Here is a 56,413-nt window from a genome sequence, read left to right on the forward strand (position 1 = left end):
GCGCCGATGGTAGTGTGGCTCAAGCCATGCGAGAGTAGGTCATCGCCAGGGTTTACACCCAAAACCCCGCTGCTGACGCAGCGGGGTTTTTCTTATTAAGTGAAGGCATTGCTTTTCTGGATACCTTCCGCCCAAGGGCAAGATCGCGAAGCTGGCGCTGCAAGCGCTGCTGCAACCGTCTCCCTGGTGAAATTAGCGCTGTGGAACCACCCGATCCCATCCCGAACTCGGAAGTGAAACGCAGCTGCGCCGATGGTAGTGTGGCTCAAGCCATGCGAGAGTAGGTCATCGCCAGGGTTTACACCCAAAACCCCGCTGCTCGCGCAGCGGGGTTTTTCTTTGGGCGCAGTAATAGAGGTAGTGCCAGCCGCTGGCCTGCAACCCGATGGCGTTACATCGCCCGGTAGATCCACGCCATGCGTGGATGCCGTCCACGAGGACGCATTGCGCCAACCAAGGTTGGCCGCTAACAATCGATTGCCGGCCAGCGGCCGGCACTACCGGCAGATCCACACCAGTCATGGATCTGCCGCCGACGGTACGCAAAAGAAAAGCGGCGCCCCGTGGGGCGCCGCTCTGCTCTCAAGTGCTCAGTCGAGCATGGCCCGACTTTACTTGGCCGAAGCCTTGTCCTTCATCATCGCGTCGCGGGCCGCCTTGAACGGGTTGCCTGCATACCAGTTCGGCCAACGATCACCACCGGCCAGTTCCTTGCCCACGCCGTACATCAGCTGCAGGTCTTCAACGGTGCCGTCCAGTTTCCAGGTGGCCGCGTCGAACTCGTCCTTCGGGCCATGGTAGCGGTTGGCGCCGTAGTCCGCCGCGGCCTTGCGGCCCGCTTCCACGCCACCCTCGCGCAGGTCCTCGCCGCCATCGGCGTACAGGGCCGGCACACCGGCCTTGGCGAAGTTGAAGTGATCCGAGCGGAAGTAGAAGCCGCTTTGCACCGAGGTCTCACCGTGCAGCGTACGGTCCTGGGCGGCGGCCAACGGCTTGAGGATGTCCTCCAGCTCCGAGCTGCCGAAGCCGGTGACGGTCACGTCCTTGGCACGGCCGGCCACCGACATCGCATCGATGTTGATCACACCGGCGATCTTGTCCAGCGGGAAGGTCGGATGGGCGACGTAGTACTTCGAACCCAGCAGGCCGGATTCTTCCAGGGTCACCGCCAGGAACACCACCGAACGCTCCGGCTTCGGGTCCTGGTGCGCCATGGCTTCGGCCACTTCGAGAATGCCGGCCACGCCGGTCGCGTTGTCGACCGCGCCGTTGTAGATGTTGTCGCCGGTTTCACCCTCATGCTTGCCCAGGTGGTCCCAGTGCGCCATGTACAGCACGGCCTCGTCGGCACGCTTGCTGCCCGGCAGCACGCCGACCACATTGCGGGACTGCTTCTGTGCGATCTGGCTTTTCAGGTCGACCGCTGCGGTGGCCTTCAGCGGTACCGGCTTGAAGCCGCGCTTGCTGGCATCCTTGTAGGCCTGCGCCAGGTCCAGTCCGGCACCGGCAAACAGGGCCTTGGCCGCCTCGGCGCTCAGCCAGCCCTGCACTGGAATGCGGGCTTCCGGGTCATCCTTGGCCGGTAGGTCGTATTGCGGGCCCGCCCAGGAGTTCTTCACCACGTCCCAGCCGTAGGATGCGCCGGCCGTGTCGTGCACGATCAGTGCAGCAGCGGCGCCCTTGCGCGCGGCCTCCTCGAACTTGTAGGTCCAGCGCCCGTAGTAGGTCATGCGCTTGCCGTCGAACAGCTTCTCGTCGTCGACATGGAAGCCCGGGTCGTTGACGAACATGACGACCGTCTTGCCCTTCCAGTCCTGGCCGGCGTAATCGTTCCACTTCTGCTCCGGTGCATCGACGCCGTAGCCGACGAACACCAGGTCGCTGGCATCGACCTTCACCTCGGCCTGGCCGGTACGGGTACCCACCACCATGTCGGTGCCGAACTTCAGCTCGGTGGTCTTGCCGCCCTGGGTGATCTTCAGCACGGTCGATTCGTCGGCCGTGGTCTCGGTCATCGGCACATCCTGGAACCAGCTGTCGCCGTTGCCGGGCTGCAGGCCGATGCGCTGCATCTGGTCGCGGATGTAGTTGACCGTCAGCTCTTCACCCTTGCTGCCCGGGGCGCGGCCTTCGAACTCATCCGAGGCCAGCGTCTTGACCATCTCGGCGAAGTCGCCGGCATTGATCTCCGGGGAGAACGAATGGGCGGCCGGCTTCGCCGCAGCGGTGTCGGTGGCCGGCGCGGCGGCGGGCGTGTTTTCGCCTTTGCAGGCACTGAGCGCGGCCGCGGCGGCCAGGCACAGGAGGAGTTTGCGGGGCATCGTCGATTCCTGGAGAACAAAGGGCGGCCGCGCCTGATGCGCGACCGGTAACAGTGAGTATCACCGAACCGGCAGGTCCGGCGGGTTCAGTCCGCCGGGGCGGTTTCGGTGTCGAACGGAATTGGCTCGGCGCCGGTCACCGGGCCGATGCGAGCGGAGCGATGCACGTACAGCACCACTTCGCGCTCGAACTGCAGGGGGCCGTTGACCACCGCATTCGGGCCGATGATCACGCGCGGCTTGCGGCTGGCGGTCAGCGAGACACTGAAGTTCGGCTTGCGCACATGCACACCGCCGTTGACCTGCGAACCGATACCGACGGTGATGTCACCATTGACGGTCTCCACGTCCTTGCCGACGCGGCTCTCGACCAGGCCGATGCCGCCGTTGACGGTCTCGACGCCGCCTTCGATCTGGCTGCCGCGATCAGTGAAGATGCTGCCGTTGACGGTGCTGACGCCGCCACTGGCGATCACTTCACGACCCAGGCGCACACCGCCGTTGACCGTTTCGATCTTGCCGGTGCGCGCGCGGTCGGCGACCTTCACCCCGCCGTTGACGGTGTCGATGCTGCCGGTCTCGACGCCTTCGCCGACGCGGATACCGCCGTTGACGGTGTCGAGCTTGCCGTAGCGTTGACCGGGTTCGGCGCTGATGCTGCCGTTGACCTTGCTGATGTTCTCCTGCGCACAGACCGGCCCGGTGGCCAGCAGTACGCCCAACAGCAGCGGAATGGAAAGAGTTTTCATGGCGACCTCGATGGATGTGCGGCTGGCAGGCCGCGTGCGGAGATGTCACCATTCCCCGGTAGCCCCCGCAACTGCCTGAAGTCACTGGAAAGCCCTTGCGCGACAACGCCTTCCCATCACGCCGACATCACATCGCCGCTGCCCGCGGCGGTCGCTGCCTGCTGCTGGGGCTGGCGTTGGCGCTGGCCCTGCCGGTGCCCAGCGGTGCGCAGACCACCCGCGAGACCGAGCGCAAGCTGCAGAAACTGCGAACCGAACTGAAGGGCGTGGCGCAGGAGCGACGGCAGATCGAGGGCCAGCGCGGGCAGGCATCGCAACAACTGCGCGAGGCCGACGAGAAGGTAGCCCGCACCGGCCGTGCCCTTGCGCAGACGGAAGCCGCGCTGCGCGAGCAGGGCCGCGCCCTTGCCGAAGCCGAGCAGCGCCGCAGCACGCTGCAGGGCAACCTGGCCCAGCAGCACCGCGAACTGGCCGGGCTGTTGCGCGCGGCATATCAGCTGGGCAACCACGCACCGCTGAAGCTGCTGCTGTCGCAGGACACGGTGGCCGATGCCAACCGCGCCTTGGCCTACCATCGCTACCTGCAGCGCGAGCGTGCGCAGCGGATCACCACGCTGACCGCCGACCTGAAGGAGCTGGAAGCGCTTCAAGCGCAGATCGCCGAGCGCAAGCAGAAGCTGCAGGGGACGCAGCAGGACCAGAAACAGCAGGCAGCCGCCCTGGAAGCGGACCGCCGCGATCGCGCAAAGACCGTTGCCTCGCTGGAAGAGCGCTTCAAGGACCAGCGTGAGAAGGAACAGGCACTGGGCCAGGACGCCAAGGCACTGGAAACGCTGCTGGCCAACCTGCGTGCCGCTGCCGCGCGGGCCGAAGCCGAGCGGCGCGCCGCTGCACGCCGGGCCGCCGCCGAGAAAGCCGCTGCCGAGCGCGCCGCACGCCAGGCCGCCGCGCAGGGCCGTCCACCGCCGCCCACCAAGGTTCCACCTGCGGTGGCGTCGGCACCGGCGCCGAAGGTCGGCGGCCTGGGGTGGCCGTTGTCCGGCAACCTGCTGGCCCGCTATGGCGGCAAGCTGCCCGATGGGCGCACCAGCAGCGGTGTGCTGATCGGCGCGCCAGCCGGCAGCACGGTCACGGCCGTGGCCGATGGCACCGTGGTGTTCTCCGACTGGATGACCGGCTACGGCATGATCCTGATCGTCGACCACGGCAACGGCTACATGAGCCTTTACGCGCATAACGACACCCTGCTGAAGGATGCTGGCGCGCGGGTCAGCCGCGGCGATGCGGTGGCCAAGGTCGGCAATTCCGGCGGCCAGGGCGTCACCGCGCTGTACTTCGAGCTGCGCCGTGGCGGGCAGCCGGTCAACCCGGACAGCTGGCTGCAGCGGCGCTGAATCCTGGCCCGCCGGATGCGGGCCGGATTCAACGGGAATTTAGCTGTGCTTCGCGCATAATCGGTGCATGTGCCTTGGGCACCATGCCACCGTCGACAGGAGTGATCCATGCGCGCAGCCCGTACCGCCACCCTCTTGCTGGCCCTGTTGCCAGCGCTGACCTGGGCGCAGCAGACCGCGCCCGCCCCCAGCCCGGAAACCAGCGGGCAGGCAGCGAACAGCGAGGAGGCGGTGACTTCGAAGGTGCCGCTGGAGGAAATCCGCCGTTTCGTGGCCGTGTACAACGCGGTGCGCGCCGCCTATGTCGACCCGGTCGATGACAAGAAGCTGATGCAGTCAGCCGTGCGTGGCCTGCTGATCGACCTTGATCCGCACAGCACCTACTTCAACAAGGAAGACGCGCAGGCCTTCGACGAGCAGGCCAACGGTGCCTACGAGGGCATCGGCGTGGAGCTGCAGCAGCAGCCGGACAATGCCAGCATGAAGGTGATCGCGCCGATCGACGACACGCCGGCAGCCAAGGCCGGCATCCTTGCCGGCGATTTGATCATCGCCATCGACGGCAAGCCGATCAGCGCGATCGATGCCAGCGAACCGCTGCGTGGCCCGGCCGGCAGCAAGGTGGTGCTGACCATCGTGCGTGATGGCAAGCCGAAGCCGTTCGATGTCAGCCTGACCCGCCAGACCATCCGCGTGACCAGCGTGCGCAGCCGCCTGCTCGAGCCGGGCTATGGCTATATCCGCCTGAGCACCTTCCAGGCCGATACCGGCTCGGATTTCCAGAAGCATGTGCAGCAGCTGCAGAAGCAGTCCGGTGGCCAGCTCAAGGGCCTGGTGCTGGATCTGCGCAGCAACCCGGGTGGCCTGCTGACGGCCGCCGTGCAGGTCGCCGACGATCTGCTCGACAAGGGCAACATCGTCAGCACCCGTGGCCGCATCAGCATCAGCGATGCCCGATTCGACGCGACCCCGGGCGACCTGCTGAAGGGCGCACCGGTGGTGGTGCTGGCCGATGCCGGTTCGGCCAGCGCCTCGGAAGTGCTGGCTGGCGCGCTGCGCGACAACAAGCGCGCCCGCGTGGTGGGCAGCCGCACCTTCGGCAAGGGCTCGGTGCAGACCGTGCTGCCGCTGGACAACGGCGATTCGGTGAAGCTGACCACCGCGCGCTACTACACGCCCAGCGGCAAGTCGATCCAGGCCACCGGCATCGTGCCGGACGTTGAGTTGAAGCCCGCCGCCGCCCCGGCGGAGGATGCCCTGCCGGCCAGCCTGAGCGATTACAGCGAAGCCACCCTGCCAGGCCATCTGCGCGGCGACGACGAAGGCACCGAGGGCTACCACGCCGGTGCGGTGCTGCCGGGCGACGGCCCGATCAACGACGCGCTGGCCGAGCTGAAGAACCCCGGTTCGGTGGCCGCACGGTTGAAGGCCGAGGCCGCGAAGGCGGATGCCGCCAAGACCGCGAAGGCCGCTGCGGCGAAGCCGGAAGCGAAGGTCGAACCTAAGCCGGAAGCAAAGCCGGAAGCAAAGCCCGCACCGGCCCCGGCCAAGCCCTGACGGTAGCGCCGGGCCGTGCCCGGCGGACGCCCCGTTCATCCGGAAGGCGGCGCAGCCGAGGTGTCGCCCGATAGAATCGGTCCATGGATGATTCGAACCTCGCGACCACGATCAGCCAACTGCTTGGTCGCGATCCGCTGCCGATTGACCGTGCCACTGGCTTGCTGGAATCCTTGGCGAGTCGCCATGGAATTGATCCGTGCCTCGTCTATTGGTGGACCGGCAAAGCGTCGGCTGATCAGACGATCCTATACGACGGCAGCGATGAAGGCCTTTCCTGCTTGGCGAAACTGCTGGCGGAAGTGAACGGCGAAATCTGCTTGGTAGCGTCAGATGAGCGCGCATTCCCGTGGCCGATCTGGACTCTGCAGGCAAGTGAACTGATTCCTTTGCTCGGCGAGTTGCCGTTCTTTGAGTACTTCGTGGTGCTGGATGACGGCGCTACGCTGCTGTTCGATACCCACCACAACACGTTGGTGGTCAGTCGCGAGTGACGCATTCAGCATCATCGCGGACGGAGCAGATCCATATCGATGAAGGAGTCGAGCACGCTCGACGCTACGAACCGGCCGGTGAGCGTGGAGCCGGCCAGCGGCCGGCACTACCTGGATCAGAAGCCGTGGCGCTTGCGCAGTCGGCGGGCGATGGCCGCCCGCACGTAGACCCCGTACACGACGCCGAACACGAAGCCACCGATGTGCGCCCACCAGGCCACCATGCCGAAGCTTGGGCCGATGTGGGCGAACACCACTTGCAGCGCCGCCCAGACGCCGATCAGCAGGTAGGCCGGGGCGCGCACGAACTCCAGGAACAGGCCGAGCGGGATCACCACGCCCAGCCGCGCGCCCGGGAACAGGGCCAGATACGCACCGATCAGGGCCGACACCGCGCCACTGGCGCCGATGATGATCTGGTCCGGGCTGCCCATGGTGTAGATCGCCACCAGGTTCGACACTGCGCCGCCGACCAGGAACAGCAGCAGCAGCCGCCACGGCCCCAGCACCCGCTCGGCGGGCAGGCCGAAGATCAACAGGAACACCAGGTTGCCCAGCAGGTGCGACCAGTCCGCGTGCAGGAACAGGGCGGTGAACAGCCGCAGCACGCTGCCGTCCTGCAGGGTCGCCCACCAGTCCAGCGGGTGGGTCAGACCGGTGGACAGCGCGCCCCAGTCCAGCCAGAGGCTGCCGCGGGCATCGTCCGGACGCGAGATCGACCACAGGAACGCCAGCCACAATGACGCGAACAGCACGGGCGTGGCCCAGCGCAGGGCCGCCTTCTTGCGGGACGGGAGCGAGACGAACATGCCAATAGCCTAGCGTGCGGCCACTTTCGGTGGGGACGGTCCTGTTCAGCTTTTGAGACGAAAAAACCGCCTGCGCTGTTATTGTTTCATTAACAGCTCTGGGTAATACTCGCATACGGCGTCGTATGTCGGGAGGGGAATCCGGCGCGCTCCGATGGGTCCCAGGACCCGGCGGGCGCAGGCGCACTCAGAGCACCATCACCGCTTACCGGAGAGAGAACTACGATGCAAACCGCTTCCACCATTGCCCGACTGACCCTGCTGGCCGTCGGCGTTGCCGGTGCGCTGGCCGCCGCCGATGCCAATGCTGCCGCCTTCCAGCTGAAGGAAAACAGCGCCAAGGGCCTGGGCCGCGCGTTCGCCGGCTCCACCTCGACCGAAGGTGACGCGTCGGTCATCGCCACCAACCCGGCCTCCATGCGCCTGCTCGACGGCACCCTGGTCCAGGGCGACGTCAGCGCCATCAGCTTCGGCGCCAAGTTCCGCGGCCAGGGCCAGTACGGCAACGGCGCGCCGATTTCCGGTGGCAACGGCGGCGACGCCGGCATGATCGCCCCGGTTCCGGCCGCGTACTTCCACGTGCCGTTCGGCGAGAACGACAACATGCACTTCGGTGCTTCGCTGACCGTGCCGTTCGGTTTCAAGACCGAATACGACCGCGACTGGGTCGGCCGCTACAACGGCGTCAAGACCGAGCTGCAGGCCATCGACCTGGGCGTGGCGTTCTCCTATGACGTCAACCCGTACCTGTCGTTCGGTGCTTCGGTGTTCGCCGAGCGCCTGAACGTCGACCTGACCAGCGCTGTCGATACCGGCACCGCGATCAACGCCACGGCCCAGCGCACCGCTGCGGCGCGTGTGCTGGCTGCAGGCGGCACCGCAGCCCAGGCTGCGGCGGCGTCGCAGGCCGCTGCACGCCAGGCCGCCCAGCTCGGCTTCTCGCCGGGCACCGCCGATGGCTACCTGCGCATCAAGGGCGACGAAGTGTCGGTCGGCTACACCCTGGGCATGACGGTCACCCCGGTGGAAGGCACCAACATCGCCTTCAGCTACCGCTCGAAGGTCGAGCACAAGATCACCGACGGCAAGGCCGACTTCACTATCCCGCAGAACGCTGCCGCCTTCCTGGCCACTGCCGCCCCGGGTACCTTCATCGACAGCAACGGCCGCGCCACCATCACCCTGCCGGCCAGCGCCACCGTGGGCTTCACCCACCGCGTGAACGACCAGTGGCAGATCATGGCCGAGGTGACGCGCACGGCGTGGAGCAAGTTCGACCAGGTCACCGTCGACTATGACTCCAACCAGCCGGACAGCGTGCTGCCGTTCCACTACCGCGACACCACCTTCGCGTCGATCGGTACCGATTTCCGCGTGAACGACAAGCTGACCCTGCGTGGCGGCCTGGCCTACGACCAGACCCCGACCACCGACGCCCACCGTGACGTGCGCGTGCCGGACACCACCCGCAAGTGGCTGTCGCTGGGCCTGACCTACGCCGCTTCGGACAAGATGGAATACAGCGTGGGTTACACCCACCTGTTCACCAAGGATCCGAACATCACCTCGACCTCGGCCACTGCCAACACCGTGACCGGCAAGTACAAGGTGAGCGGCGACGTGCTGGCGGCGTCGATGCAGTACAAGTTCTGATTCGGGCGATTGCCTGAAGCAGGACACGGAGGGCCCCGCGCAGGCGGGGCCTTTTTTTTATGCATGGATGACGCTTCCGGCTCGTGACTTTATTGGGAGTGCCTGCCACCTTGCCGGGATTTACGCAGTGCAGGCGAATACAAAATGGTTGATCGTCGCTACCAGAAGCGGATGATCCGATACTGGGCTCGGGAAGAGGCCAAGGCGAACGCGACTCTGGATCGCGTGTTGGAGTCGGAATGGTTCGACTACTGGCACACGCATCTTGACTGGATGGGGCGCGGCAATCGCCATATCAGTGATCGCATCGCCGTTGCCGCAGGGCTCCTACGGCTGCTTGAACGGGTTGCGTCGAGCGGGCGGGAGCATGTGCAGTGTTGGGTGACGCTGGCGCCGGATACCGGTCAGAGTGCGTTGTTCCTGCATTCGCCGAATCCTCAGGGAACGCCATGGCCGCATCCGTTCGATGGCGTGATCTGGGACATCGTTCCGCCTGACTGGCTTGCGCCGTTGCTCTCTTCAACCGGCCTGCAGCCAGGACGCTGGGGAAGCGGAGAAAGCCAGCGATTGCTGGTGCGCGTGCGGCCTTGATTTCCATCCACGCATGGCGAGGATCTACCGGGTTGTCTACGCAGCGCGTGGATCCACGACAATAGCGCCATGAACCTGTCCGACCCGAACTTCCAGCTGGAGCTGGCCGCCAACATCGCCGTCGCCGGCTCGATCCTGCTGGCCGGCCGCAACAACGTGCACACCTGGTGGCTGGGCATCGTCGGCTGTGCATTGTTTGCTGCCGTGTTCGAACGCTCGCACCTGTACGCGGACATGGTGCTGCAGTTCTTCTTCATCGCGATCAGCGTGCTGGGCTGGTGGCAGTGGCTGCGCGGCGATCATGGTGCGCCGTTGCCGATTACTTCATTGCGGCCGCGTGCCTGGGCCTGGCTGGCGCCGCTGGCGGTAGTGGCCACCTTCGGCTACGGCTGGATGCTGACCCGACTGACCAATGCCTATGCGCCGTACATCGATTCGGCGGTACTGGTGCTGAGCGTGATCGCGCAGATCCTGATGATGCGGCGCAAGCTGGAGTCGTGGTGGGTCTGGCTGCTGGTAAACACCGTTGCAGTGCCGCTGTACTACAGCCGTGGCCTGCACCTGACCTCGATCCTGTACATCGGTTTCTGGGTCAATGCACTTGTTGCTCTCGGGCACTGGCGCAATCTGATGCGGGCCGAGGCCACGACGGCACCTGAATTCCTGTAGAGCCGAGCCCACGCTCGGCTGCGCCGGAAAAGCCGAGCATGGGCCCGGCGCTACAGGAAGCAAAACACAAGAAACCCCGCATTCGCGGGGTTTCTTGTTTACCGCACCAAGCAGGCGATCAGTCGCCCAGGGTCAGCAGCGAGGCGTTGCCGCCGGCGGCGGTGGTGTTCACCGTCACCGTCTTTTCGGTGGCAAAGCGCAGCAGGTAGTGCGGGCCGCCGGCCTTCGGGCCGGTGCCGGACAGGCCCTGGCCGCCGAACGGCTGCACGCCGACCACTGCACCGATCTGGTTGCGGTTGACGTACACGTTGCCGACGTGGACGCCGTTGCTGATGCGGTCAACGGTTTCGTCGATGCGCGAATGCACGCCCAGGGTCAGGCCGTAGCCGGTAGCGTTGATCTGGTCGATCACCGCGTCGAGCTGGTCGCCCTTCCAGCGGATCACGTGCAGGACCGGCCCGAACACTTCCTTCTGCAGCTGGCCCAGATCCTTCAGTTCGTATGCGCGCGGCGCGAAGAAGGTGCCGTGCGCCGTTTCGGCGGACAGCTCGGCGGCGGCGATCAGGCGCGCTTCGCGGTCCATGCGCTCAGCGTGGTCCTGCAGGATCTTCAGCGCATCGGCGTCGATCACCGGGCCGACGTCGGTGGACAGCAGGCCGGGGTTGCCGACCTTCAGTTCCTTCATCGCGCCGGCCAGCATGGTCATCACCTTGTCGGCGATGTCGTCCTGCACGAACAGCACGCGCGCGGCCGAGCAGCGCTGGCCGGCGGAGGTGAAGGCCGAACCGATCGCGTCCTTGACCAGCTGTTCCGGCAGTGCCGAGGAGTCGGCGATGAAGGCGTTCTGGCCACCGGTCTCGGCGATCAGCACGCCGATGGCGGCGTCACGCGCGGCCATCGCACGGTTGATCGCACGGGCGGTCTCGGTGGAGCCGGTGAAGGCCACGCCGGCCACGCGCGGGTCGGCGGTCAGCGCTGCACCCACGGTGGCGCCGTCGCCCGGCAGGAACTGCACCACCTCGGCCGGCACGCCGGCATCGTGCAGCAGCTTCACCGCGTAGTAGCCGATCAGGTTGGTCTGCTCGGCCGGCTTGGCGATGACGCTGTTGCCGGCGGCCAGTGCGGCGGCGACCTGGCCCAGGAAGATCGCCAGCGGGAAGTTCCACGGGCTGATGCAGACGAACACGCCGCGGCCGTGCAGCTGCAGCTCGTTGGATTCACCGGTCGGGCTGGGCAGCTTCTCGGCGTGGCTGAACTGCTCGCGCGCCTGCTTGGCGTAGTAGCGCAGGAAATCCACGGCTTCGCGCACTTCGGCGATGCTGTCGGGCAGGCTCTTGCCGGCTTCCTTCACGCACAGCGCCATGAACTCCGGCATGCGCGCTTCCAGCTGGTCAGCGGCGTGTTCGAGGATGGCGGCGCGGCTGGCGGCCGGGGTGCGGTTCCAGGCCGGTTGTGCGGCCACGGCGTTGGCCAGGGCCTTCTGCACGGTGGCGGCATCGGCGGCCAGCCACTGGCCGACCACTTCGCGGGTGTCGGCCGGGTTGGTCACCGGCAGCGCGGCGCCGGCCGGGTTGGCACCCGGTACCAGCGGCGAGGCCTGCCAGGGCTTCACGGCGGCGTTGAGCTGCTCGGCCAGGGCGCGCAGTTCGTTGTCGTTGGCGAGGTTGGCGCCCATGGAGTTCTTCCTGTCGTGGTTCTGGCTGCGCAGCAGGTCAACCGGCAGCGGGATCTTGGGATGCGGAATCGATTCGAACGAGGCGACCATCTCGACCGGATCGCGGATCAGGTCGGCGATCGGCACGCGCTCGTCGGTGATGCGGTTGACGAAGCTGGAGTTGGCACCGTTCTCCAGCAGGCGGCGCACCAGGTACGGCAGCAGGTCTTCGTGCGAACCGACCGGGGCGTACACGCGGCAGGGCAGGTTCAAGCGGTCGGCCGGCACCACTTCGGCGTACAGGTCGTCGCCCATGCCGTGCAGCTTCTGGTGCTCGTACACGCCGCCGTTGGCGATGCTGCGCACGGCCGCGATGGTGTGCGCGTTGTGCGTGGCGAACATCGGGTAGATCGCGTCCGCATGGGTGAACAGCCGCTTGGCGCAGGCCAGGTAGGACACATCGGTGTTCTGCTTGCGGGTGAACACCGGGTAGCCCGGGTAGCCTTCGATCTGCGCGCGCTTGATCTCGGCATCCCAGTAGGCGCCCTTGACCAGGCGCACCTGCAGGCGGCGACCGGCACGGCGTGCCATGTCGGCCAGGTGGTCGATCGTGTACGGCGTGCGCTTCTGGTAGGCCTGCACGACCACGCCGAAGCCATCCCAGCCAGCCAGCGAGGCGTCGGAGAACACCTGCTCGATGATGTCCAGCGACAGTTCCAGGCGGTCGGACTCTTCGGCGTCGACGGTGCAGCCGATGCCGTAGCTCTTGGCCAGCTGTGCCAGTTCCAGCACGCCCGGCACCAGGTCCTTCAGCACGCGCTCGCGCTTGGCGTGCTCGTAGCGCGGGTACAGCGCCGACAGCTTGATCGAGATGCCCGGCGCGTTGTTGACGTCGCCGTCCGGACGGCCACCGCGGGCCTTGTGATCGCCGCCGATGGCGTGGATCGCACGACGGTAGTCTTCCAGGTAGCGCAGCGCGTCCTTCATGGTCAGCGCGCCTTCGCCGAGCATGTCGAACGAGTAGCGGTAGCTGGCGTTGTCGCCCTTGTGCGAGCGCGCCAGCGCTTCGCTGATGGTGCGGCCCATGACGAACTGGTGGCCCATGATCTTCATCGCCTGGCGCACGGCCAGGCGCACCACCGGCTCACCGACGCGGCCGACCAGGCGCTTGAATGCGCTGGGCGCATCGGCGCGCGTGGCGTCGTTCATCTGCACCAGCTTGCCGGTCAGCATCAGGCCCCAGGTGGAGGCATTGACCAGCACCGAGTCGCTGCCGCCCAGGTGCTTTTCCCAGTCGGCATCGGCCAGCTTGTCGCGGATCAGCTTGTCGGCGGTGTCCTGGTCCGGAATACGCAGCAGCGCTTCGGCCACGCACATCAGCAGCACGCCTTCCTCGCTGCCCAGGTCGTACTGGCGCATGAAGGCTTCGATCGCGCCCTGGTCCTTGGCACGCACGCGCACGCGGCCGACCAGGTCGGCGGCCAGCGCCTGCACCCTGGCCTGTTCCTCGGCGGGCAGGCGCGCCTGCGCCAGCAGCTCGCGGACGTGGCTGGCCTCGTCCTTCAACCAGGCATCGGTGATGGCCTGGCGGAACGGGTTGGGGGGCGCCGGCAGTTCCGGCGACAGCAGCGCGCCCGGACGCGGGGCGTCGTGGGCGGCAGGGGAGGAGGAAGGTGCGTTCATGCCGGTCCGGCCAGTGGAAAACTTGGCGATTTTAATCATTTTTGCGGCCTTCGGAAGTGCCACGCAGACACCTTCATGAAGGGCTGATAGCCACTAACGGTGGTGGATTCGGCGTGTTCAGCAAACCCGGCGAGATTTGTGCTGAATTCGTCATCCGTGCCGCCGACCGCATGCTGTGTTGCAGCATCGGAAAAAGTGTGAATGCACCCTTGCTACCGGCGAGAGGGCGGGGCTACCATCGAGACGTTTCCCGCGGCAGGAACGCGGTTGCGACATGATCGAGGTGCTTCCAGCTCCGGATGGGTCAGGTACGCAGCTGCGGCTGCGTCCCCCACGGGCGCTCGATGCCCGGCAGTTCGTCCTGTTGTTCACCGTGTTGTCGGGTGCGATGTGGCTGGTGTCCGCCCTCGGGTGGTGGGCCGGCAATGCATTCGCCCCCCTGTTCGCGCTGCTGTACAGCCTGGTGCTGGCGGCGGCGCTGCGTGCCTTGTGGCGCAGCGGTGAACGGCAGGAGGAGATCCGGGTAGTGCCGGCGTACGTGGAGGTCATTCCCGTACCCGGTGGATCGCCGGTGTTCCGGGCCCACCCGCATTGGGTGCGCCTGCTCACCGACGATGAGAGGGTCCGGCTGGCATCCAGCGGCCGGCAGGTGGAGGTGGGGAGTTTCCTCGCGCCGGCCGAACGTCAGACGCTCGCAGAGACACTTGAAAGCTTGCTCGCCGCCAGCGATGGCGGCAACCGACGACGCTAAGGGTCTAGGCAATGAAGCAAAGCAGCAGGTGGGGCACGAAGTGCGTGAACGCGGTTGCCGCAGTGCTGGCGACCGGGGGACTGATGCCGGCGTTGGCCTGGGCCCAGGCGGCCGATCCCAAGCCGTGGCAGCTGAACATGGGCAAGGGGGTGACCCAGACCTCGCGCCTGGCCTGGGAATCGAACAACCTTTCGTTGATCATCTGCACGGTGATCGGCGTCATCGTGTTCGGCGCGATGGCCTACGCCATCTTCAAGTTCCGCAAATCCAAGGGCGCGGTCGCCGCCACCTTCAGCCATAACACCAAGGCCGAGATCATATGGACGGTGATCCCGGTGATCATCCTGATCGTGATGGCGTGGCCGGCCACGGCCAACCTGATCAAGATGTACGACACCCGCGATGCCGAGATGACGGTCAAGGTCACCGGCTACCAGTGGATGTGGAAGTACGAATACCTCGGGGAGAACGTCACCTTCACCAGTCGCCTGGACCGGGAATCCGACCGCGTGCGGCAAAGTGGCATCGTGCCGACCCGCGAAAGTCATCCGCACTACCTGCTGGACGTCGACAACCGGCTGGTGTTGCCGGTCGATACCAAGGTCCGCTTCGTCATCACTTCCGATGATGTGATCCACGCCTGGTGGGTGCCGGCGCTGGGCTGGAAGCAGGACGCGATCCCCGGTTTCATCAATGAAGCCTGGACCAGCATCGAGCAGCCCGGGGTGTATCGCGGCCAGTGCGCCGAGCTGTGCGGCAAGGACCACGGCTTCATGCCGATCGTGGTCGAGGCGGTGTCCAAGGAGGACTTCAAGCAGTGGCTGGCGCAGCGCAAGCCTGCACCGCCGGCCGAGCCCGCCCCCCCTGCGGCACCTGCAGAACCGGCTGCCCCTGCGGGCGAAGCACCGGCGGCACCTGCTGCTGCCGAAGCCGGCAATGCACCTGCGGTTGCGGCCAGCGGCGCGTGATGTAAAGCCCGCGGCTGCTCGCGGCCGTGTTGACAACCGATTCTGAGAGGTGTTTTGCAATGGCGCACTCGGCAGTTGGGCACGACGATCACCATCACCACCAGAGTTTCTTCGAGCGTTGGTTCTTCTCGACCAACCACAAGGACATCGGCACGCTGTACCTGGGTTTCAGCTTCATCATGTTCATCATCGGCGCGGCGATGAGCGTGGTGATCCGCGCCGAGCTGGCGCAGCCGGGCCTGCAGTTCGTCAAGCCCGAGTTCTTCAACCAGATGACCACCGTGCATGCGCTGGTGATGATCTTCGGCGGCGTGATGCCGGCCTTCGTCGGCCTGGCCAACTGGATGATCCCGCTGCAGATCGGTGCGCCGGACATGGCGCTGCCGCGCATGAACAACTGGTCGTTCTGGCTGCTGCCGGTGGCCTTCAGCCTGCTGCTGCTGACGCTGTTCCTGCCCGGTGGTGCACCGGCCGGTGGCTGGACGCTGTATCCGCCGCTGTCGCTGCAGGGCGGATACAACGTGGCCTTCAGCGTGTTCGCCATCCATGTGGCCGGCATCAGTTCGATCATGGGTGCGATCAACATCATCGCCACCGTGCTCAACATGCGCGCGCCGGGCATCGACCTGCTGAAGATGCCGATCTTCTGCTGGGCGTGGCTGATCACCGCCTTCCTGCTGATCGCGGTGATGCCGGTGCTGGCCGGTGCGGTGACCATGCTGCTGACCGACAAGTTCTTCGGCACCAGCTTCTTCAATGCCGCCGGTGGCGGTGACCCGGTGATGTACCAGCACATCTTCTGGTTCTTCGGCCATCCCGAGGTCTACATCATGATCCTGCCCGCCTTCGGCGTGGTCAGCGAGATCATCCCGACCTTCAGCCGCAAGCCGCTGTTCGGCTACCAGGCGATGGTGTACGCCACCGCCGCGATCGCGTTCCTGTCGTTCATCGTCTGGGCCCACCACATGTTCACCGTGGGCATGCCGCTGGGCGGCGAGATCTACTTCATGTTCGCCACCATGCTGATCTCGATCCCGACCGGGGTGAAGGTGTTCAACTGGGTCAGCACCATGTGGCGGGGCTCGCTGACGTTCGAGGCGCCGATGCTGTGGTCGGTGGCCTTCGTCATCCTGTTCACCATCGGTGGCTTCTCCGGCCTGATGCTGGCCATCGTGGCGGCCGACTTCCAGTACCACGACACCTACTTCGTGGTTGCGCATTTCCACTACGTGCTGGTGACCGGTGCGGTGTTCGCGCTGATCGCCGCGGTGTACTACTGGTGGCCGAAGTGGACGGGGCGGATGTACAGCGAGAAGTGGGCCAAGGTGCACTTCTGGTGGTCGATCGTGTTCGTCAACCTGTTGTTCTTCCCGCAGCATTTCCTCGGCCTGGCCGGCATGCCGCGCCGCATTCCCGACTACAGCGTGGCGTTTGCCGACTGGAACCTGATCAGCTCGATCGGTGCGTTCGGCATGTTCGTCACGCCGTTCATGATGGCCGCGATCCTGCTGTCCTCGCTGCGCAATGGCGAGAAGGCCGAGGCCCGTAGCTGGGAAGGCGCGCGCGGGCTGGAGTGGACGCTGCCGTCGCCGGCACCGGCGCATACCTTCACCACGCCGCCGACCATCCGCCCGGGCGATCTGGCGCATGACGACATCACGCATTGAGGTGGGGCATGCATAACGAGAGCCCACTGCAGACCTGTAGAGCCGAGCCATGCTCGGCTGACGAAAAGCAGCCGAGCATGGCTCGGCTCTACAACTACGAAGAGCAGCCGACCAGCGGTCGGCCCTACCAGGGCGGAAGCATCGAACAGCAGCGCCAGCGTGCCCGGCGCACGGCGATGTGGGTCGGCGCCATCGCGGTGCTGGTCTACGTCGGCTTCATCCTCAGCGGGGTGATCGGCCGATGAGCGAGGCACCGGCCAGCACGCCGTCACCCAGTGCCGGGCTGCCGCGCCTGATCGGCGTGGCAGTGGCGGTGTTCCTGCTGACCTTCTCGCTGGTGCCGCTGTACCGCATTGCCTGCGAGAAGGTATTCGGCGTGCGCCTGGAACGCGGCCCGGGTGGTGAAGCCAGTACGGGTGCTGCAGCTGGCAAGCGCACCGTGCGGGTGGAGTTCGATGGCGGCGTCAATTCGCGCCTGCCGTGGTCGTTCCATCCCGAGCAGCTGACCATGGATGTGGTGCCCGGCGAACTCAACGAGGCGCTGTACTTCGCCCGCAACGACAGCCAGCAGGCGGTGGTCGGCAGTGCGGTGCCTTCGGTGGCGCCGGCGCGTGCCTCGGGCTTCTTCAGCAAGACCGAATGTTTCTGTTTCACCGCGCAGACGCTGCAGGCCGGCGAGAAGCGCGACATGCCGGTGCGTTTCATCGTCGATCCGGACCTGCCGCCGGAGATCAAGACGATCACCTTGTCCTACACCTTCTACCGCAACGACGCGCTGTCCGATCGGCTGGCCCCGGCCGCCACCTCGGACGGCGCGCACGCCGCACCCTGACCCGGATACCGACATGGCCCAGACACCGACCGACGCCAACGTGTACTTCGTCCCGGCCCAGAGCAAATGGCCCTTCGTGGGCTCCATCGCGATGATGGTGACCATGGTGGGCGTGGCCAGCTGGCTCAACGATGCCAGCTGGGGGCGCTGGACGTTCTACATCGGCATCGCGATGCTGGTGTTGACCCTGTTCTGGTGGTTCAGCGACGTGGTGCGCGAATCGCAGGCCGGCAGCTACAACCACCAGGTCGATGGCTCGTTCCGGATGGGGATGATCTGGTTCATCTTCTCCGAGGTGATGTTCTTCGGCGCCTTCTTCGGCGCGCTGTTCTACACCCGCAACCTGGGCCTGTCGTGGCTCAGTGGCGAAGGCCGCGGGGTGATGACCAACGAGCTGCTCTGGCAGGGCTACTCCGCCGGATGGCCGACCAATGGCCCGGCGGCGATCGGTGGTGCCTTCCAGACCATCCCGGCGTGGGGCCTGCCGCTGATCAATACGCTGATCCTGCTCACCTCAGGCGTGACCCTGACCATCGCCCATCACGCGTTGAAGGCCGGCAACCGCCGCCAGCTGCTGATCTGGCTGGGCCTGACCGTGGTGCTCGGCCTCGGTTTCCTGACCCTGCAGGCGGAAGAGTACATCCACGCCTACAAGGAACTGAACCTGACGCTGGGCTCGGGCATCTACGGTTCAACCTTTTTCATGCTGACCGGCTTCCACGGCGCGCACGTGCTGCTGGGCACGATCATGCTGATCGTGATGTGGCTGCGTTCGGCCAAGGGACACTTCACCCGCGACAACCATTTCGGTTTCGAAGCCGCCGCGTGGTACTGGCACTTCGTCGACGTGGTGTGGCTGATGCTGTTCCTGTTCGTCTACGTGCTTTGACCGCGCACGCATCGGTGGCCTCAGCCGCCGACGCCGTGCGGCTTGATCCAGCCCATGTAGATGCTCACGATCACCAGCAGGATCAACGCGACCGACACCGCGATGCGGCGTGTCAGTGCGTTGACCGTGCGCTTGGTCTGGCCGCGGTCGACCAGCAGGTAATACAGGCCGGCGCCCAGATTCCAGACGATGACGATCAGAAACGCGATTACCAGCAGGGTCTTCAGCGAATCACTCATGCGCGGCTCGAGGGCAGGGTGGATGTGCCTATCTGACCGCGTTTGCGCGGACTTGTCATGATGCGCCAGCACACGCGCGTGCTCGGATGGCTGCTGGCCGTGCTGGCCATGGCCGGTTTCACCGCATTGGGGCTGTGGCAGCTGCAGCGCATGCATGCCAAACAGGCAATGTTGGATGCACAGGGTCCAGCCGTGGCTCAGACGCTGTCGCTGGCCCAGGCGCTGGCAGCGCCCGGTGCGTTGCACGGCGTGGCCGACCACGGTCGCTTCCTTCCCGGCGTGGTGCTGCTGGACAACCAGATCCGGCATGGCCGCGCCGGCGTGAAGATCTATCGCCCGTTCCGCAGTGACGAGGGCAGCGTGCTGCTGGTCGATCTGGGCTGGCGCGCGCTGCCGCCGGATCGCACGCTTCCTGAGGTGCCGTCGCCGCCTTCGCCGGTGGCCGTGCGCGGGTTGCTGGCGCCACCGCCTTCGGCGGGGCTGGTACTGGGTCCGCCGTTCTCCGCCACCGGTGAGGCGGGGCGCTGGCTGGCCAGCCGCTTGCCGGCCGAGGGCCTCGCCGCAGCGCTGGGCCTGCCAACACTGCCCGAGCGGGTCCTGCGACTGGACCCGGCGCTGCCCTTCGGCGACGAGCGTGACATGGACCTGCTGCCAAATACGCTGCCACCGCAGCGACACCTGGGCTACGCCGTGCAGTGGTTCGGCCTGGCCCTGACCGTGCTGGTGGTGGCGCTGGTGCTGGAGCGGCGCAGGAGACGGCCCATCGCCGGGTAGTGTCGGCCGCTGGCCGGCACGCACTCGGATTCCTGGATGCCGGCCAGCGGCCGGCACTACCGGCATCGTTTACCCAACCATGAGAAAATGCCCCACATGAACACTGCTACGTCCCCGCAGGCGCGCGGCTCCGGCCGCCGGACCCTGGTGCTGCTGTTTGCCGTGTTCTTCGGGGCGATGGCGCTGGCCGCGGTATTGCGCTTCTCCGGCTGGCAGCCCACCGGCCACCGCAATGCGGGACAGCTGCTGAAGCCGCCGGTCGATCTGCGCCAGCAGACGCCGACCCTGGACAGTGGCCAGCCCTATCCTTGGAACCCCGAGGCCCGCACCTGGCGCCTGCTGGTGGCACCGGCCGGTGCCTGCGACGCGCAGTGCGTCACTTTGTCGCAGGGACTGGGCAAGGTGTGGCAGCTGTTCGGCCATAACGCCGATAATGTCGAGATCCTGTGGCTGGGTACGCCACCGGCGTCGATCGCCTCGCTGCCCGCGCTGCGGCCGCTGGCTCCGTCGCCAGCCCTGCGCGCGGCGTTGCCGGGCGTCGATGATCCGGCGGGACTGCCGGTCTACGTGATCGATCCGAACGGCTTCGTGATCATGCGCCATGCCCCGGGTTCCGACCTGGGTGGCCTGCGCAAGGACATGGCCACGTTGCTGAAACTGAAGTGAGTCCCGTTTGATGAGCCTTTCCGCGCGTCCGGCGCTGCACCGCAATTTCCACCGCCTGGCGTGGTTCGCCATGATCATGACCGCGAGCACGATCATGTTCGGCGCGTTCGTACGCCTGTCCGATGCCGGCCTGAGCTGCCCGGACTGGCCGACCTGCTATGGCCAGGCCACCTGGCCGCAGCACGTGGAAGAGACCATCGGCCACCCGGCGGCGGATATCCGCCCGCTGGAGACCCACAAGGCCTGGCGTGAGCAGGTGCACCGCTTCCTGGCCGGCGCGCTGGGCATCGAGATCCTGACCCTGGCCCTGCTGGCCACGCGCAAGCGCCGCTTTGGAACCACGGCAGTGGTGACCGCCTGCGTGCTGGTGGCCGCTGGCATACCGCTGTACATGATGGGCTGGCATGGCACCGCCAGCGCATTGGCTCTGGTCGGCGAGGCGATCCTGCTGATCGCCGCGCTGCGCTGGAGCAACATCGACCTGGCACGCGCTGCACTGCTGACCCTGGCGGTGGTGATCTTCCAGGCCTTGCTGGGCATGTGGACGGTGACCCTGCTGCTCAAGCCCATCGTGGTGATGGGGCACCTGCTGGGCGGCATGCTGATGTTCGCGCTGCTGGCTTGGATGGCGTGGCGTGCCACGCACATGCCGATCACCCTGGCCGAGGCGCCGAAGCTGAAGTGGCTGCTGCGCATCGGCCTGGCCGTGCTGGTCACCCAGATCGCACTCGGCGGCTGGGTCAGTGCCAACTACGCGGCGCTGGCCTGCGGCGGCGGCAGTGCCTCGCTGGACAACTTCCCGCGCTGTGCCAACCAGTGGTGGCCGCAGCACAACTTCGTCGAAGGCTTCACCCTGTGGCGTGGCATCGGCGTGGACTACGAAGGCGGCGTGCTGGATGGCGCCTCGCGTATCGCCATCCAGATGGCGCACCGCCTGTTCGCGGCGGTGGTGGCCATCTACCTGCTGTGGCTGGGCGTGCGCCTGTTCCGGTTGCCGAGCATGCGCGGCTGGGCCAGCGCGCTGATCGCGCTGCTGGTGCTGCAGGTCACCCTCGGCATCCTCAATGTGAAGCTGGCGCTGCCACTGGAAGTGGCCGTGGCCCACAACGGCGTGGCCGTTGCCCTGTTGTTCGTGCTGGTCAGCCTGCTGGCCCGCCTGCGCGCCCCGGACTGACTCCATGTTTTCCAATTACCGCCAGTACTGGGACCTGACCAAGCCCAAGGTCGTCGCCCTCATTGTCTTCACTGCCCTGGTCGGCATGGTCCTGGCTGTCCCGGGCGTGCCCAGCTGGGAGCAGGTGCGCGCCGGCCTGCTCGGCTTCCTCGGCATCTGGCTGGCCGCTTCGGCGGCCGCTGCGATCAACCAGTTGCTGGATGCGCACATCGATGCGCAGATGGCACGCACGTCGTGGCGCCCGCTGGTGGTCGGCAAGGTCAAGCCATGGCAGGTGCTGGTGTTCGCCGGCGTGCTGATCGTGCTGTCGATGACCATCCTGGTGCTGTGGGTGAACCTGATCACTGCAGTGCTGACCTTCGCCTCGCTGATCGGCTACGCGGTGATCTACACCGTGTACCTGAAGCGCGCGACCTCGCAGAACATCGTCATCGGTGGCCTGGCCGGCGCGATGCCGCCGATGCTGGGCTGGGCTGCGGTGACCGGCATGCAGGGCTCGTCGGACTGGGCGTACTCGTCGCTGCTGGTGCTGATCATCTTCATCTGGACGCCGCCGCATTTCTGGGCGCTGGCGATCTTCCGCCGCGAGGACTATGCCAAGGCGGAGATCCCGATGCTGCCGGTGACCCACGGCGTGGCGCACACCCGCAAGCAGATCATGGTGTATTCGGTGGTGCTGGCGCTGGTCTGCCTGCTGCCGTACCTGGTGGGCATGAGTGGTGCGTTCTACCTTGGCGGCGCGATCGTGCTCAATGCCGTGTTCCTCTGGTACGCCTGGCGCATGCTCGACCCACCGGATGAGCTGTTCTCGATGAAGATGTTCTATTACTCCATCGTGTACCTGATGGCGCTGTTCGCCTTCCTGCTGGTCGACCACTGGATCCTGCCCTGGTTGTGAAGCACCACCTGTAGAGACGAGCCCATGCTCGGCTGAGGGGGGATTGGAAGAGCAGCCGAGCGTGGGCTCGGCTCTGCACTTGATGTCTTCCAGCGGCGTCGCCATTGCTGTTCCTGACCCCAAGGAAAGGAGCGAGCAGGGATGCATACGATCTTCCGTTGGACCACCGCGCTGATTCTGGCGCTGGGCATGGCCGTGACCGCGCATGCCGACGACACCGCCGCGCAGATCCGCCAGCACGCCGGTGATCACCGCCTGCTGGTGCTGGGCGAATTCCATGGAACCCGCGAGACGCCGCTGCTGGTGCGGCAGCTGGTGGATGACTACAGCCGCACCGGGCCGGTCCTGCTGGCGCTGGAACTGCCACGCGGGGAAACCTCCACGCTGCGCGACTACCTGGCTTCCGATGGCGGGGAGAAGGCACGCCAGCATCTGCGCGGGCGTGCGTTCTGGACCGTGCGCGATGACCAGCATGATGGCCGTCGCAGCCGCGACATGCTGGCAATGATCGAAAGCCTACGCGTGCTGAAGTCGCAGGGACGTGTGATCGACGTGGTTGGCTATGACGTCAACGCCAGCAAAGGCGGCAACCAGGTACGCGATGACCTCATGGCAGCCGAGTTGCGGCGGCTCAATCGAGGCCTACCGGCCAGTGCGCGCATGCTGGTGCTGACTGGCAATGTCCACGCCATGCTGCGGCGGCCGGAAGGTATGCCGCCGGAAATGCAGAGGCGGCCGATGGCCTCCCAGCTGCGGGACCTGGATATCTACAGCGTGCGGTTGGGTGCGCAACGTGGTCAGACGTGGGGATGCGCGGGCGGTTGCATGGCGCGGCCACTTCGAGAGCAGGTTGCCACGGGGCCGCGGGTCGCTGCAGGGGCGGAACGGCCGTACGACCTGTGGGTATGGATGCCGGAACTGAGCGTCGGGACGCTGGTGGATCCGTAGCGTCAGGCAAGCCATCCACGCATGGCGTGGATCTACTCCGGATCACAGGTGTCAGCCGAGCGTGGGCTCGGCTCTACAGTAGATCCACGCCATGCGTGGATGTTCTCCCCTCGGGTCAGGGCTTGCGTCGCGCGTAGCGCTGCGCGATCACGCCGCAGACGATCAGCTGGATCTGGTGGTAGATCATCACCGGCAGCACGATGGCGCCGAGGCTGCCGCCGGCGAACAGCACCTTGGCGATCGGCACGCCCGTGGCCAGGCTCTTCTTCGAGCCGCAGAACACGATGGCGATCTCGTCCTCGCGGTTAAAGCGCAGGCGGCGGGCGATGAAAGTGATCAGCGGCATGGCGATGCCCAGCAGCACGGCGGCCACGACCGCCACGGCCAGCAGCGACAGCAGCGGCGTTTTGCTCCACAGGCCTTCAGTCACCGCTTCACCGAACGCTGAATACACCACCAGCAGGATCGTGCCCTGGTCGGTGTAACGCAGCAGCGCGCGCTGCTTTTCCACCCAGCCGGCAATCCACGGCCGCAGCAGGTGGCCGGCCACGAACGGCACCAGCAGCTGCAGCATGATGCCGCCGATCGCATGCAGCGGGTCGTGCACGCCACCGGAGGTGCCCGCCAGCGCGGTCAGCAGCAGCGGCGTCAGGAATACGCCGAGGATGCTCGACAACGAAGCACTGCACACCGCTGCGGGCACATTGCCATGCGCCATCGAAGTGAACGCGATGGACGACTGCACGGTGGAGGGCAGGGTGCACAGGAACAGCACGCCGAGGTACAGCTCCGGGGTCAGCAGCCAGCCCGACAGCGGCTTGAACATCAGCCCCAGCAGCGGGAACAGGAGGAAGGTGCAGGCCAGGATGGTCAGGTGCAGCCGCCAGTGCAGCATGCCGCCAATGATCGACTCACGTGGCAGGCGCGCGCCATGCAGGAAGAACAGTGCAGCGATGGCGACGGTGGTGACATCGTCCAGGACGATGGCGGCGGCGCCCTTCATCGGCAGCAGCGAGGCCAGGCCGACGGTGCACAGCAGGGCGAGGGTGAAGTTGTCCGGTCGCAGGCGCGACCACCAGCGGGTCATGGTGGGCAGAGTCCTTGGTGCGGAGGGTTCAGGGTGAGGTGACCGGCGTGGCCAGGCGTTGGCGGGTGGCGGCTTCCAGCGAGGTCAGGCCAGCACGCTGGCCCAGCTGAAGGGCCTGTTCGGGGCTGGCATGTTCGTAGCGTGCGTTGACCAGGCCGAGCACGGCGCCGGCGCGGTTGCCGGACGCACAGTGCAGCAGCACAGGCCCCTGGCTCTGCCGCAGGGCCTGGTGCACGGCGCGCACGTTGGCGGCATCGAGCCCCTCGGCACCGGCCACCGGAATGCGCACGTAGCGCAGGCCCAATGATTCGGCAACGCGCGTTTCGTCGAACCCCCGGTCCTCGCCGGGCTGGCGCAGGTCGATCACGGTGCGCACGCCCTGCGCGGCAAGTTCGCCCAGTTGTGCGGCGGAGGGCTGGCCGCCGGCATACAGGCCCGGGCGGACTTCATTGAGCGGGCCATCTGCGGCCAGGGCCGCCAGTGGCAGGCAGAGCGACAACAACAGCAGGCAGGTCAGGCGCAGCAGCATGGTCCTCTCCGTGAAAACGTTCTGCCGCTACAGGCGCAGCCCGGCGCGGGCCTTCAGCAGCTCGCGCAGTTCGTATTTGTCAGTATCATCCAGGCCCTGCTGGCGCTGCTTTGCCAACAACTCCTCCAGACGTTGCACCAGCAGCTGTTTCTCCAGCTGCGCCACCGCGTCGTGCAGTTCCTGGGTCCAGCTGGCCTCGGTGCCAGGCAGGGTCTGTGCCGCCAGGGTGTGCAGCGACGCCTGTTCCTCGCGGCCGTCGAAGTGTTCCAGTAGGGCGCCGGTGCTGATGTCCGGGCGCTGTTCGACCAGCCCCAGCAGTTCCAGCAGCAGCTCCACGCCCGGCAGTCGCAGGCCCTGGAAGTGATGCTTTCCGCCCAGCGTCAGCGCCAGCGACGGCTGCTGCAGCAGCACGGCGATCGCGCCGCGCACCAGGCTGCGCTTGGCCACCGGCTGGATCGTCCGCTGTGGCTGGCGTTGCGGCACCGGCGCGCGCGTGGCCTGGGCTGTGCCACCGAGGCCGGTCAGCTGCGCCAGCTGCTGCTTCATCAGGTCGCCGAAGGCACCGTCGGGAATCTGCGCCAGCATCGGCTTTGCGCGTTCGGCCAGGCGCGCCTTGCCGTCCAGCGTGCCCAGGTTGATCTCGCGGGTCAGTTCATCGAAGAAAAACTGCGACAGCGGCGTGGCCTGCTTCAGGCGCTCGTTGAAGGCCTCGGCGCCCTCCTTGCGCACGATGCTGTCCGGATCCTCGCCATCGGGCAGGAACAGGAAGAACGCCTGTCGGCCATCCTTCATGCGCGGCAGCACCGACTCCAGGGCCTTCCAGCCGGCGCGGCGGCCGGCGGCATCGCCGTCGAAGCAGAAGAACACGTCCGGCGCGTTGCGGAACAGCAGCTCGGCATGGTCCGGCGTGGTCGCCGTGCCCAGCGTCGCCACCGCCTGGGTGACCCCGAACTGGAACAGCGAGACCACGTCCATGTAGCCTTCGACCACGATCAACCGCTCGATCTTCTGGTTGGCCTGGCGCACCTGCCACAGGCCGTACAGCTCGCGGCCCTTGTGGAACAGCGCGGTCTCGGGCGAGTTGAGGTACTTGGGGCCGTCGTCCTTCTCGAACACGCGGCCGCCGAAGGCGATCACCCGGCCACGACGGTCGAAGATCGGGAACATCACCCGGTCGCGGAACTTGTCGTAGACGTGGCCGCGATCGTTCTTGGAGAACAGGCCGGCGCGGTCGAGCAGCTTCATGCGGCGCTCGTCCTTGCCCAGCGCATCGCGCAGGCCGCTGTAGCCATCCGGTGCGTAGCCGATCTGGAAGCGCGCGCGGTTCGCTTCGTCCACGCCACGGCTTTCCAGATACGCGCGTGCCTTCTCGCTGCCTTCCAGATTCTTCTGGAAGAACCTGGTGGCGGCGTCCAGCGCCGAGTACAGCTCGCGGCTGTCGTCCTGCTGCTGGGGGCTGCGCGGATTCTCGTTGCGCGGCACGTCCATGCCGGCACGCTTGGCCAGCTCATCCACCGCGTCGAGGAACTCGAGGCGGTCGTAGTTCATCAGGAAGCTGATCGCGGTGCCGTGCGCGCCGCAGCCGAAGCAGTGATAGAACTGCTTGGTGGGCGAGACCGTGAACGAGGCCGAGCGCTCGTCATGGAACGGGCAGCGTGCGGCGTATTCCTTGCCCTGGCGCTTCAACGGCACGCGGCTGCCCACCACCTCGACGATGTCGGTGCGGGCCAGCAGGTCGTCGATGAAAGCGTCGGGGATACGGGCCATGGGCAACAGGGCAGGGCGCGGTACAGGACCACGCGACGGAACCGGGGGCGGTCGGCCTAGTTTACCCCCTGTCGGGCACCTGGCTGGCGGTGGCCGGATCGATGCCGGCGGCGGCCAGGTGATGGCGCGCGCGCAGGCGCTCATCGATCACCGCGGTCATCAGCGCGCCAACGAAGAAGACCACGGTCGCGTAATAGATCCAGACCAGCGAGATCACCAGGGCGCCCATCGAGCCGTAGGCACTGCCGGGGGCCACGGTGGCGATGTAGACGCCGATGCCGTAGCGGCCCAGTGCGAACAGTGCCGAGGTGATGACGCCGCCGATGAAGGCCTGCCGCCACGCCACGCGGCGGTCGGGCAGGTAGTGGTACATGAAGGCGAACCCCACCGCGTACAGCAGCAGGCTGGTGACGTACCCCAGCGCGGGGAGGATCGAGGGCAATTGCGCGAAGGCCACCTGCAGTACCGTGGTGGCAGTCATCGACAGGATCAGCAGGAAGCCCAGGGCCAGCACCACGCCGAACGAGAACACACGCTTGCGCAGCCAGGCCTTGAGGCCCTCCAGGCGCTCGCCACTGGTGCGGAAGATAAGGTTGAGCGCGTTCTGCAGCTGCGCGAACACGGCCGTGGCGCCGACGAACAGCAGCAGCGTGCTCCACAGCCCCGCCAACGAGCCGACGTCGGGCTGGTTGTCGGCGTTCTTCAGGACGGTTTCGGCCACCGTAGCGGCGCTGCTGCCAGCCACCGAGCTGATCTGGTCGATCAGCGCCTGCTGTGCCGGCGGGTACAGCGAAGCGGTCAACCACAGCAGCAGCACCAGCAGCGGGGCCATCGACAGCAGGGCGTAGAAGGAAACGGAGGCGGCCTGGGTCAGCACGTCGACGTCGATGAAGCGCTTGGCCACCGCCATCGGAAAGCTGTCCTGCAGGCGCTTGAGGTACTTGTGCAGGGACACGGGAACGTTGGGCTCGGGTTCAACCATGGGTGTGGTTGTAGCAGGCGACCGACGAAGGTGCGGTGAAGCGGGTGCATCAATGGGGTCAGAGCCCTTTCGCGTTGCGAAAGGGATCCGACTCCGTGTACCGGATTACGCCAGCTGCTGCTTGACCAGCTTGGACACCAGGCCCATGTCGGCCTGGCCAGCGAGCTTGGGCTTCAGTGCGCCCATCAGCTTGCCCATGTCGGCCGGGCCGGCGGCACCGGTCTCGGCGATGGCGGCCTGGATGGCGGCCACGATCTCGGCTTCGCCCATCTTGGCCGGCAGGTAGGCTTCGATGACCACGATCTCGGCGCGCTCGATCTCGGCCAGGTCTTCGCGGTTGGCCGCTTCGTACTGGCTGACCGAGTCCTTGCGCTGCTTGACCATCTTGTCGAGCACGGCGATCACGGCGGTGTCATCCAGCTCGATGCGCTCGTCCACTTCGCGCTGCTTGATGGCGGCATTGATCAGGCGGATCACGCCCAGCTTGTGCTTCTCGCCCGCCTTCATGGCGGCCTTCATGTCTTCGGTGAGCTGCTGCTTCATGCTCATGAGGAACCTCGTGGTGGTAGGTGGGGCGGGGCGGATGCCCGAACCCGGAAACGCAAAAAGCCGGCGACGCTCGCGCGTGCCGGCTTCGGCTCCATCGCGACGGGCAGGCCCGCCGCAATGAAGATGCGTCCGATCAGTACAGGCGCTGACGCTTGGTGACGTCGCGCGACGAGCGGCGCAGCTGACGCTTCACAGCAGCGGCGGCCTTGCGCTTGCGCTCCTGGGTCGGCTTTTCGTAGAACTCGCGCTTGCGGGTTTCGGCCAGCACACCGGCCTTTTCGCAAGTGCGCTTGAAGCGGCGAAGAGCAAACTCGAAGGGCTCGTTCTCGCGGACTTTGACGCTGGGCATGGAATCTCCGGGACACAGTAGAACCGGGTCACGCCCGGCGAGCCGCACATTATAGCGGCGAATCGACAAACTGCAAGCGGCCAACCCTGAATACGGGCCGGCGGTTCGAAAGCAGTGAGATCTGCACGTCCCCCGAGGGGGCGGCAGGGGCGTCATAATAGCAGGCATGCGAGTCCTTGGCATCGAATCTTCCTGTGATGAGACCGGCGTGGCGGTGTATGACACCGACCTGGCCGGCAGCGCGGCCCTGCGCGCCCATGCGGTCTACAGCCAGATCGCCCTGCACGCCGAATACGGTGGCGTGGTGCCCGAACTGGCCAGCCGCGACCACGTCCGCAAGCTGCTGCCACTGGTACGCCAGACCCTGGCCGACGCCGGCCTGGGCGTGGGCGATATCGATGGCGTCGCCTATACGGCCGGTCCCGGCCTGGTCGGCGCGCTGCTGGTCGGCGCCGGCGTGGCCCGATCGCTGGCCTGGGCGCTGGAGGTACCGGCGGTGGGCGTACACCATATGGAAGGGCACCTGCTGGCACCGCTGATGGAAGACGACCCGCCGGAAGCGCCGTTCGTGGCGCTGCTGGTGTCCGGTGGCCATACCCAGCTGGTGGCGGTGGACGCGATCGGCCAGTACCGGTTGCTGGGCGAGACCCTGGATGATGCGGCCGGCGAGGCCTTCGACAAGACCGCCAAGCTGATGGGCCTGCCGTACCCCGGTGGCCCGCAGCTGGCCAGGCTGGCCGAGCAGGGCACGCCGGGTGTCTACCGCTTCGCGCGGCCGATGACCGACCGCCCGGGGCTGGATTTCAGCTTCTCCGGCCTGAAGACTCAGGTCCTGATGGCCTGGCGCGACAGCGACCAGAGCGAGCAGACCCGTGCCGATATCGCCCGTGGCTTTGAAGATGCGGTGGTCGAGACCCTGTCGATCAAGTGCGAGCGCGCGCTGGAAGCGGCCGGGACCAACGTGATCGTGGTGGCCGGCGGCGTCGGCGCCAACAAGCGCCTGCGCGCCCGCCTGCAGCAGATGGCCGAGCGCCTCGGCGGCCGTGCCTGCTTCCCGCGGCCGGCACTGTGCACCGACAACGGCGCGATGATCGCCTTCGCCGGCGCGCTGCGCCTGCAGGCCGGCCAGCACAGCCCGCCGAAGGTGGATGTGACCCCGCGCTGGGACATGGCGACCCTGCCGGCGGTGTGAACCGATAGCGTCGGGCCATGCCCGGCGGACGCATTACGGACGCCCTGCCAACGGCGACGCCGCCAGCACGGTTGTCGCCCGCTCATGGCGCTGCAGCCAGCCCAGCGTGTGTGGGCACCGGGCATGGATCAGCCGCCCGATCGCGGCCAGGTCGGCGCCGATGTCGCGCTCGAGGATGGGCTCGTGATGGGCGATGCGGTTGCGCAGGTGGCGGATGCGGTCGAGGTCGGCATGGATGGACCGACGAAGGACGGACAGCGGCACCGAGGGTGCGTGTGGCAGCGCCAGGCCCATGGTCCCGGCCCAGATCGAATGCTCGAACCGTCGAGCGAACAATTGCTGCCAGAAGCCGAATCGCAGTTTGGCGATGACCTCCGGTACATCCCGCGGAGCTCCGGCGCTGCCGCGGACTTTGCATAGCGAGGCAAGGGCGCCTTCGGCAGGAAGGCTGCGCAGCAGCGCTGGATGCCAGGGCCAGCATCGACCATAACGATGCACCAGCGCCGTAGCGGCTGCATTGCGGATCACAACTTCACAGATGTGCAACGGTGGCAGGAGAGCAGCACACATCTGCATGTTCCAGGCATAGAGCGTGGCGGGATCGGATACGCAACGAGAAGCGATGCGCTCGTAGGTCGACCATCTCTGCCGGGATAGTGCTGCCTGCAGGATCCTGCTTTCCTTCATCAACTCACTCCCAGGGAACGTGGTTTCACGTTGACCCTGGGAACGAGGCAGGAACATCAGAAAACGGCATCATGATCGTCAGTGTTTTTTCGTGGATCGGCTCGGTTTTTCGGCCGGTCGTCTGCCGTGACGCATTTGCCAATTGACTGGTCTGGGGGGCACTCCTAACCTTGCGGCGTGTGCTCCGGGACTCGCGGCTGGATTCCAGCTTCCCCTGGGGACGTTGAGAGGTACCAAAGGGCCCCGCTAGCAGGGCCCTTTGTCTTTTGAGACACCGGCACAGTCGTAATCGCCTCTTGATCAGCAGGCCTGACCTGCTTCAATTTCAAAGCCTGCGCCACCGGACCCGCGGCTGTTCAACAGCTCCCCCCGGGGACAAACGGTAGTACCAAAGGGCCCTGCTAGTGGGGCCCTTTGTTTTTTCCGGCGCCGTCTCCCTGTCGGCCGCTCACCGCCCGTTCCGGGCAGGGTCACCGCCGTGCCGTTACCATGGCCGCCTGTATTGGCGCTGGTAACCGCAATGGACAAGGTTTTCATCGAGGGGCTGACGATCGACGCCCTGATCGGTATCTACGATTGGGAGCGACGGATCCGCCAGGACCTGGTGTTCGACCTGGAAATGGGCTTCGACAACCGTCGCCCTGCGGCCACCGACGACATCGCCCACACCCTGAACTACAAGGCGGTGAGCAAGCGCCTGGAGCAGTTCGTGCGCGAGTCGGAGTTCGGCCTGGTCGAGACGCTGGCCGAGCGCTGCGCGCAGATCGTGCTGGACGAATTCGACGTGAAGTGGCTGCGCCTGAAGCTGAGCAAGCCCGGCGCGGTGCGCGGCGCGCGCGCGGTGGGCGTGATCATCGAACGCTCGCGGGACTGATCCGGTAAATCCGGCCGCCGGCCGGCAACCCCGGTAGTGCCGGCCGCTGGCCGGCAACCTTGGCAACAACGAAACAGACAGGAGACAACTGATGGTGGACGCGGTGGTGGCGGTACAGTGGCTGGAACGGCTGCAGAACACACTGGAACCCTATCCCGGCGCCTACCTGGCGTTGATGATCTCGGCGCTGCTGATCGCCGCCGGCCTGGCCAATTGGGTGACCAAGCGCATCCTGCTGCGTGGCCTGCGGCGCCTGCTGCAGCGCCTGCCGGGCGCCGAGTCCGGGCGCGGCAGCCACTTGATGCGGGTGATTTCGCGCCTGTCCAACGTGGTGCCCAGCCAGGTGATCGCTTCGGGCATCACCCTCATCCCCGACCTGCCGCCCAGCCTGGTCAACGTCATCATCAAGCTGTGCATCGTGTGGGCTGTGCTGACGGTGTCGATGGCGTTCTCGCATGCGCTGGATGCGGCCAACAGCCTGTACGAGCGCAAGCCCGATGCGCGCAACAAGCCGATCAAGGGCTACCTGCAGGTGGTCAAGATCGTGGTGTTCGTGGCCGCCGGCCTGTCCATCGTCGCCACCCTGCTTGGGGTGAAGCTGGGCCCGCTGGTGACCGGCCTTGGCGCCGCCACCGCGGTGCTGATGTTGATCTTCCAGGACACCATCCTGTCGCTGGTGGCCAGCGTGCAGATCAGTGGCGATGGCCGCGTGCGCATCGGCGACTGGATCGAGATGCCCAGCCAGAACGCCGACGGTGACGTCATCGACATCGCCCTGCACACCATCACCGTGCAGAACTTCGACAAGACCATCACCACCATCCCGACCAAGAAGCTGGTGACCGAGTCGTTCAAGAACTGGCGCGGCATGCAGGAGGCCGGTGGCCGCCGGATCAAGCGCGCGCTGTACCTGGACCAGCACAGCGTCGGCTTCCTGGACGAGGGCGACCTGGCCTTCCTCGGCGAATTCGCGCTGCTGCGCGACTACCTGCGTGAGAAGGAACAGGAGCTGGGGCAGTGGAACGGGCGCCTGCGCGAGCAGGGCGTGGCCGAGGTCAACAGCCGCCGCGTGACCAACCTGGGCACCTTCCGCGCCTACGTGGAGCGCTACCTGCGCAGCCACCCGGGCATCCATACCGACATGACCCTGCTGGTGCGGCAGCTGCAGCCCACCACCGAAGGCCTGCCGCTGGAGCTGTACTGCTTCACCCGCAGCACCGCCTGGAGCGAGTACGAGGCCGTGCAGTCGGACATCTTCGACCACCTGCTGGCGATTCTGCCGGCGTTCGGCTTGCGGGTGTTCCAGGCCTCCAGCGATGCCATGTTGATGGCCGGGCAGCGCCAGATGGCCGGCTCGGAGTAAGCTGCGGTGCTCCCGGTGGGACCATACGGGCCCCGCTGTTGGCTGAAACTGAACGAAGAAACCTCTCGCCAAATGGCTCGGGATCGCTAGAATGCCGGGCTTGTAAACGTTTTCATCAAGGACTGCCGGTGGCCTCCGATCGCATCGAATCCCTCATTGCCCAGATGACCGTCGAGGAAAAGGTCGGCCAGCTGGGTGTCTTCGCGGACATGGTCCGCCCGTTCGCCCCGGACGTGAACCCGGAAGCCAACGTGCGCAATGCCGACCAGGTGCTGCAGCAGGTGCGCGAGGGCAAGGTCGGCTCGCTGTTCAATGGCGTGGGCGCCGAGCTGGGCCGCCGCATCCAGCAGGTCGCCACCGAGGAGAGCCGCCTGGGCATCCCGGTGATCCTGGCCGCCGACGTCATCCACGGCATGCGTACCGTGTTCCCGATTCCGTTGGGCGAGGCCGCCAGCTTCGAGCCGGACCTGGCCGAGCGCACCGCGCGCGCCACCGCCATCGAAGCCACCGCTGCCGGCCTGCACTGGACCTATGCCCCGGCCGTGGACATCGCCCGCGACCAGCGCTGGGGCCGGGGTGCCGAAGGTGCCGGTGAGGACGTGGTGCTGGGTTGTGCATTCGCCGCCGCCCGCGTGCGTGGCTTCCAGGGCAGCGACCTGCGCGCCGCCGATTCGCTGCTGGCCACGCCGAAGCACTTCGCCGCCTACGGCGCGGTGATGGCCGGCATGGAATACAACATGGTGGACATCTCGCCGCAGACCCTGCGCGATGTGCACCTGCCGCCGTTCAAGGCCGCCTTCGAGGCCGGCGCGATCACCGTGATGTCCTCGTTCAATGACATCAACGGCGTGCCGGCCAGTGCCAACGCTGAACTGCTGACCGACATCCTGCGCGGCGAATGGAAGTTCCCGGGCGTGGTGATCTCCGACTACACCGCCGACATGGAGCTGGTCGCCCACGGCTATGCCGCCGACGACCGCGATGCCACCGCCAAGGCGTTCACCGCCGGCCTGGACCTGAGCATGCAGAGCGGCTTCTACGCCGAGCACCTGCCGGGCCTGGTCGAGAGCGGCGAAGTGCCGATGGCGGTGCTGGATGAAGGCGTGCGCCGCATCCTGTGGCTGAAGGAAACCATCGGCCTGTTCGACGACCCGTACCGTTCGCTGGACCCGGCGCGCGAAGCGGATACCTCGCATATCGCTGCGCATGATGAACTGTCGCGCGATGCCGCGCGCCGTTCGATCGTGCTGCTGAACAACCGCGACAACGTGCTGCCGCTGCAGAAGACCGGGCAGAAGATCGCGCTGATCGGCCCGTTCGTGCAGGACCGCGAAAACATCGAAGGCTGCTGGACGCTGTTCGGCGACAAGCAGCGTTACGTCGACCTGGAAACCGGCGTGCGTGCCGCCATCGGCGACGAAGCGCTGCTGGAAATCGTGCCGGGCTGCGAACTGGAAGCGGCCATTCCGGGCGGTACCGAAGCGGCGGTGGCTGCCGCGCTGCGCGCCGATGTGGTGGTGCTGGCGCTGGGCGAACCGCAGCGTTACAGCGGTGAAGCGCAGTCGCGCGTGGAGATCACCCTGCCGCCGGCACAGCAGGCACTGGCCGAGGCCGTGGCGATGACCGGCAAGCCGCTGGTGGTGCTGCTGCGCAATGGCCGCGCGCTGGCGCTGCAGGGCGCGGTGCGCAATGCGCAGGCCGTGGCGGTGACCTGGTACCTGGGTACGCAGACCGGCCATGCCGTGGCCGATGTGCTGTTCGGTGACTACAGCCCGTCCGGCCGCCTGCCGGTCAGCTTCCCGCAGGTGTCCGGCCAGCAGCCGTACTTCTACAACCACCCGCGCACCGGCCGTCCGGAGCTGCCGACCATGTCGGAGTTCAAGGCCCGCTGGCGCGAGATTCCGAACGAGCCGCTGTACCCGTTCGGCCACGGCATCGGCTACACCACCTTCGCCTACGGCGTGCCGCAGCTGAGTGCTGTGCAGCTTGGCTGGGACGACACCCTGACCATCACCACCACGCTGACCAACAGCGGTGATGTGGCCGGGGAGGAAGTGGTGCAGTTGTACATCCACGACCGCGTGGCCAGCCGCGTACGTCCGGTGCGTGAGCTGAAGGACTTCCGCAAGGTGGCGCTGCAGCCGGGGGAGTCCGCCGACGTGGTGTTCACCCTGACCCGCGAGCAGTTGGCGTTCACCGGCCGCGATGGCGTGCTGCGTGCCGAGCCGGGCCAGTTCGACCTGTGGGTCTGCGCCTCGTCGGCCGCCGGCGAAGCCGTGCAGTTCGAACTGCTGAAGGCCTGATCAGAAAAAGGGGACGGAGGGGATTAAGTCGTTTGTGCCACTAACGACTTAATCCCCTCCGTCCCCTTTTTGTTGCCGTCACTGTAGCGGCGCTACCATCGGGCTTCCTGTTTCGATGGAGTGCGCGTATGCGCCGGATGGCCTACCTGATTCCCGCTCTGCTGCTGGCGGCCTGTTCGCAGCCTGAGCCGCCGGCGCAGCCTGCGGCGGATGCGCCGCCGCCGATGGAAGCGAACGCGGCAGCGACGCCTGCCGCTGAACCGGCGGCGCCGGCTGCCGAACCTGCCGCCGCCGCACCGGCCGCACCGGCCGCGGAGGCGCCCGCCGAGGACGCGCGTGCGCGCATCGAATCGCTGCTCGGCGATGCCGCGCAGTTCGAGAAGGTCTTCAACGCGTTCAAGACCGCCGTGGTCGGCGGTGATCGTGCTGCGGTGGTCGAGCAAGTGCGCTTCCCGTTGAACATCAGCGACGGAAAGAAGATCACTGGCCCCGGTGAGTTCCAACGGAACTACGAGAAGATCATCACCCCGGCGGTGGTCAAGGCAGTGTCCGAGCAGGACTTCGGCAAGGTCTTCGTCAACCAGCAGGGCGTGATGATTGGCGATGGACAGGTGTGGTTGAACGGAACGTGCCTGGACAAGGCCTGCACGCAGACCGAGGTGAAGGTCATCACCATCCAGTGAACGCAGACGGCCCCGCACGCGGGGCCGTTTGGCAGGGTAGTGCCGGCCGCTGGCCGGCAACCGCCGGATACCGGAAGGATCCAGGTGCCGGCCAGCGGCCGGCACTACCGGGGCATCAGGTCTTCGGGGTGAGCTTCAGCAGGCGCGCCTTGCTGCCGTCTTCCAGCAGCCACAGGGCGCCATCCGGGCCCTGTTCCACTTCGCGGATGCGCTCGCCCATGTTGAAGCGTTCGGCTTCGCGCGCGCTGTCGCCATCAAAGGCCACGCGCACCAGCGAGGTCGACGACAGGCCGCCGATGAAGCCGCTGCCCTTCCACTGCGGGAACAGGCTGCCGCTGTAGATCATGAAGCCGGCCGGCGAGATCACCGGCGTCCAGGTCACCTTCGGGGCGGCGAATTCCGGGCGGGTGTCGTGGTCGGGAATCGGACGGCCGTCGTAGTGGTCACCGTTGGAAACGATCGGGTAGCCGTAGTTGGCGCCACGCACGATCAGGTTCAACTCGTCGCCACCGGCGGGTCCCATCTCATGCGCCCACAGCTTGCCGTTGGCGTCGAAGGCCATGCCCAGGATGTTGCGATGGCCCAGCGACCACACCTGTGCGGCAACCCCGCCCTGTGAGGCGAACGGGTTGTCGGCGGGCAGGCTGCCATCGTCGTTGAGGCGGATGATCTTGCCGAGGTTGCCGCCCATGTCCTGCGCCGGATCGAACTTCTGGCGCTCGCTGGAACTGATCCACAGCTTGCCGTCCGGGCCGAACGCGAGGCGATGCCCGTAGTGGCCCTCGCCGCTGACCTTGGGGCTCTGCCGCCAGATCACTTTCAGGTTCTTCAGCTGGCCACCCCCGTCGGCATCCAGTGCCAGCGTGGCCCGGGCCACCGCGGCACCGCGGGTGTCGAGCGTGCCTTCCTCGGCGTAGCTGACGTAAACAACATGATTCTGGGCGAAGTCCGGGTGCAGGATGATGTCGCCGAAGCCACCCTGGCCACCATAGGCGACCTTGGGAACGCCGGTGATTTCGTGCTTCTGCCCGTTGGCCGGGTCCAGGTGCTGCAGCGTGCCGCGCTTTTCGGTGACCAGCAGGCTGCCGTCGGGCAGGAAGGTCATCGCCCAGGGCTGGTCGAAGCGGCTGACTTCGGTGGCGGTGAACGGCCGCTGGTCGGTGGCGGTGGCTGCAGGCGCTGTGGCCTGGGCGGTACCCGAAGCCGGATCGGCGGCGTTGCAGGCGGAGGCGAGGATCGGCACGAGGCCGAGGGCGAGCAGCAGGGGCGTACGGGTCATGGGTATCTCCAGGGCGGGGATGCGGATGGCCGGGCTGCCCCTTGTATACCACCGCAGCCGTTACCGTCGTGGCCCGAAGGTCCTGCGCCCCCCTGTGCGGCAGCGGCGGGATCGTCTAGGGTGGGCACGCCCGGGCAAAGCATGCCCGTCTGCCTGCCAAGGACCTGCAATGAATACTGCCATGCCTCACAAGCCCTCCACCGCCTTCATCGCCGCCTCGTGGGTGGCCCTGCTGCTGGGTGCGGCGGCGTACCTGATCGGCCTGTTCAATGCCACGATGGCGCTCAACGAGAAGGGCTACTACCTGACCCTGCTGCTGTTCGGCCTGTTCGCGGCGGTGTCGCTGCAGAAGAGCGTGCGCGACCGCGTCGAAGGCATTCCGGTCAGCGGCCTGTATTACGCGCTGTGCTGGTTCGCGTTGTTGTCGGCGCTGATGCTGCTGCTGGTCGGCCTGTGGAACGCCACGCTGGCACCCAGCGAGAAGGGCTTCTACGGCATGGCGTATGCGTTGTCGTTGTTCGGTGCGGTGGCTGTGCAGAAGAACACCCGCGACCTGATCGCCGCCGGTGGTGGCGAGAGCAAGCGCAGCGCGATCGTGCCGCCGCTGCCGGAACAGGAATGATTCGGTAGCGCCGAACCCAGGCTCGGCTCAGCCGAGCATGGCTCGACCCTAAACGTGGGGCGAGAGCCGAGCGCAGGCTCGGCTCTACAGCAGCCTGGTGCTATCGCTTCAAGCGCGGATCCGCCAGCTGCGCTTCGTCCCAGCCACGGCGCACGGCGTTGCGTGCCTGCGCCCAGTCCAGGCGACTGCGGCCACGTTCGCTGGCCCAGCGCGATTCCAGTTCGCGCTCCACTTCCTCGTAGGCGCGGATCATGTCCTGCGCGCGCGCGGCATGGCCGATCCGGTAGGCCGGCTCGTAGTCCTCGAAGAACAGTTGGTCGTCGTAGTACGGCTCGGCGGTGTAGCGCTCGCGCCAATAGTCGCTGACCGCGTCGCGCGGCGTGCTGTCGTCCGGTACGCGGCCGGGAATCTGGTACTCGGTCATGAAGAGGCTCCGTTGTGGACGAAGCCTGATCGTGCCTGCGTGGCGGTTAACGGTCCGGTCCGACAGCGTGATCGCCAGATCAATCCGCCGGGCATGGCCCGGCGCTCCGTTCACCCGGCGTCCGCATCCTTGCGCGGCAGCGTGTAGATCACCGCGCCAATGACGAACGCGACCAGTGCAGCGGCGATGTTCTGCCAGCTGGCACTGGCAAACAGGGCCAGGCACAGCAGCAGCGCCAGCACCGGAATCAGCGGGCCACCGGGCAGCTTCAACGCGCCTGGGCGATCCGCGTAGCGCTTGGCCAGCACCAGGACGGCGGCAGCGGTGCCGATGTAGGCGAACAGGCGCGTGGTCATCGACAGCAGGGCGAGCTGCACGAACGAACCGGACAGCGCCAGTCCGAGCGCGATCAGGCCCTGGCACAGGATCGATGCGGCCGGCGTATGAAAGCGCGGATGCACCTGCGCCAGGATCTTCGGGCCGTAACCATCGCGGGCCAGTGCGAACAGGAATCGCGGGCCCATCATCATCGTGTTGCTGTTGGTACCCAGGATGGAGATGGTCGCGCCGATGGTGAGGATCAGTGCCAGGGCCTCGCCGCCGAAACCGGCTGCGGCGTCGGCCAGCGGCGTGGCCGAGCTGGCCAGGCCGGCCAGCGTACCCTGCGCCACCACCTGCACCGCGCCGTAGATGACGGTGACAGTGATGATCATGGTGATCAGCGCGAACGGAATATCGCGGCGTGGATTGCGGTACTCGCCGGCCGCGGCCGGGATGTTCTCGAAGCCGGCGTAGGCGTACAGCAGCAGCAGGGCGGCCTCGCCCATCCGTTGCAGGTCATGCGGGTCCGGGCGCTGGCCGGAGAAGGCCAGCTGTGGATCGATATAGAACGCGCCGATGGCCACGAACAGCAGCAGCGGCAGCATCTTGCCGATCACCAGCACCACGCCGGTGCGCGCGGCCGAGCGCACGCCGATGATGTTGACGCCGGTCAGGAAGCCCAGCGACACCACGATTACCGCGATGCGACCCATGCCGGCGCCGGCCCACGGCCAGAAGCGCGCGACCGCATCGGCCAGCGCGTTGCTCAATGCGGCCGCCGAGCTGATGCGGGTCAGCCAGATCATCCAGCCGATCTCGAACCCTGCGAAGCGGCCGAAGGCCTCGCGTGCGTAGAGGTAGCTGCCACCGGGTTCATCGAAGTAGCTGGCGGCCTGCGCGTAGCACAGCACCAGCAGCGCGACGACGATGCCAGCGGCGACCACGCCCCACAGGCTGAAGGGGCCGAGCAGGGCGACGGTGGCGGCCGGCAGCAGGTAGATACCGCTACCGATCACATCGTTGATCGACAGGCCGACGATCTGCCAGCGGCTGACCGCGCGCTGCAGCTGTGGTTCGTCCTGCGCGCTCAACGGGCGTCTCCGCTCAGCGCGGGCAGCTGCCACTGCACCTGCAGTCGCTGGTACTCGGTGCGCGGCAGCAGCACGAAGCGCGGCGTATCCTGCGGCCGCAGCCAGTCCAGCAGCGCCTGCATGCGCGCTTGTGGCATGGCGGTACAGCCGGCGGTGGCCTCCCCGGGCGTGCGCCACAGATGGGCGAAGATGCAGCTGCCCTTGCCGGGCTGGTTGTCCGGGTTGTGGGCGATGACGAAGCCCTCCCGGTAGCGCACGTCGCCCTTGTTGTGCAGATCCAGCCGCATCGGCTCGGTGGAGCCCTTGATCGCTGCACTGCCGACTTTCTTCTCATCGACGATGCGGTTGTAGAACGGCGAACCGGGCACGTCCATGCAGTAGCTGCTGTCCAGCATCGGCTGGTAAGGCATTGCGGTGCCGGGGCGTGTGACGGCATAGCCGAACGCACTGCCGAGCGCGAATATGCCGGCCGGGCTGCGACCGTCTCCTTCCTGCTTCTGCGGGCCATCGGCCTGTGCCGGATGCAGGCCCAGTCCCCAGGCGCTGCCGGTACGGCCGAGCGCCACCGGGAACGCCTGTCCGTGCGTGTGCCAGCCCTTGCCATCGCGCACATAGGCCTGCAGCTGCCCTTGGGTACTGTCCCAGCCATCGCTGGTGACCACGATCAGCTGGCGCGCGCCATCCAGCGGCGCCGCGTGAACGGACACCGTCGCAGCAAGCAGCAGCGCAGCGGTAGCGAGGCGAACCAGCGATTTCATCAACAGGTGCTCCGGTCAGGAATCCAGCAGGTGGTCGATCCGCTCCAGGTTCACCGCCAGCTGCTGCTGGCGGTCCGGATTGGTGTGGCAGAGCAGCACGAACAGGAAATCGAGCAGGGCGTGCATGGCGCTACGGTACAGCAGCTGCGCGACCTGCGGCGTGCGGTCGTGCGCGCAGACTGCCAGTGCCGCATCAGCATGTGCGCGCAGCGGGTTGGCAGTGTGGCGGGTAATGGAAATCACCTTGCCACCCATGTCCTGGAACTGCCGCGACAGCTGCGAAAGCTGCGGCAGGTTGCCGAATTCGGAGAACACCAGCAGCACATCGCCGGGGCGTGCGGCCGACAGGTTGGCCAGCATCAGGATCGGGTCGGTGTGCGGCACGACCAGCAGGCCGAGCAGCGACAGCCGCATGGCGAACTCGCGGGCGAACAGGCCGTCGTCACCCAGGCCATGGACGAACAGCTTGGGTGCGCCGTCGAGCAGCTGCACGATGCGCTCGATCTCCTCGCGTGGATTGGCCTGGCGTGTTTCCTCCTCGGCCTGCGCCTTGCTGCGGCGCAGGGCCTCGCCCAGGCGCAGGTAGTCATCGCCGCTGTCGGGTTCGCTGGGCACCTGTTGTGGATCGGCACCGGCGCGGGCCACGTCCTGGCCGATCGAGTACTTCAGGTCCGGGTAGCCTTTGAAGCCGAGCTTCTGGCTGAACTTCACCACGCTGGACTGGCTGATGCCCAGCGCACTGGCCAGCTGCTGCGATGAGTAGTCGCGCAGCAGGTGGGCGTTGTCGAGGATGAAGTCGGCGATGCGGCGCTCGATGGCAGACATCTGCCCGCGCTCGGTGCGGATCTTCAGCAGGGGCGGCATGCGGGGCGTCCGGGCATGTGTAGGCGCGTTGCGGTTGGCAGCGTAGAGCGTGTCATGGAATGGGTCGAGCGGGTTCCAGCCTCGAAGAGGTTACGGAGCGCAGTTGTTGCTTTTGAAGTTGAGTCCGCCTTCAAGCGAGCCGAGCACCGCAGGTCCGGCGAGGGCGAAGAGGCGCGGGTGTCCGAGCGTAGCGAGTTCCCGCGCCGTCCCTCGACGGGCCGAGGAGCGCAGGGAACCGGTGCGTAGCACCGGCTCGCGGTCGGCGGAGCGTTTCTTTTGGTTACTTTTCTTTTCGCGAAAAGAAAAGTAACGCCCGACCCAACGTCAGTGGCACGCCAGGCCAACCGCAAGGCAGAAATCACCCCAGCATCTCCAGCCCACGCACTTCGGTGATACCCAGCCCCGGCACGTCGCTGATGCTGATCTCCGATTCGTTGAAATGCACGCCGCCGCTGACCGGATCGAACTGGCCCAGCGAGGGACCGTCGAGGTCGACCTTGGTGATCACATCGCTCTTGGCCACGGCCAGGTGCACGGCCGCGGCCACGCTGATGCTCGATTCGATCATGCAGCCGATCATGCACGGCACGCCGTAGATGCCGGCGATGTCGGCGATGCGGATCGCGTTGGACAGGCCGCCGGTCTTCATCAGCTTGATGTTGATGATGTCGGCCGCGCGCTGCTGGATCAGGTCCATCACCTGGCTCGGGCTGAACACGCTCTCGTCGGCCATGACCGGCGTGTTGACGCGGTCGGTGACGTACTTCAGGCCGCTGATGTCGGCGGCCTTCACCGGCTGCTCCAGCAGCTCCAGTACCACGCCGGCTTCCTCCAGCGTGCGCATCGCATGCACCGCCTGCTTGGCGGTCCAGCCCTGGTTGGCGTCCAGACGCAGCAGGGCGCGGCCCTCCACGGCGGCGTGGATTGCCTTGACCCGTTCGATGTCCAGTCCGATGTCCTTGCCGACCTTGATCTTCAACGACTCGAAGCCGCGTTCGATCGCCGACAACGAATCGGCCACCATCTTGTCGATGTAGTCCACGCTGATGGTGATGTCAGTGGTGATCACCGGGTCGCCGCCACCGAGCATCTGGTACAGCGGGGCACCGTGCAGCTGCGCCCACAGGTCGTACAGCGCGATCTCCACCGCGGCCTTGGCGCTGGTGTTGCGCTCCATCGCGGTCTGCACCAGCGTGCACAGGTGGTTGAGGTTGACCATGTCCTGGCCGATCAGGCGCGGGGCGATGAAGTGGCGGATCGCTTCGATGATCGAGCCGTGCGTATCGCCGGTGATCACTGCGGTGGCCGGGGCTTCACCATAGCCGGTGTTGCCGCTGTCGGTGCGGATCAGCACCACCACGTCTTCCACGGTCTCCACCGTGCGCAGCGCGGTCTTGAACGGTGTCTTCAACGGCACGCGCAGCATGCCCAGTTCGATGGCGGTGATCTTCATTCAGGAGTCTTGGCCCGCAGGCGCTGGATGTTGGTGATGCGGTCGATGTAGCGGACGGTGTCGCTGGCCATCATCGGCTCCAGCGGCGTGACCGAAACACCATTGAGATGGGCCTGCACGCGTTTGCCGTCGGTACCGAACCAGCTGCCGCCCGCCGTATCGTGGATGACCCAGGTGCGGCCGTCGACGTGGCCGATGGCCATCATCACATGACCGGGAATGTAGACCAGGTCGCCCACCTGCAGGCTGGCGACGGCACGGTCGCGCACCGCCTTGCCGTCCTTGCCGGTGAACGGCAGGCGGTCCAGCGCCGGACTGACCGCCTGCGCGCTGGTATTGCGCGGCAGCAGCACACCGAAGCTGCGGTAGATCTCGGAGACGAAACCGCTGCAGTCGCGGGTGTCGTAGTCGTGGCCCCAGCCGTAGCGTTCGCCGAGGAACTTGAAGCCCTGCTGCAGCAACAGGCGCGGGGTCAGCGGCAGGTAATCGGCGGCGGTGTCCTGCGAGCGCGGCAGCAGCGCTGGTACCAGTTTCAGGCGGCCATCGGCTTCGCGTACCGGCAACTGCACCACCCACGAGGCGTGGGCCTGCTGACCGTTCACCGGTTCGGCGGCGGGCCAGTCGGCCAGCACCGGCAGGCGCACGCCCATGTCCAGCTGCAGGCGCGAGACGCGCGGCTCCTCCGGGGTATAGGCGGTCTGTGCGGTGGCACCGGTGACGATCCGGTACGGTCCCTTCGCGCCGTAGCCGAGCACCGTGGCCTTGTCGCCGCGGGCAATGGCGTCGGCTTCGATCCACGCGCTGTAGCGCTCGCTGTGCACGAACAGCCAGCGGCCGTCGGCACTGCGATGGACCACGGCGACCTTGTCACCGGGGAACAGTGCCGATTCCTGGAAGCGGTCGATGTCGGTGTCACCGACGGTGCTGAAGACACGCTCGCGGGTGGGGAAGGTGCGCAGCGCGGCACGCTTCACCACCAGCCCATACTGCGCTGCCACCTGTGTGGGAATCGCATCGAGGCCGAGGTTGGCTTCGATCGCGCTGCGCAGCGCGGGTGCGATCGCCTGGCCCTTGTCGTTGTAGAGAGCGCGGGTGGGCCAGCTCGACAGCGCGGCGATGCTGGCACGCACCGCCGCCGCATCAAGCTGGGCGGGCAGTGCGGCGATGACCTGGATGTGGCTGTCCTGCGCCCGCATGCGCGCGTTCTGTGCTTCGATCTGCGCGCGATCCAGAATCGGCGCATCGGCGTTGTCCAGGCGCGCGGCCCAGTACTGCGGGGTCAGATAGGCCTCGTGCAGGCCGATCACATAGGGCAGCGGCGCACCCGGGTCGGGCGGTGGGGCCGCCTGTGCAAAGGCCGGGGCGGCCAGCAGGCACAGGGCCAGGGTCAAGCGGCGCGGCCAATGCCGGTGCCGTTCGCGGAAAGCCAGGCTCATGCGGTGCACACCCTCCTCGAATGCCTGTTGGAATATTTATTCCTTTTGGCCCCGAAAGCAAGAATAAATTATTGACCAACATCCCGGCCCGTGTTACACAGCCGTTACCACCCGCGCTGGGGAAGTGTCGCTGTGGATCCTGCCGTTCGCAAACCGCGTCTGACTGCCGCCGCCGGCCTGGGTGCCGTGTTGCTGCTGTGGGTGTCGGCCACGCACGCAGCAGGCGAGCGCAGCAGCCAGCAGCAGGCGCGTCAGGCGCAGGTGATCGACCTGATCGACAGCGGCCGTTTCCGCGACGCCGACGCGCTGCTGGCCACTACACCCGCCGCCACTGACGAAGCGTTCCAGCGCGAGCGCATGCGCCGCATCCGCCTGGATTTCGCCCTCGACGAAAACGCCGCCAAGGACGCCGTACGGCGCGGCATTCCCGATCTGACCGACGAGGAATTTGCGCGCTGGGACCAACTCGGCCTGATCGAGCATCTCGATATCGATGGCGAGCGTTGGTACTTCAAGCGCGCACCCTCGAACCTGTTCCTGCTCAGCGACGAAGCACGCGCGCGCCGCCGCACGGATGCACCGATGCCGCCTCCGGGCCCCAACGAAGTGCTCAATGCCCACCACGCAGGCGTGGTTGCTGCGGCCGAACAGAGTGGCCAGGCGTCGGTTCTGCCGCAGCGCTATGAATTCACCCAGTCGCTCACGGTGAAAGCCGATGTGGTGCCCGCCGGTGAAACGATCCGCGCGTGGATTCCGTACCCGCGCGAGATCCCCGGCCAGCAGGAGCAGGTGCAATGGCTGGGCAGCACCCCGGGCAAGGCGCGCGTGGCTCCGGCCCATACCCAGCAACGCACCGCCTACCTCGAAGCCAAAGTGGTTGCCGGGCAGCCGACCCGCTTCGAGATCCGCTACGCGGTCACGATCTTCGCCCGGCATACCGCGATCGATCCGGCCAGGGTGCAAGCCACACCGGAAGATTCCTCGTTGAAGCCCTACCTGGCCGAGCAGCTGCCGCATGTGCGCTTCACCCCTGCGCTGAAGCTGTTCTCCGACCAGGTGCTGCAGGGTGAAACGCGCCCGTATGAAGTGGTGCGCAGGCTGTTTGCTGCGGTCGATCGCATTCCCTGGGCCGGTGCGCGCGAATATTCCACGCTCAGCAACATCAGCGATTACGCGCTGCGGGCCGGCCATGCCGACTGCGGGCAGCAGACCCTGCTGCTGATCGCGCTGCTGCGCATGAACGGTATTCCTGCACGCTGGCAGTCGGGCATGGTGTTCTCCGGCGACGGCAGCGGCTACAACAACCTGCATGACTGGGGGCAGGTCTACCTGGCGCCGTATGGCTGGTTGCCGATGGACGTGACCACCGGCGCACTGGCCAGTGATGTGCCGGCCCTCCGTGACTTCTACCTGGGTGGCCTCGACGGCTACCGCATCGCCTTCAACGACGATTTCGGCCAGCCCTTCGTGCCGGCCAAGCAGCACTTCCGCTCGGAAACGGTCGACTCGCAGCGCGGCGAGGCCGAGTGGGCAGGCGGCAACCTGTACTTCGACCAATGGAGCTACGACTTCCAGTGGCGGGTACTGCCAGCCAGGCAACGCTAGCGCGACACATCGCATTCCACACCATTCAATTCTTGCAGGAGAGAGCAGGGGATGAAGGCTTACAGCATCAAGCGGGCGGCATTGTGCGTCGCCCTTGGGGCGTGTCTGGGCATGATCGCGCCCAGCGCATTCGCACAGGATGGTTCAGTGGTTGGCCGGCTGGTCAGCGATGCCGGCCAGGTACCGGCCGGTGCCACGGTGACCGTACGCAATCCGGCAACGGGCTTCGTGCGCTCCGTGCAGGCCGAAGCCAACGGCAGCTACCGCATTCCGTTGCTGCCGGTCGGCACCTATGAGATGGAGGTCGGCTTGCCGGGTGGTGGCGCCAGCCGTGTCGGCCAGGTAACGGTCAGTCTCGGCAGCGCAACTACGGTGAACGTGCCGCTCGGCGCGGTCAGCACGCTGGGCACGGTTGAAGTACGGGCACCGCAGGTAGTGTCGATGGTGGATGTGAAGTCCACCGAGTCGGCCACCAACATCACCCGCGAGGAACTCTCGCGCCTGCCGGTGGACCGTGACATCACCGCCGTGGCGCTGCTGGCGCCGGGTGCGGTGAAGGGCAAGGGCTCGCTGGGTGGCCAAGGCATTTCCTTCGGGGGTTCGTCGGTGGCTGAGAACACCGTCTACATCAATGGCCTGAACGTCACCGACTTCTACAACCGGGTCGGCTTCTCGTCGGTACCGTTCTCGTTCTATCAGGAATTCCAGGTCAAGACCGGCGGCTACTCGGTGGAGTTCGGGCGCAGCACCGGCGGTGTCATCAACGCGGTGACCCGCTCGGGCAGCAATGATTTCAAGGCCGGTGCCGAGCTGGTGTTTGAGCCGCGCGCGTGGCAGTCGCAGGCGCGCGACCGCTACGACGGCAACGGCAGCCGCTACATCACCGCCAGCCGCGACGACTACAGCCGCAGCGCGCTGAATGTGTTCGCTTCCGGTGCGCTGGTGCAGGATCGACTGTTCTTCTTCGGAATGTATGAGGCGCGCGACTACCGCCCGACCTCGACCAACGACGCCGGTACGCGCCTGAGCCAGGGCAAGGCCGATGACCCGTTCTGGGGCGGCAAGATCGACTGGCAGATCACCGACAACCAGATGCTGTCGCTGTTCGGTTTCTCGGACAAGAGCAAGACGCTCACCGATGTCTACGCCTACGACTACGCCACTGGGCAGACCGTGGGCGAGCGCAGCAACCAGATCTACAACACGGTGGGCGGCAAGAACTGGTCCGGCACCTACAGCTGGCAGGTGAACAATGACCTGACCATGAAACTGATGTATGGCGAGAACAAGCGCAACCGTGTGCAGAGCTCGTTGATGGACCAGAACTGCAACCGCGTGTTCGACAACCGAACCGCCAGCCAGGGCGTGCCGCCCTCGCTGCAGGGTGACCGCAGCTGCACCAGCAGTTCGCAGCTCGAATCCGCATTGGACACCCGCAAGGCCGCGCGCGCCGATTTCGAATGGACGCTGGGCAACCACCTGCTTCGCTTCGGCCTGGATCGAGAGGAGAACACTTCCGACTACAGTCGCGCCTATCCCGGGCCGGGCGGCCTGCGCTACGACATCTACGCCCGCACGCCCGGCAGCTCGCTCAACGGCGGTGTCGTGCCGGCCAGCGGCCTGGTGGCGCGCACCCGTCGCTATGAAGTGGAGGGTGCATTCGAGACGATCAACTCGGCCTACTACCTGGAAGACAACTGGCAAGTGACGCCGAACCTCCTGCTGAACATGGGTCTGCGCCTGGAAGCCTTTGACAACAAGGGTGGCGACGGCAGCAGCTACATCAAGATCGACGACATGCTGGCCCCGCGCCTGGGCTTTTCCTGGGACGTGCGCGGCGATGGCACGACCAAGGTCTTCGGCAACCTGGGCCGCTACTTCCTGCCGGTTGCCAACGTCATCAACATCAAGCAGGCCGGTGGCTTCCTCGACGAGCGGACCTGGTATGAGTTCCTCGGCTACAGCGGCGCAGCCAACAACATCCCGAACCTGGGCGCGCAGATCGGCCCGGTGGACAACTCGCAGGGCGACGGCAGCGTGCCGGACCTGCGTGCAGAAGTGAACCGGGACATGGACCCGGTGTACCAGGACGAGGCAATCCTCGGCTTCCAGCAGATGATCAACGAAGCCTGGTCGGTCGGTGCCAGCGTGACCTATCGCCGGCTGCACAACGCCATCGATGACATGAACATCACCGCGACCGGGCAATGTGGTGCCATCGACGGGGTGTGGATCATGGGCAATCCGGGCCGCACCAACACCGTATGGGGTGACACCAACTGTGACGGCAGCAACGATGGCTGGATCAGCATCGATACGTCGAAGGAAGGCTGGGCGCTGTACGACGACAACGGCAACTACGTCGGCCAGCGCGGCTGGGTGAAGCCCAAGCGTGACTACAAGGCACTGGAGCTGCAAGTCGACCGGGCCTGGGACGGCAAGTGGGGCTTCAACGCGTCCTACACCCTCGCATACGGCCGCGGCAATGCAGAAGGCCCGGTCAACTCCGATACCGACTTCGCCGATGCCGGGCGTACCGAGAACTTCGACAATCCGTGGGTGAACTACCGCGGCTACGGCTATCTGGCCAACGACCGCCGACACCAGTTCAAGTTCCGTGGCAGCTATGCATTGACCGAGAACCTGAGCGTAGCCGCTACGCTGGGCGTGCAGTCGGGCAGCCCGATCACGCGCTTCGGCGCCGGTAATCCATTCGACGCCACCGATTTCCACAGCTACTACGTGTGCGTGTCCAACTGCCAGGCCACGGTGCCCTCCGAACGCGTGTTCGTGCATTCCCCGCGCGGTGGCGATGGCCGCACGCCGTGGACCTACGACCTGGACGTGAGCGTGTCGTACAAGGTGCCGATCCCCACCGACCTGCGTCTCAAGCTGGCGGTGTACAACGTGCTCAACCAGCAGCGCGTGGTGACCGTGGATCAGGACTACGAACCGCAGGACAGCATCGGTACGCCGAATCCGCTGTACCGCTACGGTACCGGGTTCCAGTCGCCGCGTTATGCGCAGCTGACCGTCACATGGGCCTACTGAGACCCGCCCAGCACGCTCGACGCTGCATCTGCGTGGCCGTGTTGGCGGTGTTTCCGGTTGCGGCGGCGCAGACCAGCGCGACCGCCTCGATCGATGCCGACGTCGCGGCCGTGGTCCAGCACGAGCACCTGCCCGGGCTGGCCATGGCGGTGGTCGAGCAGGGGCGTGTGGTGTATCAGCATGCCGAGGGCGCGCGCGGCGACGGCGGCCGCATCGACCAGGACACGCTGTTCAAGATCGCCTCCAACAGCAAGGCGATGACCGCCGCGCTGCTGGCGCGGCTGGTGCAGCAGGGCAAGCTGCGCTGGGAGGATCCGGTGCGGCGGCATCTACCGGGCTTCCGCATGCACGATGCGTGGGTGGGCGAGCAGATGCAGGTGCGTGACCTGCTGATCCATAACAGCGGTCTCGGCCTGGGCGCCGGTGACCTGATGCTGTGGCCGGAGCCGAACGCGTTCAACCGTGCCGACATCATCGCGGGGCTGGCGCACCTGAAGCCGGTCAGCAGTTTCCGCAGCCGCTACGCCTACGACAACCTGATGTACGTGGTGGCCGGCGAACTGGCCGCTGCGACGGGTGGCAAACCGTATGACCAGTTGATGCGCGAGCAGGTGTTCGAGCCGCTGGGCATGACCCGCTGCCAAGTGGGGACGTGGTCGGTGAAGCGGGTCGGCAACGTGGCGCAGCCACATGCCTGGCGTGGCGACCACAATACGGTGGTGAACGCCGATGGTGCGATCAGCCCGGACCTGCCGTCGATGGCCGCCGGCGGCATCCGTTGTTCGCTGCGGGACATGACGCGCTGGATGCAGGTGCTGCTCGATCCCGGCCTGGCACCTGGCTGGTTGGATGCTGAGCAGCGCCGTACGCTGTGGACCCTGCACATGCCGATGCCGCTGGGTGAACGCCAGCGGCGTTGGGACAACGCGCATTTCTACGGCTACGGCTATGGCTGGCGCGTGTCGGACATGGATGGGCAGTGGAAGGTGGCGCACACCGGCACATTGTCGGGCATGTACTCGTCGCTGGCGCTGCTGCCTGAGCGCAAGGTGGGTGTGGTAATGCTGATCAACGGTGAAGGCGAGGATGCGCGCATCGCATTGATGCAGACCGCACTGAAGCGCTTCACCGCCCCCGATGAGGCGCGTCCGGCGCTGGCGTATCTGGCCGAACTGAAGGCTGACCAGGCCATGCGAGCGGCAGGCGGCCATCAGCGGCCGGCGACGTCGCAGGCACGGCCGACATCGGACGCCGATCTGCCGCGTTGGCAGGGCCGCTACACCGATCCGTGGCTGGGGCCGGCCTCGCTGTGCCCGGGCAAGGACGGCCTGCGCTTCAGCGTGGACAAGTCGCCCCGGCTGGAAGCGGCTGTGCTGCAGCTGCAGGGGCGCTGGCTGCTGCGCTGGGATACGCTGGGCGAAGACGCGCAGGCGTGGCTGCAGCCGGGTGAAGGCCTGGCACCGACACTGGACCTGCGCGCCATCGATCCGGACATCGACTTCAGCTATGACTTCCAGGACCTGCATTTCACTCGTACTGGCGATTGCCCTGACAGCGACCACCAGCGCCGCTGAGCCACCGCGCGTTTCACCGGCCACCGACGCGGCCAGCGCCGGGCTGGTGGAGATCCGTACGTTGTCGCCGCGCATCGACCTGGACATCCGCTATGCGGGCGCCAACAACTTCACCGGCGCGCGCGTGCCCGGCTACGAGGCGCCTTCGTGCTACCTGCTGGCGCCGGTGGCGAAGGCGCTGGCCGAGGTGGAACAGGACCTGCGCGCCGATGGCTTCGGCCTGCGCCTCTACGACTGCTACCGGCCGGTGCGTTCGGTGCAGGCCTTCATGGCCTGGGTGAACGATCCGCGCGAGCTCTCGCGCAAGGCACAGCAGTATCCGGACCTGGACAAGCCGCGCCTGCTGGCCGATGGCTACATCGCCGAACGCTCCGGCCACAGCCGCGGTGCCACGGTGGATCTGGGCCTGCTGGATTGCCGAAGCGGTGCATGTGCGCCGTTGGACATGGGCACTGACTTCGACTTCTTCGGGCCACGTGCGCATACGCAGACGAGCGGGCTGAGTGAGACGCAGCAGGCGAACCGGCGGCAACTGGTGCAGGCAATGGCACGGCGTGGTTTCGTGAACTATCCGCAGGAGTGGTGGCACTACACGTTCCAGCCGGAACCGGATCCCGGCTCCGCGTACGACGTCCCGGTACGGTAGGGGTGTCGGCAGGGCTGCGCCCTGCACCCGCGGTAGTGCCGGCCGCTGGCCGGCAACATCAGACGCAACAGCAACAGCGTGCGTTCCGTGGGTTGGTTGGGCGGTGCCGGAGTGCGGGGACGCCGTAAATCCGTCCATGGAGGCTTGGCAGCCGCATCCATGCGGCTGACACCCCGCACTCCGGCACCGCCCAGCCTCTGACAGTTTCCCGCGCGGTCCGTTTTAGAGCCGAGCCCATGCTCGGCTGCTCTTTGTTCAATCGTCGAATTATTCGATCTCGATGGAGACTCATCCACGCATGGCGTGGATCTACTGTGGCTGCCGATTGGGTCCGAAGCAGATCCCTTACACTGGCCGCCTCTTCATCCCTGCCCACCCGATGAACCTTCCCCTGCACTTCGGCCTGCTCGGTACCCTGGAAGCCGGCGCCATCGCCATGCTGGTTGGGCTGCTGGTGTACTTCCTGTGGTCGCAGCTGTGCCGCCTGCTGCGGTGGTCGATGGGGCACGCGATCGGCTGGTCCTGCGTCATCGCCGTGATCATCGCCGCCGGCATCGATGCGTGGAAGCTGTTCTACATGGGCATCGTGCGGCTGGAATCGCCGCTGTACGCGCGCATCTTCCTGGCCACCATCCACGATCCGAACGAACTTGGCAGCCGTGTGGTGCTGGAAATCGCCGGTGCGCTCGCCGGTGTTGCTCTTGCATGGGTGTTGTTCAGTTCGCGGTCATCGGAAAAAACCGTCGACTGACGCAGGTTTTTCGTTGCCTGCCGGTTAAATGCAGAGGCGCTGAATGCGCATCTTATGAGCCACTCACTTCACCCTAACCACCGCGCTAAAGCATGCGTGGAGGCGAGTGGTTAATCGCATGTGTGCGGGCCGGTCGTGGCGCAAAATCGATTCAGAAACGCGGTGGCAGGGTAGGTGCCGTGCGGAATCAACACGCCGCGCAACACCACCCAATCGGTAGGAGACACCCCTGATGACTATTCGCAACCGCAAGCCCCTGATCGCCCTGATCGTCGCCGCTGGCAGCGTGCTGGCCATCCCGGCGATGGCCCAGTCGGCCAAGCAGCAGGCCGCGCATGCACAGAACGAGGCCGCTCAGGCCCAGCAGGCGGCTGCACAGGCCGGCCAGGCCGCCGACCAGGCGACCAATGCGGCCGCAGCGGCATCGGCACAGGCCAATGGCGGTGGTCAGACCTGGGCCAGCATCGATACCGATGGCAACGGCACCATCAGCAAGACCGAGGCGCAGGTGAACGCCGGCCTTGCCCAGGTGTTCGACCAGGCCGATACCAACAAGGACGGCGAGCTGAGCGCCGATGAGTACAAGGCCTACGTGGCCGCCCAGCAGGCCGGCGCCGGTGGCGCAGCGCAGGGTGCACAGGGCAGGTAAGTCCTGCGTCGGGGCGTATGGGAACCCGGGCGGCTTCGGCCGCCCGGGTTTTTTTCGTCACCATGGCCCCTGTATCCTTGCGCGATGAACACCCCCACGCCTGCGCCGTCGCGCGCCATCGGCCTGGTCGGTTTTGACGGTGACGATACGCTGTGGAAGAGCGAGGACTACTACCGCAAGGCCGAGCAGGATTACCTTGACCTGCTGTCGCGCTATGTCGACGTGCATGACACCCAGACCGCCCGCCACCTGCTGGAAGTGCAGCAGCGCCACCTGGGCACCTTCGGCTACGGCGTCAAGAGCATGACCCTGTCGATGATCGAAGCGGCCATCGACATCACCGGCCAGCGCATCGAGGCCAAGGACATCCAGCGCATCCTGGAGATCGGCCACGACACCCTGCGCCACCCGGTCGAGCTGATCGATGGTGTACGCGAAGCGGTGGCGGCCATCGCCGAGCACTACCCGGTGGTGCTGATCACCAAGGGTGACCTGTTCCACCAGGAAGCGAAGATCAAGGTCGCCAACCTGGCCGAGCTCTTCCCGCGCATCGAGATCGTTTCCGAGAAGGACCCGGAGACCTACGCCCGCGTGCTGGCCGAATTCGACCTGCCGATGCAGCGCTTCGTGATGGTCGGCAACTCGCTGCGCTCGGACATCGAGCCGGTGGTGACCCTGGGTGGCTGGGGCGTGCATACCCCGTACGCAGTGACCTGGGCGCACGAGACCCAGCATGGCGTGGCCGACGACGAGCCGCGCATGGTCACCGCCGATACCGCCCACGACTGGCCGGCCGCACTGGCGGCGATCGAGGCAAAGGCCGCTGCGGCCTGACAGGGCCCGTCGGCTGCGGCAGAATCGGGGCATGAACCACCGACTGCGCGCGCTGATGTTGTTCCTGTTGCTGGCGCCGGCCACCGTGCTGGCCCAGCAGACCGCCGAGCGCTCAAGCGCCTACGACGTGGACACCGGCGACAGCTGGGTCGATGCCCAGCTGCAGGACATCAACCATTACGCCGAACGCTACCCCGACGCCTTCCTCGACGAAGTGTCGCGCTATGCCGACGTGCCGCGCGGCTACATCAGCGCGCTGTTCACCACCCACGGCTGGCAGGCCGGAGACATCTATTTCGCCTGCTTCTGGGCCAAGGCCAGTGGCCAGACCTGCCGCGACAGCGTGCGTGCCTTCAGCCAGGACCCGGAGGGCGGCTGGGAGGCGGTGGTCAAGCGCATGCCCACCAAGCCGGACAATCTGCACTACCGGGCTGTGCGCCATGCCATCGTGGCCAGCTACCAGCACTGGGACCGGCCGATCACCCTGGATGCCGCGCTGAAGCGCCAGTTGAAGCGGTAGGGTCGGCCGCTGGCCGGCAATTGCAGCCTTTCCAGGCATCCGGGGTTGCCGGCCAGCGGCCGGCACTACCCGGTCATGTTGCTCTGCGTATCGCCGCCGCCGGGCGCTCCGGCGACAATACGGGTCCGAGCTGTTCCCCGTTCCCGTAATCGAGTGACTGATGAGCGCCTCTTTCGTTTCGCCTGATGTGATCCGCCGCCTGTTCGCGCAGGCCATGTCCCGCATGTACCGCACCGAAGTGCCGCTGTACGGCACGCTGGTGGAACTGGTGGAGCGGATCAACGCGCAGGTGCTTGCCCGGGACCCGGCGCTGGCCGCGCAGCTGCAGCGCAACGACGAGCGTGCGCGGCTGGATGAAGAGCGTCATGGCGCGATCCGCGTCGGTACCGTGCAGGAACTGGCGACGCTGCGCCGCCTGTTCGCGGTGATGGGCATGTACCCGGTCGGCTACTACGACCTGTCGGTGGCCGGCGTGCCGGTGCACTCCACCGCGTTCCGCCCGCTGACCGGCGCGGCGCTGGCGCAGAACCCGTTCCGCGTGTTCACCTCGCTGCTGCGCCTGGAGCTGATCGAAGACGAAGCCCTGCGTGCCGAGTCGGCGAAGATCCTGGCGCGCCGTCGCATCTTCACCGACGGCGCGCTGGCGCTGATCGACCAGGCCGAGCGCGACGGTGGCCTATCGCAGGCCGATGCCGAGCGCTTCGTCCAGCAGGCGCTGGAAACCTTCCGCTGGCACGGCGATGCCACGGTCGATCTGCCGACCTACCACGCACTGCACAACGCGCACCGCCTGGTGGCTGACGTGGTCAGTTTCCGCGGCCCACACATCAACCACCTGACCCCGCGCACGCTGGACATCGACGCTGCACAGGCGGCAATGATCGAGCATGGCATGGCGGCCAAGGCCGTGATCGAAGGCCCGCCGCGCCGTGCCTGCCCGATCCTGCTGCGCCAGACCAGCTTCAAGGCGCTGGAAGAAGCCGTGCATTTCCCGGATGCCGAAGGTGGCGATGCCGGCACCCATACCGCGCGCTTCGGCGAGATCGAACAACGCGGCCTGGCGCTGACCCCGAAGGGCCGCGCGCTGTACGACCAGCTGTTGTCGCAGGCCCGCGACGCCGGTGGTGAAGGCAGCACCGGCGGCGACTACGGCCAGCGCCTGCAGGCGGTGTTCGCCAGCTTCCCGGATGACCATGACACCCTGCGCCAGGAAGGCCTGGGGTATTACCGCTACCAGCTGACCGACGCTGGCCGCGCCGCGCCGGAGCGCGTGGCCGATCTGCCCGCTGAAGTGCTGGTGGCCGCCGGCCTGGCCACGGCTGACCCGATCGTCTACGAGGATTTCCTGCCGGTCAGTGCCGCGGGCATCTTCCAGTCGAACCTGGGCGGCGAAGAACAGCGCGCCTATGCCGCGCATGCCAACCGCGAAGCCTTCGAGCAGGCCTTGGGCGTGGCGGTGAACGACGAGTTCGAGATCTACGAGCGGCTGCAGGCCGAATCGCTGGCGGCGCTGCGCGGGTAAACCGCTTGCCGTGGAGCCGAGCGTGGGCTCGGCTCTACAGGGATTCTGCGGAGCGGCCCCTTTGTAGAGCCGGCCGCTGGCCGGCTGTTGGGGAAGCCGGCCAGCGGCCGGCTCTACCCGAGGTCCGTAGCGGGCCTCAGCCCTTCATCGTGCCGGTATCCAGCCAGCGCTGGTGCCACGACAACGCTTCCGGCAGCAGGTGCGGGGTGTGCTTGCCGTAGCTCTCACGGCTGGCACGGTCGAAGTAATCCTGCAGCTGCGGGCGGAAGTCCGGGTGCGCGCAGCTGTCGATCAGCACCTGCGCGCGCTTGCGCGGGGTCAGGCCGCGCAGATCGGCCAGGCCCTGTTCGGTGACGATCACCGACACGTCGTGCTCGGTGTGGTCGACATGGCTGGCCATCGGCACGATCGCCGAGATGGTGCCGTTCTTGGCGGTGGACGGGCTCAGGAACGCCGACAGGAAACCGTTGCGGGCAAAGTCACCGGAACCGCCGATGCCGTTCATGATCCGCGTGCCCATCACGTGCGTCGAATTGACGTTGCCGTAGATGTCCACCTCGATCATGCCGTTCATGCCGATGCAGCCCAGGCGGCGCACCAGTTCCGGGTGGTTGGAGATTTCCTGCGTGCGCATGATGATGCGCTCGCGGTAGAAATCGATGTTCTCCTTGAACGTCTCATTCGCCTGCGGGCTCAGCGCGAAGCCGGTGCACGAGGCGTAGCTCAGCACGCCGTCGCGCAGCAGGTCGAGCATGCCGTCCTGGATCACTTCGGTGAACGCGGCCAGGTCGCGGAAACCGCTCTTTGCCAGGCCAGCCAGCACGGCGTTGGGGATGTTGCCCACGCCCGACTGCAACGGCAGCAGGTTCGGCGGCAGGCGGCCCTTCTTCACCTCGTGCTTGAGGAACTCGATCAGGTGCGAGGCGATCTGTTCGCTGGTCGCATCGATCGGGCTGAACGGGCTGTTGCGGTCCGGGCCGTTGGTACGCACCACGGCCACGATCTTGTCCGGGTCGCAGCGCAGCGCGGTATCGCCGATGCGGTCGTTGGCGTTCACCAGCGGAATCGGCTTGCGGTGCGGCGGCAGGGCGGTGCCGTAGTAGATGTCATGCATGCCGTCGACGCCGGCCGGCTGCCATTCGTTGACCTCGACGATCACCTTCCTGGCCAGGTCCAGCCAGGTCTTGTTGTTGCCGACCGAGGTGGAGGGCACCAGCGAACCATCTTCGCGGATGGCCGAGACTTCGATGACAGCGGTATCGATCTCG

52 protein-coding genes and 1 rRNA gene (1 of these 53 cut by a window edge) are annotated in these 56,413 nt (G+C 66.6%); 33 read left to right on the forward strand and 20 right to left on the reverse strand.

Features of this window, described 5'->3' with window-relative positions:
• The first annotated feature begins 182 nt into the window (after positions 1–182).
• Positions 183–297, forward strand: a 5S ribosomal RNA gene (gene rrf / locus PEM_RS00030).
• Between the two features lie 314 nt (positions 298–611).
• Here the strand turns inward: rrf and PEM_RS00035 are convergent.
• Together PEM_RS00035 and PEM_RS00040 are read right to left on the reverse strand one after the other, a co-directional pair.
• A complete protein-coding gene (locus PEM_RS00035; RefSeq protein WP_069140026.1) occupies positions 612–2,321 on the reverse strand; it encodes a M28 family metallopeptidase in 1,710 nt (569 codons plus the stop codon).
• Positions 2,322–2,407: 86 nt separating this feature from the next.
• Complete coding sequence (locus PEM_RS00040; RefSeq protein ID WP_005414989.1) at positions 2,408–3,070, reverse strand: hypothetical protein; 663 nt, start codon at positions 3,068–3,070, stop codon at positions 2,408–2,410.
• Between the two features lie 95 nt (positions 3,071–3,165).
• On the opposite strand from PEM_RS00040, the gene PEM_RS00045 reads away from it, so the two are divergent.
• The 3 genes from PEM_RS00045 to PEM_RS00055 all read left to right on the forward strand — a co-directional run bounded on the left by PEM_RS00045 (position 3,166) and on the right by PEM_RS00055 (position 6,515).
• Positions 3,166–4,464 carry a peptidoglycan DD-metalloendopeptidase family protein gene (locus PEM_RS00045; protein ID WP_111127766.1) on the forward strand — a complete coding sequence of 433 codons (1,299 nt, stop codon included), beginning with the start codon at positions 3,166–3,168 and terminating at the stop codon, positions 4,462–4,464.
• Positions 4,465–4,572: 108 nt separating this feature from the next.
• Positions 4,573–6,021: a S41 family peptidase gene (locus PEM_RS00050; protein WP_119706023.1), complete on the forward strand. Its 1,449-nt coding sequence runs from the start codon at positions 4,573–4,575 to the stop codon at positions 6,019–6,021.
• Between the two features lie 83 nt (positions 6,022–6,104).
• Entirely contained in the window at positions 6,105–6,515 is a 411-nt protein-coding gene (locus tag PEM_RS00055; RefSeq protein ID WP_119706024.1) for a hypothetical protein, read from the forward strand.
• A 116-nt stretch (positions 6,516–6,631) separates the two neighbouring features.
• Here PEM_RS00055 and PEM_RS00060 read toward each other — a convergent pair whose 3' ends face one another.
• A complete protein-coding gene (locus PEM_RS00060) occupies positions 6,632–7,324 on the reverse strand; it encodes a rhomboid family intramembrane serine protease (RefSeq protein ID WP_053498727.1) in 693 nt (230 codons plus the stop codon).
• Between the two features lie 225 nt (positions 7,325–7,549).
• Here PEM_RS00060 and PEM_RS00065 point away from each other — a divergent pair, with 225 nt between their 5' ends.
• The 3 genes from PEM_RS00065 (at position 7,550) to pnuC (ending at position 10,237) form a co-directional block, all read left to right on the forward strand.
• A complete protein-coding gene (locus PEM_RS00065; RefSeq protein ID WP_005414995.1) occupies positions 7,550–8,977 on the forward strand; it encodes an outer membrane protein transport protein in 1,428 nt (475 codons plus the stop codon).
• A 144-nt stretch (positions 8,978–9,121) separates the two neighbouring features.
• Complete coding sequence (locus PEM_RS20190) at positions 9,122–9,568, forward strand: hypothetical protein (protein ID WP_005414996.1); 447 nt, start codon at positions 9,122–9,124, stop codon at positions 9,566–9,568.
• Positions 9,569–9,637: 69 nt separating this feature from the next.
• Positions 9,638–10,237 (forward strand): nicotinamide riboside transporter PnuC, encoded by a 600-nt coding sequence (gene pnuC, locus PEM_RS00070; RefSeq protein WP_005414997.1) that lies wholly within the window; start codon positions 9,638–9,640, stop codon positions 10,235–10,237.
• A gap of 118 nt (positions 10,238–10,355) precedes the next feature.
• Here pnuC and putA read toward each other — a convergent pair whose 3' ends face one another.
• Positions 10,356–13,574, reverse strand: coding sequence for a bifunctional proline dehydrogenase/L-glutamate gamma-semialdehyde dehydrogenase PutA (gene putA, locus PEM_RS00075; RefSeq protein WP_005414998.1), 3,219 nt, complete (start codon positions 13,572–13,574; stop codon positions 10,356–10,358).
• A 274-nt stretch (positions 13,575–13,848) separates the two neighbouring features.
• On the opposite strand from putA, the gene PEM_RS00080 reads away from it, so the two are divergent.
• Genes PEM_RS00080 through PEM_RS00105 form a run of 6 tightly spaced genes read left to right on the forward strand, consistent with a single transcriptional unit; the run spans position 13,849 to position 18,681 of the window.
• Entirely contained in the window at positions 13,849–14,325 is a 477-nt protein-coding gene (locus PEM_RS00080) for a DUF2244 domain-containing protein (RefSeq protein ID WP_021202927.1), read from the forward strand.
• Positions 14,326–14,336: 11 nt separating this feature from the next.
• A complete protein-coding gene (gene coxB, locus PEM_RS00085; RefSeq protein WP_053498721.1) occupies positions 14,337–15,293 on the forward strand; it encodes a cytochrome c oxidase subunit II in 957 nt (318 codons plus the stop codon).
• Between the two features lie 59 nt (positions 15,294–15,352).
• Positions 15,353–16,960, forward strand: coding sequence for a cytochrome c oxidase subunit I (ctaD, locus tag PEM_RS00090; RefSeq protein WP_005407790.1), 1,608 nt, complete (start codon positions 15,353–15,355; stop codon positions 16,958–16,960).
• A gap of 8 nt (positions 16,961–16,968) precedes the next feature.
• Entirely contained in the window at positions 16,969–17,205 is a 237-nt protein-coding gene (locus PEM_RS00095) for a hypothetical protein (RefSeq protein ID WP_032953854.1), read from the forward strand.
• A complete protein-coding gene (locus tag PEM_RS00100) occupies positions 17,202–17,792 on the forward strand; it encodes a cytochrome c oxidase assembly protein (RefSeq protein WP_005415002.1) in 591 nt (196 codons plus the stop codon). The genes PEM_RS00095 and PEM_RS00100 overlap by 4 nt, the downstream gene beginning before the upstream one ends.
• A gap of 13 nt (positions 17,793–17,805) precedes the next feature.
• Positions 17,806–18,681, forward strand: coding sequence for a cytochrome c oxidase subunit 3 (locus PEM_RS00105; RefSeq protein WP_119706025.1), 876 nt, complete (start codon positions 17,806–17,808; stop codon positions 18,679–18,681).
• 20 nt (positions 18,682–18,701) lie between these two features.
• On the opposite strand, the gene PEM_RS00110 is transcribed toward PEM_RS00105, so the two are convergent.
• A complete protein-coding gene (locus PEM_RS00110) occupies positions 18,702–18,920 on the reverse strand; it encodes a twin transmembrane helix small protein (protein ID WP_005415003.1) in 219 nt (72 codons plus the stop codon).
• A 57-nt stretch (positions 18,921–18,977) separates the two neighbouring features.
• Here PEM_RS00110 and PEM_RS00115 point away from each other — a divergent pair, with 57 nt between their 5' ends.
• The 5 genes from PEM_RS00115 (at position 18,978) to PEM_RS00135 (ending at position 23,380) form a co-directional block, all read left to right on the forward strand.
• The gene (locus tag PEM_RS00115) at positions 18,978–19,694 is read left to right on the forward strand and encodes an SURF1 family protein (protein ID WP_005415004.1); all 717 of its coding nucleotides are present in this window, start codon (positions 18,978–18,980) and stop codon (positions 19,692–19,694) included.
• Positions 19,695–19,790: 96 nt separating this feature from the next.
• The gene (locus PEM_RS00120) at positions 19,791–20,360 is read left to right on the forward strand and encodes a hypothetical protein (RefSeq protein WP_119706026.1); all 570 of its coding nucleotides are present in this window, start codon (positions 19,791–19,793) and stop codon (positions 20,358–20,360) included.
• 10 nt (positions 20,361–20,370) lie between these two features.
• The gene (locus tag PEM_RS00125; protein WP_065197307.1) at positions 20,371–21,534 is read left to right on the forward strand and encodes a COX15/CtaA family protein; all 1,164 of its coding nucleotides are present in this window, start codon (positions 20,371–20,373) and stop codon (positions 21,532–21,534) included.
• A 4-nt stretch (positions 21,535–21,538) separates the two neighbouring features.
• Positions 21,539–22,432, forward strand: a complete 894-nt coding sequence (cyoE, locus tag PEM_RS00130; RefSeq protein ID WP_053498710.1) for a heme o synthase — start codon at positions 21,539–21,541, stop codon at positions 22,430–22,432.
• Between the two features lie 141 nt (positions 22,433–22,573).
• Positions 22,574–23,380, forward strand: a complete 807-nt coding sequence (locus PEM_RS00135; RefSeq protein WP_095379143.1) for a calcium-binding protein — start codon at positions 22,574–22,576, stop codon at positions 23,378–23,380.
• Positions 23,381–23,495: 115 nt separating this feature from the next.
• Here the strand turns inward: PEM_RS00135 and PEM_RS00140 are convergent, their stop codons facing one another.
• From PEM_RS00140 to rpsU, 6 genes are all read right to left on the reverse strand, one after another.
• Entirely contained in the window at positions 23,496–24,467 is a 972-nt protein-coding gene (locus tag PEM_RS00140; protein WP_049453414.1) for a bile acid:sodium symporter family protein, read from the reverse strand.
• Positions 24,468–24,495: 28 nt separating this feature from the next.
• A complete protein-coding gene (locus PEM_RS00145) occupies positions 24,496–24,996 on the reverse strand; it encodes a protein tyrosine phosphatase family protein (protein ID WP_072169025.1) in 501 nt (166 codons plus the stop codon).
• A 27-nt stretch (positions 24,997–25,023) separates the two neighbouring features.
• Positions 25,024–26,763: a DNA primase gene (gene dnaG, locus PEM_RS00150; protein ID WP_119706027.1), complete on the reverse strand. Its 1,740-nt coding sequence runs from the start codon at positions 26,761–26,763 to the stop codon at positions 25,024–25,026.
• A 61-nt stretch (positions 26,764–26,824) separates the two neighbouring features.
• Positions 26,825–27,745, reverse strand: a complete 921-nt coding sequence (locus PEM_RS00155) for a YihY/virulence factor BrkB family protein (RefSeq protein WP_072169027.1) — start codon at positions 27,743–27,745, stop codon at positions 26,825–26,827.
• A 105-nt stretch (positions 27,746–27,850) separates the two neighbouring features.
• Positions 27,851–28,294, reverse strand: coding sequence for a GatB/YqeY domain-containing protein (locus PEM_RS00160; protein WP_049438846.1), 444 nt, complete (start codon positions 28,292–28,294; stop codon positions 27,851–27,853).
• A 133-nt stretch (positions 28,295–28,427) separates the two neighbouring features.
• Positions 28,428–28,643, reverse strand: coding sequence for a 30S ribosomal protein S21 (gene rpsU, locus PEM_RS00165; RefSeq protein WP_002808376.1), 216 nt, complete (start codon positions 28,641–28,643; stop codon positions 28,428–28,430).
• Between the two features lie 166 nt (positions 28,644–28,809).
• On the opposite strand from rpsU, the gene tsaD reads away from it, so the two are divergent.
• Positions 28,810–29,835, forward strand: a complete 1,026-nt coding sequence (gene tsaD, locus PEM_RS00170) for a tRNA (adenosine(37)-N6)-threonylcarbamoyltransferase complex transferase subunit TsaD (RefSeq protein ID WP_072169028.1) — start codon at positions 28,810–28,812, stop codon at positions 29,833–29,835.
• 33 nt (positions 29,836–29,868) lie between these two features.
• On the opposite strand, the gene PEM_RS00175 is transcribed toward tsaD, so the two are convergent.
• Positions 29,869–30,522, reverse strand: coding sequence for a hypothetical protein (locus PEM_RS00175; protein ID WP_119706028.1), 654 nt, complete (start codon positions 30,520–30,522; stop codon positions 29,869–29,871).
• 520 nt (positions 30,523–31,042) lie between these two features.
• On the opposite strand from PEM_RS00175, the gene folB reads away from it, so the two are divergent.
• From folB to PEM_RS00195, 4 genes are all read left to right on the forward strand, one after another.
• Entirely contained in the window at positions 31,043–31,396 is a 354-nt protein-coding gene (gene folB, locus PEM_RS00180) for a dihydroneopterin aldolase (protein ID WP_005415016.1), read from the forward strand.
• 91 nt (positions 31,397–31,487) lie between these two features.
• The gene (locus PEM_RS00185) at positions 31,488–32,759 is read left to right on the forward strand and encodes a mechanosensitive ion channel domain-containing protein (protein WP_053498700.1); all 1,272 of its coding nucleotides are present in this window, start codon (positions 31,488–31,490) and stop codon (positions 32,757–32,759) included.
• A 128-nt stretch (positions 32,760–32,887) separates the two neighbouring features.
• The gene (locus PEM_RS00190; protein WP_005415018.1) at positions 32,888–35,062 is read left to right on the forward strand and encodes a glycoside hydrolase family 3 N-terminal domain-containing protein; all 2,175 of its coding nucleotides are present in this window, start codon (positions 32,888–32,890) and stop codon (positions 35,060–35,062) included.
• A gap of 128 nt (positions 35,063–35,190) precedes the next feature.
• Positions 35,191–35,745 (forward strand): hypothetical protein, encoded by a 555-nt coding sequence (locus PEM_RS00195; RefSeq protein WP_111127782.1) that lies wholly within the window; start codon positions 35,191–35,193, stop codon positions 35,743–35,745.
• Positions 35,746–35,860: 115 nt separating this feature from the next.
• Here PEM_RS00195 and PEM_RS00200 read toward each other — a convergent pair whose 3' ends face one another.
• Positions 35,861–37,024 (reverse strand): PQQ-dependent sugar dehydrogenase, encoded by a 1,164-nt coding sequence (locus PEM_RS00200; RefSeq protein WP_111127783.1) that lies wholly within the window; start codon positions 37,022–37,024, stop codon positions 35,861–35,863.
• 169 nt (positions 37,025–37,193) lie between these two features.
• Here PEM_RS00200 and yiaA point away from each other — a divergent pair, with 169 nt between their 5' ends.
• The gene (gene yiaA / locus PEM_RS00205) at positions 37,194–37,646 is read left to right on the forward strand and encodes an inner membrane protein YiaA (protein ID WP_014645710.1); all 453 of its coding nucleotides are present in this window, start codon (positions 37,194–37,196) and stop codon (positions 37,644–37,646) included.
• A gap of 100 nt (positions 37,647–37,746) precedes the next feature.
• On the opposite strand, the gene PEM_RS00210 is transcribed toward yiaA, so the two are convergent.
• The 6 genes from PEM_RS00210 to PEM_RS00235 all read right to left on the reverse strand — a co-directional run bounded on the left by PEM_RS00210 (position 37,747) and on the right by PEM_RS00235 (position 43,993).
• Entirely contained in the window at positions 37,747–38,070 is a 324-nt protein-coding gene (locus PEM_RS00210) for a hypothetical protein (protein WP_005415023.1), read from the reverse strand.
• A gap of 110 nt (positions 38,071–38,180) precedes the next feature.
• Entirely contained in the window at positions 38,181–39,482 is a 1,302-nt protein-coding gene (locus PEM_RS00215) for an amino acid permease (RefSeq protein ID WP_065179423.1), read from the reverse strand.
• Positions 39,479–40,240, reverse strand: coding sequence for a L,D-transpeptidase family protein (locus tag PEM_RS00220; protein WP_005415025.1), 762 nt, complete (start codon positions 40,238–40,240; stop codon positions 39,479–39,481). Before PEM_RS00220 ends, PEM_RS00215 begins: the two co-directional genes overlap by 4 nt.
• Positions 40,241–40,255: 15 nt before the next feature.
• Positions 40,256–41,104: a MurR/RpiR family transcriptional regulator gene (locus tag PEM_RS00225; protein ID WP_053498690.1), complete on the reverse strand. Its 849-nt coding sequence runs from the start codon at positions 41,102–41,104 to the stop codon at positions 40,256–40,258.
• 358 nt (positions 41,105–41,462) lie between these two features.
• A complete protein-coding gene (locus PEM_RS00230; RefSeq protein ID WP_065179566.1) occupies positions 41,463–42,557 on the reverse strand; it encodes a dipeptide epimerase in 1,095 nt (364 codons plus the stop codon).
• On the reverse strand, positions 42,554–43,993 hold the full coding sequence (locus PEM_RS00235; RefSeq protein ID WP_119706029.1) for an SH3 domain-containing protein: 1,440 nt from the start codon (positions 43,991–43,993) through the stop codon (positions 42,554–42,556). Before PEM_RS00235 ends, PEM_RS00230 begins: the two co-directional genes overlap by 4 nt.
• Before the next feature lie 132 nt (positions 43,994–44,125).
• Here PEM_RS00235 and PEM_RS00240 point away from each other — a divergent pair, with 132 nt between their 5' ends.
• The 9 genes from PEM_RS00240 (at position 44,126) to PEM_RS00280 (ending at position 55,145) form a co-directional block, all read left to right on the forward strand.
• Positions 44,126–45,598 carry a transglutaminase domain-containing protein gene (locus tag PEM_RS00240; protein ID WP_095379387.1) on the forward strand — a complete coding sequence of 491 codons (1,473 nt, stop codon included), beginning with the start codon at positions 44,126–44,128 and terminating at the stop codon, positions 45,596–45,598.
• Positions 45,599–45,649: 51 nt separating this feature from the next.
• Positions 45,650–48,649 (forward strand): TonB-dependent receptor, encoded by a 3,000-nt coding sequence (locus tag PEM_RS00245; protein WP_095379389.1) that lies wholly within the window; start codon positions 45,650–45,652, stop codon positions 48,647–48,649.
• Entirely contained in the window at positions 48,637–50,223 is a 1,587-nt protein-coding gene (locus PEM_RS00250) for a serine hydrolase domain-containing protein (RefSeq protein ID WP_240431570.1), read from the forward strand. The genes PEM_RS00245 and PEM_RS00250 overlap by 13 nt, the downstream gene beginning before the upstream one ends.
• The gene (locus PEM_RS00255) at positions 50,156–50,869 is read left to right on the forward strand and encodes a M15 family metallopeptidase (protein WP_240431571.1); all 714 of its coding nucleotides are present in this window, start codon (positions 50,156–50,158) and stop codon (positions 50,867–50,869) included. Before PEM_RS00250 ends, PEM_RS00255 begins: the two co-directional genes overlap by 68 nt.
• A gap of 379 nt (positions 50,870–51,248) precedes the next feature.
• Entirely contained in the window at positions 51,249–51,620 is a 372-nt protein-coding gene (locus tag PEM_RS00260; RefSeq protein WP_065186625.1) for a hypothetical protein, read from the forward strand.
• A gap of 232 nt (positions 51,621–51,852) precedes the next feature.
• Positions 51,853–52,269: an EF-hand domain-containing protein gene (locus PEM_RS00265; RefSeq protein ID WP_005407824.1), complete on the forward strand. Its 417-nt coding sequence runs from the start codon at positions 51,853–51,855 to the stop codon at positions 52,267–52,269.
• A gap of 84 nt (positions 52,270–52,353) precedes the next feature.
• Positions 52,354–53,103 carry an HAD family hydrolase gene (locus PEM_RS00270; RefSeq protein WP_049413265.1) on the forward strand — a complete coding sequence of 250 codons (750 nt, stop codon included), beginning with the start codon at positions 52,354–52,356 and terminating at the stop codon, positions 53,101–53,103.
• Between the two features lie 31 nt (positions 53,104–53,134).
• Positions 53,135–53,623, forward strand: coding sequence for a hypothetical protein (locus tag PEM_RS00275; RefSeq protein WP_005415036.1), 489 nt, complete (start codon positions 53,135–53,137; stop codon positions 53,621–53,623).
• Between the two features lie 160 nt (positions 53,624–53,783).
• Complete coding sequence (locus PEM_RS00280; protein WP_119706031.1) at positions 53,784–55,145, forward strand: VOC family protein; 1,362 nt, start codon at positions 53,784–53,786, stop codon at positions 55,143–55,145.
• A gap of 136 nt (positions 55,146–55,281) precedes the next feature.
• Here the strand turns inward: PEM_RS00280 and PEM_RS00285 are convergent, their stop codons facing one another.
• On the reverse strand, positions 55,282–56,413 hold the 3' portion of the coding sequence (locus PEM_RS00285) for an acetyl-CoA hydrolase/transferase family protein (RefSeq protein ID WP_005415038.1). The gene runs 383 nt beyond the window's last position; 1,132 of the gene's 1,515 nt are visible here — the last part of the coding sequence; its start codon lies beyond the right edge, outside the window; its stop codon occupies positions 55,282–55,284.

The sequence above is a fragment of the Stenotrophomonas sp. Pemsol genome (assembly GCF_003586545.1).
GTDB lineage: Bacteria > Pseudomonadota > Gammaproteobacteria > Xanthomonadales > Xanthomonadaceae > Stenotrophomonas > Stenotrophomonas sepilia.

Bases quoted from the DNA above. Each gene is read 5' to 3' on its own strand.
- PEM_RS00275 (WP_005415036.1), top strand. From the start codon at position 53,135: ATGAACCACCGACTGCGCGCGCTGATGTTGTTCCTGTTGCTGGCGCCG.
- PEM_RS00095 (WP_032953854.1), top strand. From the start codon at position 16,969: ATGCATAACGAGAGCCCACTGCAGACCTGTAGAGCCGAGCCATGCTCG.
- PEM_RS00120 (WP_119706026.1), top strand. From the start codon at position 19,791: ATGAACACTGCTACGTCCCCGCAGGCGCGCGGCTCCGGCCGCCGGACC.
- PEM_RS00210 (WP_005415023.1), bottom strand. From the start codon at position 38,070: ATGACCGAGTACCAGATTCCCGGCCGCGTACCGGACGACAGCACGCCG.
- PEM_RS00125 (WP_065197307.1), top strand. From the start codon at position 20,371: ATGAGCCTTTCCGCGCGTCCGGCGCTGCACCGCAATTTCCACCGCCTG.
- PEM_RS00225 (WP_053498690.1), bottom strand. From the start codon at position 41,104: ATGCCGCCCCTGCTGAAGATCCGCACCGAGCGCGGGCAGATGTCTGCC.
- folB (WP_005415016.1), top strand. From the start codon at position 31,043: ATGGACAAGGTTTTCATCGAGGGGCTGACGATCGACGCCCTGATCGGT.
- PEM_RS00270 (WP_049413265.1), top strand. From the start codon at position 52,354: ATGAACACCCCCACGCCTGCGCCGTCGCGCGCCATCGGCCTGGTCGGT.
- PEM_RS20190 (WP_005414996.1), top strand. From the start codon at position 9,122: ATGGTTGATCGTCGCTACCAGAAGCGGATGATCCGATACTGGGCTCGG.
- PEM_RS00050 (WP_119706023.1), top strand. From the start codon at position 4,573: ATGCGCGCAGCCCGTACCGCCACCCTCTTGCTGGCCCTGTTGCCAGCG.
- rpsU (WP_002808376.1), bottom strand. From the start codon at position 28,643: ATGCCCAGCGTCAAAGTCCGCGAGAACGAGCCCTTCGAGTTTGCTCTT.
- PEM_RS00055 (WP_119706024.1), top strand. From the start codon at position 6,105: ATGGATGATTCGAACCTCGCGACCACGATCAGCCAACTGCTTGGTCGC.
- PEM_RS00040 (WP_005414989.1), bottom strand. From the start codon at position 3,070: ATGAAAACTCTTTCCATTCCGCTGCTGTTGGGCGTACTGCTGGCCACC.
- yiaA (WP_014645710.1), top strand. From the start codon at position 37,194: ATGAATACTGCCATGCCTCACAAGCCCTCCACCGCCTTCATCGCCGCC.
- PEM_RS00230 (WP_065179566.1), bottom strand. From the start codon at position 42,557: ATGAAGATCACCGCCATCGAACTGGGCATGCTGCGCGTGCCGTTGAAG.
- PEM_RS00235 (WP_119706029.1), bottom strand. From the start codon at position 43,993: ATGAGCCTGGCTTTCCGCGAACGGCACCGGCATTGGCCGCGCCGCTTG.
- PEM_RS00220 (WP_005415025.1), bottom strand. From the start codon at position 40,240: ATGAAATCGCTGGTTCGCCTCGCTACCGCTGCGCTGCTGCTTGCTGCG.
- PEM_RS00115 (WP_005415004.1), top strand. From the start codon at position 18,978: ATGATGCGCCAGCACACGCGCGTGCTCGGATGGCTGCTGGCCGTGCTG.
- tsaD (WP_072169028.1), top strand. From the start codon at position 28,810: ATGCGAGTCCTTGGCATCGAATCTTCCTGTGATGAGACCGGCGTGGCG.
- PEM_RS00195 (WP_111127782.1), top strand. From the start codon at position 35,191: ATGCGCCGGATGGCCTACCTGATTCCCGCTCTGCTGCTGGCGGCCTGT.
- PEM_RS00080 (WP_021202927.1), top strand. From the start codon at position 13,849: ATGATCGAGGTGCTTCCAGCTCCGGATGGGTCAGGTACGCAGCTGCGG.
- PEM_RS00140 (WP_049453414.1), bottom strand. From the start codon at position 24,467: ATGACCCGCTGGTGGTCGCGCCTGCGACCGGACAACTTCACCCTCGCC.
- cyoE (WP_053498710.1), top strand. From the start codon at position 21,539: ATGTTTTCCAATTACCGCCAGTACTGGGACCTGACCAAGCCCAAGGTC.
- PEM_RS00250 (WP_240431570.1), top strand. From the start codon at position 48,637: ATGGGCCTACTGAGACCCGCCCAGCACGCTCGACGCTGCATCTGCGTG.
- PEM_RS00155 (WP_072169027.1), bottom strand. From the start codon at position 27,745: ATGGTTGAACCCGAGCCCAACGTTCCCGTGTCCCTGCACAAGTACCTC.
- PEM_RS00245 (WP_095379389.1), top strand. From the start codon at position 45,650: ATGAAGGCTTACAGCATCAAGCGGGCGGCATTGTGCGTCGCCCTTGGG.
- PEM_RS00060 (WP_053498727.1), bottom strand. From the start codon at position 7,324: ATGTTCGTCTCGCTCCCGTCCCGCAAGAAGGCGGCCCTGCGCTGGGCC.
- PEM_RS00200 (WP_111127783.1), bottom strand. From the start codon at position 37,024: ATGACCCGTACGCCCCTGCTGCTCGCCCTCGGCCTCGTGCCGATCCTC.
- PEM_RS00265 (WP_005407824.1), top strand. From the start codon at position 51,853: ATGACTATTCGCAACCGCAAGCCCCTGATCGCCCTGATCGTCGCCGCT.
- PEM_RS00280 (WP_119706031.1), top strand. From the start codon at position 53,784: ATGAGCGCCTCTTTCGTTTCGCCTGATGTGATCCGCCGCCTGTTCGCG.
- PEM_RS00105 (WP_119706025.1), top strand. From the start codon at position 17,806: ATGGCCCAGACACCGACCGACGCCAACGTGTACTTCGTCCCGGCCCAG.
- PEM_RS00065 (WP_005414995.1), top strand. From the start codon at position 7,550: ATGCAAACCGCTTCCACCATTGCCCGACTGACCCTGCTGGCCGTCGGC.
- PEM_RS00185 (WP_053498700.1), top strand. From the start codon at position 31,488: ATGGTGGACGCGGTGGTGGCGGTACAGTGGCTGGAACGGCTGCAGAAC.
- dnaG (WP_119706027.1), bottom strand. From the start codon at position 26,763: ATGGCCCGTATCCCCGACGCTTTCATCGACGACCTGCTGGCCCGCACC.
- putA (WP_005414998.1), bottom strand. From the start codon at position 13,574: ATGAACGCACCTTCCTCCTCCCCTGCCGCCCACGACGCCCCGCGTCCG.
- coxB (WP_053498721.1), top strand. From the start codon at position 14,337: ATGAAGCAAAGCAGCAGGTGGGGCACGAAGTGCGTGAACGCGGTTGCC.
- ctaD (WP_005407790.1), top strand. From the start codon at position 15,353: ATGGCGCACTCGGCAGTTGGGCACGACGATCACCATCACCACCAGAGT.
- PEM_RS00255 (WP_240431571.1), top strand. From the start codon at position 50,156: ATGACTTCCAGGACCTGCATTTCACTCGTACTGGCGATTGCCCTGACA.
- PEM_RS00175 (WP_119706028.1), bottom strand. From the start codon at position 30,522: ATGAAGGAAAGCAGGATCCTGCAGGCAGCACTATCCCGGCAGAGATGG.
- PEM_RS00135 (WP_095379143.1), top strand. From the start codon at position 22,574: ATGCATACGATCTTCCGTTGGACCACCGCGCTGATTCTGGCGCTGGGC.
- pnuC (WP_005414997.1), top strand. From the start codon at position 9,638: ATGAACCTGTCCGACCCGAACTTCCAGCTGGAGCTGGCCGCCAACATC.
- PEM_RS00100 (WP_005415002.1), top strand. From the start codon at position 17,202: ATGAGCGAGGCACCGGCCAGCACGCCGTCACCCAGTGCCGGGCTGCCG.
- PEM_RS00260 (WP_065186625.1), top strand. From the start codon at position 51,249: ATGAACCTTCCCCTGCACTTCGGCCTGCTCGGTACCCTGGAAGCCGGC.
- PEM_RS00035 (WP_069140026.1), bottom strand. From the start codon at position 2,321: ATGCCCCGCAAACTCCTCCTGTGCCTGGCCGCCGCGGCCGCGCTCAGT.
- PEM_RS00110 (WP_005415003.1), bottom strand. From the start codon at position 18,920: ATGAGTGATTCGCTGAAGACCCTGCTGGTAATCGCGTTTCTGATCGTC.
- PEM_RS00145 (WP_072169025.1), bottom strand. From the start codon at position 24,996: ATGCTGCTGCGCCTGACCTGCCTGCTGTTGTTGTCGCTCTGCCTGCCA.
- PEM_RS00160 (WP_049438846.1), bottom strand. From the start codon at position 28,294: ATGAGCATGAAGCAGCAGCTCACCGAAGACATGAAGGCCGCCATGAAG.